The organism is Pseudomonas sp. FSL R10-0399 (assembly GCF_009600165.1).
Taxonomy (GTDB): Bacteria; Pseudomonadota; Gammaproteobacteria; order Pseudomonadales; family Pseudomonadaceae; genus Aquipseudomonas; species Aquipseudomonas helleri.
This window is the reverse complement of record NZ_WIWK01000037.1, coordinates 1-47,557: the sequence shown is the minus strand read 5'-3', so window position 1 is coordinate 47,557 and position 47,557 is coordinate 1. Positions and strand designations below refer to the sequence as shown.

The following is a 47,557-nucleotide window of genomic DNA, read 5'->3' as shown; positions in this document are numbered from 1 at the left end:
TGTGAGAGCCTGGATTCTACCGGTGGCTGGCTCTCTGCCTCTCGTTTCAAGCGTTGCGCTTATTCTATGAATTCAGGGAGTAAAGAAACTTTATCATTTCATTTGTCGTTGCAACTTTTAGAAGGCAAATCGACTACTCTAGCGTAGCTGTCTTTGTGTTAATTTTAAAATTAGCTTCAATCAGTACTATTGAATATGGAGGCGAGTTTCAGTATTGTCATTCTAAACTGTTTAATCTCCAGTCAGTAAGGTGCGGACTTTTTCCACTCAGCGACCAACGGGTTGTCAGTGAGCCCAGGCTGCTCTATGTGTATTTGGGGAGAGGCTTGCGCTACCCGGTGCAATATGAGTATAGGCCTTCAGATTATGAGTTTCTCAAGGCTAACGAACGGCTTATCAGCAGCAATTGGCTTCAATAGAAAATATTGTTAGATACTCTGCGACGATTGATCCTATGGATTTTTTCAGGAGTACGAGGAGTCTTGTTAGGCCAAGTGACGACTTCATGCTGTGGTGTCGTGCGAATCACCGCCTCGTACGTACCGACCCTACCACCGTTCTTCCGATACACTGTCAATGCTTCTTTTGTCAGCAGAGCTTGCAGGGACCACCAGTGATCGGACGCCTTAATGTAATTAGTAATTTCGGGATCTATCCAGCCTGCTAGCCAAGTTATTTGGTTTGCGAGCAAACGGAGGCTGTTTACCGTTTGGCGTGGCCGGCGAGGTATAAAGCCCAGATTGCCATATGAGTCAAACTCCGGCGTTCTCCAGATCTGATCGTGATGGCCAATCCTATTTCGAACATCTCGTACTTGGCTAAGTAGATTAGCCAGTCGATCGACAAACGCCGCATCATCGTATGGCGTCGTAGCAAGGTCAGGGGCGTTTGGAAATGCTGTTGATAAAACGCTAGCCTGCATGCCAGCAGGGTGCGATTTATGCTTCAAGCCTTTGATAATCGTTTCCCAGAATCCGAAGGGAACCTTCGCGACAATGTCGTCAACAGTTGCATTCCCTTTTCCTTTCTTCTTTGCGATCTTCCCAACCGCGCCGAGTACATCCTCGTGGGTGTATCGTGTGAGCTTGTGCCAGTAGGTTGGCTCGGCAGGACTGGACGGGTTAGGTCTCGTTTTGAGCATCCACTCAAAGCTGTCCGCTCCGCTGTAGTACTGGGACAGGCCTCTATGCAGGGCATTGCGAAGGCTGACCTCGAGGTCGCCGAGGATCGGTAGGAGAGCGGCGCCGACTGCTTGCGTCCATGCGTAGCATCCAAAGAGATCGCTTTCACTCGTGGTAACGAAAAATGCGTCGAGGGTCTTGAGGCGCGGGGCGGTCAGGTGGAAATGCATAGAGTCCCTTGTCAACGTATCGGTTTTCTACTATCTTCACTCTCGAAACGTGGGTTTTCCGGAGTTCCGGTCGTGCCCGCGTACCCTGAGTAAGAACCCCGCCATGCTGCGGGGTTTTTGCTTTTTACGGGGCGAGAAAACCCAATCCCACCAATGAGTCATTCGCGTGAGCAGTATCATCGGCTGCTCGGAACCAGCCGCCACCGCTGGACACTGCGATCACTCCCTTCAATACTCCCGCTGATTCAAGCTTTAGGCCTTTGACGAAAATCCTACGTCTTCTGACTGGTCCAAGCAGTCAAATGGTCCCCATCTCACCTGCCGGAGCTACATTAGTGTATTGTGTAGCGCTACGCAATACAATATTTTGGAGCGAGCTCGACTCCGCAGCTCATACACCGAGGATTCACGATGCCGACCATCGATGTTCTACACCCTGGGATACGCATTAAGACAGAGGTCATCCCGTCCGGGATGTCAGTCACGAAGGCTGCCCAGCTTGTAGGCGTTGGGCGGCCTGCCTTATCGAACCTGCTCAATGGTAAGGCTGCTTTATCTGCGGAAATGGCTGCTCGACTAGAGAAGGCGTTTAAATTTCCGCTCAGGGACTTGATGGAGATGCAGGCTCAATACGATGCGTCGCGAGCCCAGCGAAAGGCAGCGCCTGATGATGCGGTGACCTATGTACCCCCATTCCTAGCGATTCAGGCTAATGCCATTGAAGGGTGGGTTTCCAACAGCATTCGAGCGCGGTCCCGCTTGGCCGTTTTCTTGCGCACGCTTGTGCACTCAACCGGCCGCGGGCTCACAAAAGTCGACTTTCCTGGCAATGACGATGCCGAGCGACCGGGGTGGGATGGTTTCGTTATAGCAGGCGAGGGGACACCTTGGATTCCAGTCGGTCGCTCCGGCTGGGAATTTGGAACCAATGAAGATCCCCGCTCTAAAGCAAGTGGCGACTTTGAGAAAAGCGTAGCTGCGCTCGAACAGAGAGAGCGTGCCGAAACGACGTTTGTGTTTGTTACCCCCCGCCGTTGGGCTGGGAAGGCTACCTGGGTCATTTCTAAGAAAGAGCTAAATCTGTGGAGGGATGTGCGTGCTTATGACGCGAGCGATCTTGAGCAATGGCTTGAGCAGTCTCTGCCTGCCCAAGCATGGTTCGCCAATGAGACATGTATCCCAGCACAGGCCGTTCGGTCGCTCGACAAATGCTGGGCAGACTGGGCCGAGGTCGCAGCGCCTCCTCTCACAGGTGCTCTGTTTAATTCTGCGATTGAGTCTGCAAAGCGCACAGTGATAAGTCGCTTATCCAATACGCCAGAGCGTCCAATTACTATCGCTGCAGATTCAACAGAAGAGGCTCTTGCATTTCTTGCCCAGTTACTTAGTGAATACGGCGCTGAAGAATTAGCTTCTTATCGAGATCGGGTTTTGGTATTTGATAAGCCTGATGTACTGCCTCGGCTCGCTTCAGGTAAACAAACGTTCATACCGGTCGTATACACTCGTGAGGTCGAGCGAGATCTTGCTCCCTTCGCAAAGTCTATGCACTCGTTTGTAATTTACCCTCGTAATGCCGCAGTAAAGATTCCTGATGTGATCTTGGAGCCGGCTAGCTATCAAGCGTTCAATACGGCCCTGGAAGGCATGGGCAAAAGTAGGGATGAAGTCACACAGCTTGCTAAAATCTCGGGCCGCTCTCTTACCGTTTTGCGAAGACGTCTCTCGTCCGTACAAGCAGTGCAGTTGCCAGAGTGGGCTGCGAACGTCCATATAGCAACCAAGCTTGTTCCATTTCTGCTCGTCGGGGCTTGGGATAGCCGGAACGACGCCGATAAGATAGGGCTCTCACTTCTCGCTGGTGAGCGCCCCTACGATGAGCTTGAAAAAGACTGTCAAAGCTTGGCAAAGCTTAACGACGCGCCGATCTGGTCGATAGGCACCGCCAGAGGAGTGGTTTCAAAGCTTGATCTGCTCTACGCAGCCGCTGACGGGATCATGGAAGTTGACCTAACTCGCTATTTCGAAATGGCACGCATGGTCCTAGGAGAGGACGACCCCGCTCTCGACTTTGATGAAGACCAGCGTTGGACTGCACCATATCATGGTAAGGTGCGCGAATTCTCGAGCATCTTCCGAGAAGGTATATCGGAAACTTTGGTTTTGCTCGCGGTTCACGGCGAAGAAGTGTTCAGGGGGCGCTTCGGCATTGATATTGAAACGGAGGTAATTCGGGTAGTTCGTGATTTGCTTCGGACTCCTTTAACGACACGAGCTTTAGAAGCTAATGATCGCGACCTTCCGACTTATGCAGAAGCAGCTCCAGATGAATTTCTATCTATATTGGAGCGGGACCTTCGATCGGAGAGTCCTGCGGTATTTGAACTTCTGAGGCCAGTCAGTCCTGGCTTGCTAGGCGGTAGCCCAAGTCGAACGGGATTGTTGTGGGCGCTTGAGGGTCTGTCATGGAATCCCGCTACCTTACACCGTGCTGCCTTTATTCTCGCACGGCTCGCGCAGATAGAGATTAAGGACAACTGGCTCAACAAGCCCGCAAATTCGCTGCGCTCGATTTTTCGAGCATGGATGCCTCAGACCGCGGCAAGTCTACCCCAACGTGTGGATTTGATTAAGAAACTAGCTTTGAAGTTTCCTGATGTCGCATGGAAGATTTGTATCGCTCAGTTTGAGAATCACAGCCAAGTTGGCGACTACAGTCACAAGCCGCGATGGCGCGCTGATGGTTATGGGTACGGCGAGCCCCTTCCTACGTGGGGTCCGATTCGAGAGTTTGTACGCGAGGTAGTTGAACTCTCTTTGAGCTGGGCGGATTACACCTTGGAAATGCTCAGTGATTTAGTCGATCGCCTGCAAGCGCTGAGTAACGAGGACCAGGCTAGAGTATGGAAGTTAATTGAGAGTTGGGCAAAGGCTGAGGCAAGTGACGCTGACAAGGCAGTGATGCGCGAGAAAATTCGAGTTTCAACACTGTCGCGTCGTGCGGTTCTACGTGCGAAGAGGACTGGTGTTGACGACAGTTTAAACGCAGCAGGAAAAGCCGCCTATAACGCGCTTGAGCCGAGCGATCTAGTTAATAAGTATTTGTGGCTGTTCCGAAATGCTTGGGTCGAGGAATCTGCTGACGAATTACAAAATATTGAAGAGTCTAACTACCGTGAGCGTGAAAAGCGCATCAACGATCAGAGAACAGAAGCGTTACGCGAAGTATTCATGCAATGTGGTTTTTCCGGAATTTTAAAATTGTCCGAACAAGGAGGAGCTCCTTGGGTGATTGGTTCGCTTGCCGCTGGCTCCGTGCTGTCGGAATCGGAGTTGGTCGAATTGCTTCGACTTGCACTTGATCCGATCCTCATCGGTGAGAGTGAGGTCCATTCTCAGAAGAACCTCATCGGTGGTGCAATTCGAGCTATCACGGATGACGTTCAGCGCGAAACTATCTTGCTTAAAGTCATCTCTGGTGTGTCTGAGGAGGGTATGGTTGATCTATTCTTGCTTGCCCCGTTTGGTAAAGGAACTTGGAAGCTAGTTGATACCCTTGGAGAGCGTGCTCAGTTACGTTACTGGGGTGAGGTGGCGCCGGAATGGCTGCATGGCACAGAATCGGAGAGGAGCGAAGCTGTCGAACGCTTGTTAAATGCCGAAAGACCTCGCGCAGCGTTTTCGTGCATTCGATATGAGATAGCTAAAATTGACGGAATGGTAATTTACAAACTGTTGTCAGAGATGGCAAAAGGTGGTAGAGATCTGCCTGATCAGTACATGCTAGAGCATTACCACGTAGAAGAAGCGTTCAATCAGTTAGATCGGTCTTCATCTATATCTCTTGAGCAAATGGCTAGCTTGGAGTTCGCATATATAGATGTATTAGGACAACCCTGGGGCAGGTCCGAAGCTTCCAAGGTTCCCAATCTTGAAAAATACATTGAGCAGCATCCTGAATTATACGTTCAGGCAATTTGCTGGATGTACAAACGAGCGGATGGCGCGACCGACCCTGCTGAGTTTCAAATCACGCCAGATCGCATAGGCGAAATGGCCAAGCGCGGTTACAGGTTGCTAGAGGCCATACACCGCCTGCCTGGACAGGATGATTTCGGCGAGGTTGATGAAGTGCGTCTTGCGAAATGGATAGAGGCGGTCCGCCAGTCGTGTAACGAACTGAGCCGTGGAGACATTTCGGATGTTTGCATTGGGAAGCTCCTTTCGCATGCACCAGTGGGAAAAGATGGCATCTGGCCGTGCACGCCTGTTCGTAACGTGATTGAAGATATTCAGTCTGAGCCAATGATGGAGGGGGCGCATACAGGAGTATACAACTCTCGGGGCGCACATTTTCGTGGTGAGGGGGGCGAGCAAGAACGCGAACTCGCTACTAGGTATCGAACTTGGAGCGAGGCTCTACAGTTTTCGCATCCATTTGTTGCTTCGAAGTTACTTATGAACTTGGCTAGAACTTACGATCATGAAGCGATTCGAGAGGACAATCAAGCAGGTATTCGTCGCCGCTTACACTGATGAATATGGAGCAGTTCATCATGACCGAGATCTTGACTAGCGAGTCGATGATGAACTGTTTAACTGGTTGGGTTGGAATGGATGTCCCGCCGGTCGACGAGCATGATGTGTTTGAGTGTCGTTGGATTTAACGCGAGGCTGCGGCGGTTACCATGGATATGGGGCTGTTGCCCCTTGCTCGCCCATTATTGGCCAAGCTCTGACTGCATGGTCTCCTGAAGCGCTTAACATCCAGCCTATAGGTGACTTCCATCCCCGCTCTGAGCGATGATCCGGAATGGTCGTACACGAGAGGACGAACATGGACGAAAGGATCTTGCAGCTAATCGGTGATGCTCAGTTCGAGCGTTGCCTCTATGAAGCTGCGATGTTTAATCTCGAAGACCGCAGGAACAGGCTGCGCTTTCATAACTTCGCCTTTGCTATGCGCGAGCTGGTGGGTCACACGCTGAAGCGCCTTGCTCCAGACGCCGAGGTGAAAAAGTGCATATGGTGGCAGCGGAAGGCAGAAGGCGTTGTCCCGGAGGTAACCCGAGTCGAGCGGTGTGTGTATGCAACGCAGGGCGGGCTTTCCAACCACTACATGCGAACAAAGCTCCGGTTGGACTTCGCTCAGGAGTTTGAGGAGCTTCGAGATGCCGTAGTCCGTTTGAACGGATACGTCCACATCACACCAGAAGTTTTCCTGTTGGAAGAAGACGACATCGAGCGCCTCACACTAGAAACAATCGAAGCCGTGGCCGGACTGATGGCCTGCATCCAGGAGTGTAGAACAGCCGTCGGGGATCGTTTATCGCATGCGATCAATGATGCGACGGTACAGCAGATAGTTGGGGAAAGTTTGGACGCTGTAGATGAGCTAGCCACACACTATTCCCTTGAAGAAATCTATGTGAACTCGCATGAGGTTACCAGTATCACCTCAGAGACCGTGCATATCAGGGTAAGCGGTAGCATAGGGGTAACACTGCAGTGGGGATCTAACTCCGATCTCAGAAGGGGCGATGGAGCCGAACTGGATGAGTCGTTCGATTACACCTGCGAATTGACTTGCGAAGCGGCAAATCCGAATCCTGAGGCGCTAGAGTTCGTCGAAGACTCTTTGATGGTAGACACGGGCGGCTGGCTCGATCAAGAGGAGGATTGGATCGACTCTGCGGCGAGCACATCCGAAGACTATGAATCTCTCGATGCGTCGGGCATTCGATCGGACTTCTAGACTCAGTAATTTAAACAACGCCCTGTCCATAGGTATCCACCATCAAGGGCGGTTATGGGGCCGAACGCAGGACGTTCAAGCATGCTGATCCGCCCTGCATCAAATGGCTTGGCTACGTGTTGTGAAACCATCTCAATTGGCGCTATCGTCTTTTCCAGTCAACTGATCCAACACATTAGCACCACTCTTAAACGCCGACGCAAAGATTGCTCTATTTTTCGCCATAAAAATGCTTGCATCCTCAGCATGTTTTTCGTCAAGGCCTGGTACATTTTTAATGAGAACGGCAGTTAAAATCTCTGCCAATTCAAGCATTTGATCATGTGCATCAGCTAATTTTCGATCCAAAAAAACTTTCTCCAAATCGCGAGTGCTTCGGTACAAGACTTCTACTGCCATAATCGGCCTCTCAAAATTTATGGTCTACCCAACAACTTGTGGCAGTGCTCTGAAAAAATAATCAATACCTAAGGGAGTAGTAAATGTACACCCTTGATCGCTAACATCTGTACATGTACTTCGGAAAACCTATCTAAAGGACCACAGGTGTACTTACATAACTGACTGATTTAAATGTCCTTTAAACGTAGACTGCACAGTCTGGTGTGGCATCGTTACACTCGCACTGTCCGATAAATCATGAACAAACGCTCCAGATCTCGGCTGCTGCGGTATACCACTTCGACGGCCATTTACCACCTCATATGCCTTCACGATAAGTTGTCTTACGAATACTGTGTTTTTATACAGCCAAAAGCATAAGCCAATCATCGCCCTTTGAATAGCGACTTTTTGACTCTAGCTGCAAATGGCAGGGGACGTGTCTAATCGCGGCTGGCCATCATCTCACTGGCGGTGACTGGCCTTTTTTCTGCATGCAGAAAGCGTCACGTTCATCGCGGATGATCCGTTTTAATCGACTCAAGGAGCTGCATCGTGAGAGTAAACAAAGCTGAGAAGCTACGTCGCCGGGTCCATGAGCTGGCCGAATCGATGGGCAATTTGTTCGTTGAAACCTTCCACTACCTGGCCTTGTTCGCCATTGGTGCAGTCACTGCCTGGGCGGCGGTGATGGAATTTCTGCAGATGGTGGAGAAGGGCAACATCAGCATCGACGACATTCTGCTGCTGTTTATCTACCTGGAACTGGGGGCGATGGTCGGGATTTATTTCAAGACCAACCACCCTATATCTAACATTTTTCTCCAACGGATGATCTTCATAAAAACCTATAAAAATCATTGGCTTATGGCGTAGGATTTTCCCTTTTTTGTTCTAAATTGCTGTGTTAATTTTTTTCTGCCGATTTCGGCGTGTGTTGGGAGAGAAGGTATGAAATGGGCGGATCGGATGCGCGTTAGGGTTCATGCTGGGGCAAACAGCCTTGGGAACCTCGGGGTTGAGTTGTTCCACTACCTTGCGCTTTTTGCGATTGGGGCGATCACAGTCTACGCAGGCATCACCACCTTCATTGACATGCTTCATCAAGACAAAATCAGCGTCGATGACATTTTGTTGCTGTTCATCTATCTCGAGCTTCTGGCTATGAGCGGAATTTATTTCCGCACAAATCACATGCCATTGCGGTTCCTGCTCTACATCGGGGTAACGGCTCTGATCCGACTGCTGATTAGCGATGTGTCGCATCACAAATCCCCGGATGAAGGGATTCTTTACCTCACAGGTGGCGTGGTGCTGCTTTCCATTTCGATTCTGGTCGTGCGATATGCCTCGGCACGTTTCCCTTCCGTGAAAGAAAATGCCCAAACAGAATGACCAGCGACTGATCTGGTGGCAAAAAGCCTTAAGGAAGGCGAAACACTCTATGGCCGAGGCTGAAGACGTGTAAGACTCTCATTTTTGGACCGTCTTCAACCTTGAATTGTTCATAGGTTTGATTTGGCTGGTTTGTATTTGAATTTACGTGATCCCCATTCGCAAATTAATTGATCACCTACAGCACAACTCACCGTATGGTTTCAGATGACAGAAAAATCCTGAGAGCAGATTCAGGAGGCCGGAGCCTCCTGTGTGATATCAGACGCTTCCACCTACACCTTTAAACTTATCAATAAAAGCGGATACCTTCTGGAAAACGGTTTTTTTCTTAGATTTGTATTGTGGGTTCAGCGGACTGAGCTTTGGTAACGTTTCATTCAGTGCCGTGCCGTTTTCCGAGGCGTATTCTCGCTTGAGAGAGCTTCTGATGTAGCGCCGTGCTGCATCCTCATTCAGGCTCTCCTCTTTGATTAGGGCGTCGGCCTCGCGCTGCTGAGCCTGCTGTGCAAAGGTATAGAAAGCTTCAATGACGCCCTCTTTGGACGGTATGTTATCGAGATTGGTCTGCTCGATAAAATCTACCATCAGTTCCTCTTTCGCACGGTTCCCCAAACTGGCGCGAATTAAGCGCTTAACTTCATCTTTCAGCGTCTCTTTATCCGCACTATTTCGGTGATGGTCGTAAATCAGCCCCAGAATGTAATCGAGGTTAATCTCCTGAGACTTAAGCAAATCCACCTCAAAGACAACATCATCCCAGTCAACAGTGTTTTTATCCTTGGTGTTAGCGTCACGTTCGCGACGTTGCCACTCGCGGATATCGTTGTAGCTGGATCGATAATCCTGAATTTTACGCTCAGCAGGTAAGCGCACAGTCTGGAGCGCGGCGAAAGCCTCATCATCCAAATAATGTCCGTTTTTAAACGTCTCCACGGCTACCGGGTCGCTGAGGTCAATAGTTTGCAGAGCTTTCAGCGTGGTAAATTCATCGTAGTTTTGCAGGACGTTCTCTGCCCGAAGATATTCACCAAACAGCTTAACGAAGGCTTTCTTCTCATTTTCGGATTCAATGTCTGCGGGTTTCGGAAAGCAGTTTTCCAACTCGCTCACGATATCCATGAAGCCACGTCGCGCCTCTCCGGTAAGCGTGTCTGTGAAGCCTTCCATATACTCGTTATAACTTTTTTCCATTACCACGCTTCGGGTGTTACTTTTACCAAATAGGGTGATGGCATCCACAGTGGCCTGTTCTAAATCACGGAAGGTCACAATGTTCCCGAAGGTTTTGGTGGAGTTGTAAATACGGTTAGTGCGAGAGAACGCTTGCATCAGTCCGTGGTAACGCAGGTTCTTGTCAACAAATAAGGTATTTAGTGTCGGTGCATCAAATCCTGTCAGGAACATTCCGACCACAATCAGCAGATCTACTTCCTGTTTTTTGACACGCTCAGACAAGTCACGATAGTAGTTCTGGAAGTTATTACCATCTGTGCTGTAGTTGGTCTTGAACGTGGCGTTATAGTCCGCCATAGCCGATTCCAGAAACTCCCGCGCACTGCTGTTCATCGCCGTGACATCAAACCCTTCATCATTGATATCACCGACAGCATCCTGCTCCTCATTCGCCGCAAATGAAAAGATAGTCGCTACCTTCAACGGCTTGTAGCTTTTATCCTGTTCAATAGCCGCCTGCTGGATGACTCTAAACGCTTCATAGTAGGCTTTGGCTGCATCCACACTGCTGACGGCAAACATGGCATTAAAGCCTGTTGCACCAGAGAAAGCCCGGTGTGTTTTTTGACGGAAATTCTTAAGGATGTAATGCGTGACCTCGCTGATACGCATAGGATGCAGTAAAGCGTGTTTATTCTCGGCGGCGCTGAGTTTCTTTTCGTCTGTTTCTGTTTCCAGCTCTTTGAACTTCGGGCGGACGTCGTTGTAGTCAACTTTAAACTTCAGTACTTTTTCATCACGAATGGCATCAGTGATAATGTAGGAGTGCAATTCCGCACCGAAAACGCTGGCGGTGCCTTCATCCCCTAACGCATTTTTACCGACAAATATTGGCGTGCCGGTAAAACCAAACTGATAGAAACGTTTGAATTTCTTTTTTAGGTTCTTCTGGGCTTCACCGAATTGACTGCGGTGACACTCATCGAAAATAAACACCACCTGTTTGTGATAGACCGGTAAATCGGCTTCACTTTTCATTAGATTGTTCAGCTTCTGGATAGTTGTGACAATGATTTTATTGTCATCTTTATCCAGATTACGCTTCAGTCCAGCGGTGCTGTCAGAGCCATTTACGCTGTCAGGCGAAAAACGTTGATATTCCTTCATTGTCTGATAATCGAGGTCTTTACGGTCAACCACAAAGAAGACTTTATCAATAAAGTCCAGCTCTGTTGCCAGTCGAGCGGCTTTAAAGCTGGTCAGCGTTTTACCAGAGCCGGTGGTGTGCCAGATAAAACCGCCACCATCTTTACCACTCCAGCTTTTTGCCTGATAAGCCCCGTTGATTTTCCACAAAATCCGCTCCGTCGCCGCTATCTGATAAGGGCGCATGATCAGCAGGTTATTGCTGATATCAAACACGGTGTAATTAAACAGAATGTTCAGTAGGGTATTTTTCTGAAAGAAAGTGGCAGTGAAGTCTTTAAGGTCTTTAATCAGGGTGTTATCAGACCGTGCCCAGTTCATGGTGAAATCGAAGCTGTTTTTGTCCCGCTTGGTCGTATTGGCAAAGTAACGGGTGTCTGTTCCGTTTGAAATCACGAAGACCTGCAAATACTTGAACAGGGAGTTCTCTGTATTAAAGCTTTCTTTGCTGTAGCGGTGTATTTGGTTAAACGCTTCCCGAATCGCCACGCCACGTTTTTTCAGCTCGATTTGCACCAGTGGCAAACCGTTAACCAGCACAGTGACATCATAGCGGTTAGCATGTGTCCCTGTTTGCTCAAACTGCTGGATGATCTGCACCTTATTACGGACAAGGTTTTTCTTGTCAATCAGGTAGATATTTTCCAGTCGTCCGTCATCAAAGGTAAAGTCACAGATGTAATCAGTGTGAATTTTACGGGTCTTATCGACTATCGTATCGCTCGGATTATCCAGATACTGCTCGGTAAAGCGTCGCCATTCCCCTTCGTTAAATACCACCTGATTCAGCGCCTGAAGCTGCACCCTGACATTCGCCAGCATTGCCAACTGGGAGGTCAACTCAGGCACAAACTCATAGCCCTGATTGCGTAAATCCTGAATCAGCTCACGCTCTAACTCGGACTCGCTCTGGTAACGATCACCGGCTTCCCATTCTGTGACGTATTTATCCAGCACGATGAAATTATTGGATTCGGCAATGGTTTTGGTCTGCTGCGTCATACTGCTCCCTGCTGTCGTTATGCTGCGAAGGATGAAGCGGTGATGCCCCTACACTGAACATCGGGCTATAGCAATGCAAACAGCCCTACCAGTCAAATGTTCTCACTGGCAGGGGCGCTTCTGTCATTTTGTTACGGATTCTGGTTTTGGGAAGCTGAACAGCAAGTCACGGTAGTATTCGTATTGTTTTTGGCGAAGCTCGATTTCACGCGGTAAGCCTTCGGAGATGGAGTTGGTTAGTGTTTCGAATTTATCCAGAATCCTGATGATTTCTGACTGGATGGCGAGGGACTTTTCAGGATTGTTGGGGCAAGGGATGGCGATTAGACACTCCTTTACCTTAGCATCAGATATTGCTGGATAAGCTGAGCCACTTTGATTTTCTTCAACATAAGTTTTAAAGCTACTTGTTGAAATCCAGTGATAAATCCATCTTGGTAGAACTTTTTTTTGGTTTGCGCGTAAAACACAGTAACCAGTGCTCGCTACTTCGCCTGAATACTGTTCATCTATTAAGCAAAAACGTTGTTGGGTCGGCCTCGTTGTTGCAAAAATTACATCGTTTTTTTCAATATTTTTTTGTGCTCGGCTTGGAGCATTTTTTGAACTGACTTCTTTTGCATCAGTGATTGTTTTTGTTTTGATATCAACTGAGGTCAGGTCGATATAACGATAGGTCCGTGTTACATTCCGCCAATTTATATTATTAGTTCGCGAAACAACCTCACCAATAGGTATCCACTCAATCTCAGCCCCATCCAGCAACTTTTCCAGATATGGCGCCCGCTCATCCTCAAAACTCAGCAACTGGTCACGATAGTAGTTGTACTGTTTTTTGCGAGCGGTAAGCTCAGCGGTAAGCTCAGCGGTAAGCTCAGCGGTAAGAGCGGTAAATGTATCCAGAATCCTGACGATTTCTGACTGGATAGCGAGGGACTTTTCAGGATTGCTGGGGCAAGGGATGGGGACTGGAATGTCAATTAGCTGCCCCTTGGTTAACTTAGCTCTCCCTCCGCCGGTAAGAAACGGAATGAAATTAACAATGCACAGATAGTGAAACAAGTATCTGGAATCAACAGCCCAGTTACCACGAATTACATGCACATGGTTGTTTGCCCAGAATTTACCAGCCACATATTGAATAGAGTAATTTTCCAAGCTTGCAGAACCATCTTCTGCAATCAATACATATTCACCATCATGAGTATGCCCGTCGACATAATCCTGAATATTATTAGCTCCATAATATGGCGTTTTACCTACAACTCGCAGAGAAGCCTTTACTGGTTTTCTTCCACTATTTGCTATTTCAAAAAATGAAGCATCACCAAGCAGTTTCCACTCAACCCCAGCTCCATCCAGCAGCTTTTCCAGATAATTCAGCTCGCTCATACCTGCACCTCGCTACCTTCAATCTCCGCCACAATCGTATCAATGTCGGTGCGTAACTGGTCTATTTTGGCGACGGTCTTTTTCAGCTCAGCGTTCAGCTCGGTGATGTTGACGATTTCGCGGGTGTCTTTGGCTTCCACGTAGCTGCTGACTGATAGATTGTAGTCATTAGCGGCAATAGCTTCAGCGGTCACAGATTTTGCCAGATAGTCCGTATCGGCTTTACTATCGAATACCGCCATGATTTCTGCAATTTGCACATCAGTCAGGACGTTGTTGTTAGTTTCTTTCTTAAACAGACCGCTGGCGTCGATAAATTGCACTTTGGTGTCGGTCTTATGCTTTGACAGCACAAGGATATACACCGCAATCGTGGTGCCGAAGAACAGATTAGGTGCCAATGAAATCACAGTTTCCACGTAGTTATTGTCTACCAGATACTGACGAATTTTCTGCTCTGCACCACCGCGATAGAAAATACCGGGGAAGCAGACGATAGCGGCGCGGCCTTTGGATGACAGATAGTTAAGCGCATGGAGAACAAAAGCAAAGTCAGCCTTGGATTTAGGTGCCAAAACGCCAGCAGGTGCAAATCGGTCATCGTTAATCAGCGTAGGATCATCGCTTCCAATCCACTTCACCGAGTAAGGTGGGTTAGAAACGATAGCATCAAACGGCTTATCATCTTTGAACTCAGGTGCCAGCAAAGTGTTGCCCAGCTTGATATTGAATTTGTCGTAGTTAATGTTGTGCAGGAACATGTTCATACGCGCAAGGTTGAATGTCGTATGATTAATCTCCTGTCCAAAAAAACCATCTTCGATGATGTGGTTATCAAAGTGCTTCTTCGCCTGAAGCAGTAACGAGCCAGAGCCTGCTGCTGGGTCGTAGATTTTATTGACGTGCTTCTGCCCGTGCATCGCAAGCTGAGCAATCAACTTAGAAACATGCTGAGGCGTAAAGAACTCACCACCTGACTTACCTGCATTAGCTGCATAGTTGGAAATCAGGAACTCGTATGCATCCCCGAACAGGTCAATCTGATGTTCGACGAAGTTGCCGAGTTTTAATCCTTCCACGCCTTTCAATACTGCTGACAGTCGGCTGTTCTTATCTTTAACCGTATTACCAAGCCGGTTGCTGGTTGTATCGAAGTCAGCAAACAGACCTTTAATGTCGGGCTCAGACGGATAACCGTAAGCCGAACTCTCAATCGCCACAAAGATACTATTCAGGTCGGCGTTCAGCCTGTCATTGGTGTTGGCTTTCGCCGCCACATTACTGAACAACTGACTGGGGTAGATAAAGTAACCTTTGGTTCTGACAGCATCATCTTTAATATCATAAGTAATGACACTATCATCCAGCTCAGCGTATTTTACGCTGTTATCACCCGCTTCAATATAACTGGAAAAGTTTTCACTGATAAAGCGATAGAACAGCGCTCCCAACACGTATTGCTTAAAATCCCATCCATCCACGGAGCCGCGAACATCATTGGCAATAGCCCATATTTGGCGATGTAGTTCAGCGCGTTGCTGCAGACTGGTCATTGGTTTTCCTTCAAAATTTAATGAGCTGCTTATCGACAGGGAAGCGGGTTGATAGATAGCAGGGGTTCGACTGTTATTATAGCGCAGCCACCTGTATGCCTGCATGTGTTTTTTTGTTGCTTGGAGATACGCAGTGCAAATAAAAAAGGCCGGCACTCAGCAGAGTTATTCCTACGGTCGTGGCGACATTAGGAGGAAAAATAAAAAAAACGCTGTAAAATCAAAAAAAGCTTTCGGCGATATAGCAAAAAATATTTTATGAAGTCTGGGGCAGGCAATATTATTTGTTATCATTGAACTCTGTAGCCAGTAAATCTGATACTCTGTGAGTTGATTAGGGAAGCTCTGAAAAAGCCCACTTCTTGACGAGATCCTGCTCTGGAAGCTCCGTATTTACTGGGCTTGGTTTTCCGATAAGGGGCTTTTTCAGACCATCCTTAGCCGTCTGAAATCTTGTCAGTTTTTTCGTGCAACTGCATTGGCTATTAATTTAAAACTTTTGAGGATGAGGCGCTAATTTTCAATTTAACGAATATCAAGCACTTGCGGTTGGTGGGGGAAATACAAGCAGGCATTGCACGTTCACTTGATATCTCGCCTGCCGTTGAGATTTACGTCATATGAGGGCGGATAGCTTTATTAATAAATCTTATCTTTTCAATAATCGAGGTTAGTCATCTGGTGTGGCTTGGTGTGCGTTCGCTGATATATATATGTAATCTAAATAAGCCGAGGCTGCACCACTTTGCACTGTAATGGTTCGTGATGGTGGTGGAGTCAGGTTACGGTTTGAGACAAGACCAACCACATGCCCGTGCGCTTCCTGATTTACGTGGCGATCACGGCGCTGACCCGTTTGCTGATTTCCAACGTCTCGCACCACAACCCGCCAGACATGGGCGTGGTGTACCTGACCGGGGCGATTCTGCTGCTGGCGTTTGCGATTCTGGTGGTGCGCTATGCGTCCTCGCAGTTCCCGTCAGTGAAGATCGAAAACCCGCATCGCAAGACCGGCGCCGGTTCTGGCGAGCACCCGGAGGTGGAGAAGGGCGAATTGTAATCTGGCGTTTTTGCACCACAAAAAAGGGCGGGCTTACCGAAGTAAGCCCGCCCTTTTTTAGTGCGCCCTTGGCGCTGAATCAGCTGTTGAGTGCGGCCTGTTCTTTTTCCAGGAATTCTTCTTCGAGCAAAGCGTCAGCACTGGTTTTGTGCTCTTTCTCTCCGAACCCCTCAACGGGCAGTTTTGCAGTGGGTTTACTCTTTAGCTTGCCGAACAAATGCTCCAGAGCGTGCTGCAGTTTGGTCGCAGCGCCTTCAACGGCGAGTGTCAGTTCATTAGCGTCGTGGGATACCAGAATCGGTTGGTGACCTTTTGGACGAGCCTCCATTTTGCAGCGTTTGTCTTTTGGACCGGACTTGCCGCCATTCTCATCGGTGACATGCACGATGACTCGAGTCAGGTCTAACAAGTAACGCTCGAGCGTAACTTCAACTGTAGCTGTCACCCAATTCTGGGTGCGTGCGTCAACAGCGATGTTTTTATCGGAAAAGACTTCAGTTTGCATAATGCTTCCCTTATCTAGCGTGCTCGTGTGAGTTGTGACGGCCTCGCGACTCAAAGGTTCATCGTCAGCGCTCACCTACAGTGTTTGAGCCGATGAGCAAATATTTCAAGCACTATTTTCAGGAACAATCATTGGCCCTGATCCGCGTCAGTCTTTGACAGGGGCAAAGGCCCGCATGGGCGGGCCATGGCCGATTTATATCAAAATGCAACAGAGGTCTGGACGTACACGGTGCGAGGTTCGCCCACGTATTTGCCCTTGTTGTTGTCGTCAAATGAGCGTGTGTAGTACTCGTGGTTGAAGATGTTTTTAACTCCGACGGCAACGTTCAGGTCAGACAGTTGATGGCCGAAATCGTAGCCAACGCGGGTGTTGAACAGCATGTAGCCGGGGATCAGGCCGGTGCTGCCGTCAGCGCTTTCAGTGCGGGTGTTGGCGTTGTCAGCGAACTGGTTGCTCTGGAAGGTGCTGTCCAGATTGGCCTTCCACGGGCCTTGGGTGTAAGCAACGCCAAGGCTGCCTTTGTTTTTCGAGGAGAACGGCACGCGATTGCCTTTGTTCGGCCCATCTTCGCGGATGGTCGCGTCAACATAGGCGTAGGTGGCATACACGTCGAAACCGGCCAATTCAGGGCTCAAGCCTTCGAGCGCATAGTTGACGCTGGCTTCGATGCCTTGATGGCGGGTTTTACCCCGGGCGATCACGGTGTCGGTGGTCTGGTTGCTGTCGTATTGATTGTTGAAGTTGATCAGAAATGCGCCGATCTCCGCGCGCAGGTTGCCATTGTCGTAGCGTGTGCCCAGTTCCCAGGTGCGGGCTTTTTCAGGTTTTACTTCGCCGCCAGTGACCCGGTTCGGCATCTGGCTGTACTGCACACTGCCGAATGAACCTTCGGTGTTGGCGTAAATATTCCAGCTGTCGGTGACGTGGTACATCACGTTGAGTGCAGGCAGCGGCGTGTTGTAATCGCCTTTATATTTCACGTGGGTCAGCAGATTGGTTTGCTGCTGTTCGATCATTTCGTAGCGAATGCCGGGCGTGAATGTCCACTTGCCGATATCGATTTTGTCGTCGATGAAAAAGGCGTGCGCTTCGGTGGCGCCGCGGGTGTCGCGGTCGTTGCGGCTGCTGGTGGTCGGTAGTTGGTTGTCAGCGATAGGCGTGCGGTAGCGCAACTCGTGCCCGGCTTCGTTGATGTAGCGATAGCCCACGCCCACTTCGTGCACGCTGCTGCCCAGGTCAAAGCCTTGGGCCAGGCGCGTTTCAACCCCGCGCACCCAGTACTCGCGGGGTGACAGCGAGAGGAAGGTGCCTTGATCCAGATACCCGCTGCGCAGGGTTTTGGTGAAGAAGCTGTTCACCGTGAATTCGCGGCGGTCTTCCTGGTAGCGATAACCAAAATTAACCAGCGTGCGACGGCCCCAGAACTTGTCGTTCGGGCGGGTCGATTGATACGGGTCAGCCTTGTAAGCCGCGGTGCTCAGGCCGCCCGGCATTTGCGCCTCGCCGTCGTAGTACTGAGCCATGGCGTTGAAGCTGTTGGCTTCGTCGAGTTGGTAGTTGCCCTTGAGAATCAGGTCATCGATGCGCGTGTCGCTGTGTTCGCGCCAGTCGCTGCCACGGGTTCCGGAGTAGAGCACGGCGCCGCCCAGGCCATTGTCGGCCGTGCCGCCTGCCAGCAGGTTGGCGGTTTTCTTGAAGCCGTCCTGGGTGGACGACGGGCTGGTTTCGGTCTGAACGCCCACTTTGACCGTCGGCTCCACGGGAATCGCGCGGGTCACAAAGTTGACGATGCCGCCCACGTTTTGTGGGCCATAACGCACGGCACCGCCGCCGCGCACCACATCCACCGCGTCCATGTTGCCCATGCTTACCGGGGCAAAAGACAACTGAGGCTGACCGTACGGCGCAAACGGCACCGGAATGCCGTCCATCAACACCGTCGAGCGCGTAGCCAGACGCGGGTTGAGGCCGCGTATGCCGAAGTTGAGGGCCATGTCATGGCTGCCGGTACCGTTGTTTTCCGGGGCGTTGACGCCGGGGATGCGGTTGAGCACCTCGCGGGCAGATGTGGCGCCCTGGCGTTCGAACTCTTCGCGGCGGATCACGTCACGGGCGCCCGGATGCTCGAACACATTGATTTGCTCGGCATCGCCCAGCCAGTCACCGACCACGCTGGAGGCGCCCAGTTCGATACTCTGCGGGGCGTTAGCAGCGGGTGCCGGTTGCAGGCTAAAGGCCCCTTCGCCTTCAGAACGGGCTTGCAGGCCAGTGCCTTCGAGTAACGTTTGCAAGCCTTGCTCCGGGTTGAAGTTACCTTCAAGACCGTGGCTTTGCAGGCCACTGGCGGCGGCCGAACTGAACGAAATCAGCACCCCGGCTTCACGTCCAAACTGATTCAGCGCGTTTTCCAGGGAGGAGGGCGCGATGTGATAGTGCTTGGCGTCAGCCTCGGCAACGGCGTTGAAGCTGAGGCTGGCACCCAGTAACACACTGGCCAGGGACGTAAGACGGAACGGCTGAGCGGGCATGAAAAAGTCCTGAGAAGAAGGGATAAATCGAAGTGGCTTACCTTCTCTGTCACGCCAGATTTGAAAACAGCTCACGTTTTTTGAAATAAGCACACATCGTGTAGGAGCGAGCTTGCCTCGCGATCTTTTGATCTTTAAAAAGATCGCGAGGCAAGCTCGCTCCTACAGGGGGCTACGCACGTGCCTCGACTGTCACCCAGTATCGGGTAAAGCGTCTGACCCGCACCGGCAGGCTGATTTCCAGCAGGCTTAGGATCCGCTCGCTCTCGTCTATCGGGTAAGTGCCGGAGATCAGCAGCTCAGCGACTTTAGGGTCGCAATTGAGTTGGCCGCGGCGGTAGCGGCCCAGTTCGGCCAGAAAGTCTTGCAGGCGCATATGTGCGGCCACCAACATGCCGTCAGTCCAGGCGCCGCTGCCAGCGTCCAGCGCCTGCGGAGTGCTCCAGGCCAAGCGGTTAAAGCTCACCTGCTGATGGGCGTTTACCCACAACGGGCTGCCGGTGTGATCGGCCGGTGACAGCGCGACCCGGCCATCAAACACGGCCAGTTCGGTGCGGTTATTGAATTGGCGCAGGTTCAGGCGCGCGGCCTGCGGCTGCAACAGGCCATTGGCGGTGAGCACCTGCATAGGCCGAGGATCTTTAGCGGCAATCAGTTGTATCTCGCCCTCCAGCAGGCGAATCACCCGCTGCTGGGCGTTGAAGTTCACATCTACCGAACTGGCGGTGTTGAGCTGGATCAGGCTGCCGTCTTGTAACTGCACTTTGCGACGCTGGCCGACCGGGCTGCTGTAATCCGCCAGCAGCGGGGTGATCGGCAATTGGTCGCGCAGGCTGTAGGTCAGTGCCGAGCCCGCGCCCAACAACAGCAACAGCTTGAGGGCGTGGCGACGGCTGCTGTTTTTCGGCGCGTTCAACGCGGCGTGGGCCAGGGGCGAGGACAACCCGCGCAAGCGTTGGTTGACCCGCTGAATATGCTCCCAGGCGCGTTGGTGTTCGCTGTGGGCCTTGAGCCAATGCTCCCAGGCTTGCTGGCGCCGGGGGCTGAGCGCGCCGCCCTGCATTTCCACCAGCCAGCTCACCGCTTGCTCGGCGACCCCCGGGGTAATGTCTGGCGGGTTGTTGAAGGCGCCGTTCACAGGGCGAAGTAGCAGCGCAGGGCGGCTTTGTTCAGGTGGCGTTTAACCGTGGCAATTGAAATACCCAGTTGCGCGCCGATCTCGGCATAGCTCAGGCCATCGACCTGTGCCAGCAAAAAGGCACGCTTGACCGGCGAGGGCAGGCCGTCGAGCAATTGATCCAGCTCGGCGAGGGTTTGCAGAATGATGGCTTTGTCTTCTTCAGACGGCACCAGCGTCTCGGGTAGCTCCGCCAGCGCCTGCAAATAGGCGCGCTCCAGCTCCTGGCGACGATAGTGGTTAAACAGCACGCGCTTGGCGACCACGGTCAAAAATGCCCGGGGTTCGGCAATGGTCGGTGTTTCACGGGCGGTCAGCAGCCGCATAAAGGTGTCTTGCGCCAGATCGGCAGCGCCTTGCGGGCAACCCAGCTTGCGCCGCAGCCAGGCGGTGAGCCAGCTGTGGTGGTCCTGATAGAGAACCTCGACGGTGTTTGACGGGGGCAACGACCACTCCAGCTGCGCAGAAGACGCTTTAGAGAACAAGAATTGTTCGCATTGTAGTGGCGAGGGATTGGATTGAGCAATCACCCTTGATCAAAGGATTCAGCACAGCCCGTCATCTGCTTTTGCATATGAGAATATTTATCATTAATATCCGCCTTCTTTTTGACTTCCCGCCTCGACGCCCATGAACCCTCCCGAACTCAAGGATGGACCTGGCAGTGAATCGCGCCATGGACGTGCGCATTTTCTGCAGGTGTTTTTATCCCAGCGCCCACAAATGGAAGCGCTGGTCAGCCGCCGCGTGGGCTGCCGGGCCACGGCCGCCGATCTGGTTCAGGATTTGTTTTTGCGGTTCTGGCGTCGGCCCTTGGTTCAGGTCGAGGAACTGGGCACTTATTTGCTGCGTTGCGCGGGCAACATCGCTATCGACCATCTGCGCAGCGAAGGCAGCCGCGACCGGCTCAACCAGCATTGGCAGGCCGAGCCTGACGCCCAAGGCTGTGAGCCGCAGGCGGCGCTGGAGGCGGGCAATGATTTGCGCCAGGTCGAGGCGGCCTTGCGCAGTCTGCCAGAGCGCACCCGGCACATCTTTTTGCTCAATCGCATTCATGGCCGCACTTATGCCGAGATCGCCAAGGTCACGGGCGTGTCCCAAAGTGCCGTCGAAAAACATATGATGCGCGCCCTAGAGGCCTGCAAGGCCAGCTTGCGAGAGCCGCCAGGGACAGCATCGTGACTCAACATTCGAAGATCCAGGTGACACCCGAGCAGGAGCGCACCGCGCTGCAATGGCTGAGCGTGCTGCATGATCAGCCCGACAGCGGCGACCAGGCCACCTTCAGCCGCTGGCTGCAAGCAGACCCGGCCCATGCTGAGGCCTACGCGCAGGCGCAAGTGGTGTGGGAACTGAGCGAAGTGGCGGGTAACACCTTGGCCAATGAAGAAGCGCTGGTGTTGCAGCGCTACCTGTCGCAGATGAACGTCAGCCGTCGTCATCGCCTGGCACGCTGGTCCAGCGGCCTGGCCGTGGCTGCCTGCCTGTTGCTGATGGTGGGAGTGTTCGCCGGTTGGCAGCCCATGCGCTGGCTAAATGATCTGGGGGCCGATTACGTCAGTGCGCCGGGGCAAGTTCGAACCCTGACCCTGGCCGATCAATCCGAAGTGACGCTGGGCGCCGACAGCGCCATTGCCGTGAGCTTCAGTGGCAACGAGCGACATGTCGAATTGCGCCGGGGCGTGGCGTTTTTTCACGTCACCCACACCGGCCAGCCATTTGTGGTGGATGCCGACGGCGGCGAAGCACGGGTGTTGGGCACCGAGTTTGAGGTTCGTTTACAGCCTGGCGGCGCGCAGGTCACGGTGTTGTCCGGGCGGGTCGGGGTCAAGGCGGACCAACAGGCGCCGCAGCAGATTCTGACTGCCGATCAACAAGTGGCCTACGCCGCAGGCACGGCAGACACCGTGCACCGCGTCGACAGCCTTGCACAACTGGGCTGGCGCACGGGCTGGCTGACGTACTACAAAACCCCGCTGGCCGATGTCGTGGCCGACCTCAAGCGTTATTACCCCGGGCAGATTGTGCTGCTGAATGCGCAGTTGGGTGAACGGCGTATCAGCGGCAGCTTCCCCAGCCAGGACCCGCAAACAGTGATTAATTCTCTGCAAGGCGTGCTCGGGTTTGAACAGCACAACCTGTTCGGGAAGGTGATTGTTCTGCGCTGATTACCGGACTTTTCTCTCAAACCAAAGCGGCGTGGTTTGCTTGTGAAAGCCGATTCACAAGCCTAGCCTGAGTGCATCTGGTTCACCCCCTTCATCGGCCCGGCAACGACAGTGAATCAGGTACGGATTAGACTCATGAACATTCACCCGGAGGGCTCCCCCATGAGCGCTAAACATACGCACTGTGTTGCAGAGTCCGACGCTAAAAAGGTCGAAACCCAAGAGCAGGCGGCCAGTTATGACCGTTGGTTTCACGCCAAGGTACAAGCCGCGCTGGATGATCCGGGCCCCGGTGTCCCGCACGATCAAGTAATGGCCGATATGCGGGCGCTTATTGAATCGAAGCGCAACACGAACAGTGCGGATTGAATGGCGGCCCGAGGCTCGGGCTGACCTCATGAAAATTATTGACTACATCGCCGACCATAACTTTGCCGCAGCGGTTGAACTGACCCTGGCCATTGAAGCTGCGACTTCTGCTCTGCCAGCAAACCCTCACCTGTATCGGTTTGGCCGGATGCCCGGCACTCGTGAAATCGTCGTGCGGCCTAATTATCTGGTGATCTACCGAGTAACGGACCAGATCGATATTTTGGCTGTGCTACATGCTCGTCAGAAATACCCTTGAGGGTATGCAGAGGAGATTTAAAATTATTTTTCAACAACAGGTGAGGTAAACCCTGAGCCCATCCGTGTAGTGCTTGAAAATGCGAAAAATTCGTATTCCGTAACAAGTCATACACAGGTCATGAGCATGAAGTCCAGGGCAAGGTCGGCGGCAGGCGGTTCGGTAAAGCAGTGGATGGGCGCGTCTGCGCTGGTGATGGCAGGTCTGGCACTCAGCCCGTTGAGCGTGGCGTTGGCACAAGACGTTGCGCAGCAGCAACCCGTGGCGCTGTTTGATTTCAATCTGCCGGCCAAGGCATTGCCCCAAGCATTAAACGATTTCAGCCGCTTGACCGGCCTCAGTGTGGTCTACACCGACGAGGCGCCCTTTGGTCTGCAAGCACCGGCCATTAAAGGTCGCCTGAGTGCAGATCAGGCCTTGCAACAGCTGCTGGCGCATTCGGGCTTCAACGTCCGCCGCATTGACGCCACCACCTACGCCCTTGAGCCGCAGCCGACCGGGGATGCGCTGAATCTGGGGGCGACCAGCATTACCTCGCAGATGCAAAACGACACCACCTATCAGCCTCCCGCCACGTCATCGGTGATGCGCGGCACGGGTTCGTCCATGGAAACCCCGCAAACCATCAACGTGGTGCCCGCGCAGGTGATTCGCGATCAGGCGCCGCGCAACCTCGATGACGCGTTGAACAACATCAGCGGCATCACCCAGGGCAATACTCTGGGCAGCACCCAGGACTCGGTGATGAAGCGCGGTTTTGGTGACAACCGCGACGGCTCGATCATGCGCGACGGCATGCCCATCGTGCAGGGGCGGGCGCTGAATGCCACCGCTGAGCGGGTCGAGGTGCTCAAAGGCCCGGCTTCGTTGCTCTACGGCATTCAAGACCCGGGTGGCGTGGTCAACGTGGTCAGCAAAAAACCGTTGCTGGAGCAGTACAACGCCGTGACCGTGCGCGGTTCGAGCTATGGCTCGGGTAAAAACGGCAGCGGTGGCAGCCTGGACAGTACTGGCCCTTTGGGTGATTCGGGGCTGGCTTACCGGATGATCGTCGACCACGAAGACGAAGATTACTGGCGCAACTTTGGCGTGCACCGCGAAACCCTCGTGGCGCCGTCGCTGGCTTGGTACGGCGACAACACTCAAGTGTTAATGGCCTACGAACACCGCGAATTCCTCTCGCCGTTTGACCGTGGCACGGCGATCAACCCTGCGACCAACCATCCGCTGGACATCCCGGCCACTCGCCGTCTGGATGAGCCTTTCAACAACATGGAAGGACGTTCGGACCTGTACCGCTTTGAAGTCGATCATGACCTCAACGACGACTGGAAAGCCCACTTCGGCTACAGCTGGAACCGCGAAACCTACGACGCCAGCCAAGTGCGTGTGACCAAGGTCAACTCGGACGGTACCCTGACTCGCAGCATGGACGGCACCAAGGGCGCCCTCACCACCGACCGTTTTTCCACGGTCAGCCTGCAAGGCAAGGTTCAGGCGGCGGGTATGCAGCATGACCTGGTGTTTGGCCTGGATGACGAATACCGCAAAATCTACCGGGCTGAATTGATCCGCCAAAACAGCAAGTCCACCTTCAGCTACCTCAATCCGGTGTACGGCAATGAAGTGGCGGGCACCACGGTCAGCGCCAAGGACAGCAACCAGACCGACCTGTTGCGCAGCGATTCGTTATTTGCCCAAGACTCCATTCACCTCACCGATCAATGGATTCTGGTGGCGGGTGCGCGTTTCCAGAAGTACGACCAATTGGCGGGTAAAGCCATCCCGTTCAAAGCCAGTACGGATACCAACGGGGTTAAATGGATTCCGCGTGCCGGGCTGGTGTACCGCTACACCGATGAGTTGTCGTTCTACGGCAGCTACACCGAATCGTTCAAGCCCAACTCCAGCATCGCCCCGCTGGATGGCGGCGTGGTACTCGACTCGGCCATTGCTCCTGAGCAGTCCAAGTCGTGGGAGTTGGGCGCCAAGCTGGACATTCCGGGACGCATTACCGGCACGGTGGCGTTGTACGACATTAAAAAACGCAACGTACTGGTGTCGACAACCGTGGGCGCAGACACTGTTTACTCGACGGCGGGCCAGGTTCGCTCACGCGGCCTGGAACTGGACGTCACCGGCCAGTTAAGTGACAACTGGAGCCTGATTGGCAGCTACGCCTACACCGATGCTGAAGTGACCAAAGACAACACCTACCAAGGCATGCGCTTGCAGAACGTGGCCAAAAACAGCGGCTCGGTGTCGGCAGTGTATGACTTCGGCAGCATCATTGGCGGTGACAAGTTGCGGGTCGGCGCGGGTGCCCGTTATGTGGGCGAACGGGCGGGCGATGCCCTGAACGACTTCGACCTGCCGTCGTACACCGTGGCCGATGCCTTTGCCACCTACGACACCCGCATTGAAGGGCAAAAGGTCAAATTCCAGTTCAACGTCAAAAACCTGTTTGACCGCACCTACTACACCTCGGCGGCCAGCCGTACCTTCGTCTCGATCGGAGATTCGCGCCAGTTCACCCTGTCCAGCACCCTGGAGTTTTAAACCCGCAGGCTATGGCCTTGGGTGGGAGCGGGCTTGCTCGCGATTCAGACGACGCGGATATCCGGGCAGAGACCCAATCGCGAGCAAGCCCGCTCCCACAGGTTATGGGATGAAAGCCGCCCGGTACTCCCCCGGCGTGGCGCCCATGTTTTGCTTGAACCGATTGGTGAAATGGCTGGCGCTGGCAAAGCCGCAGGCCAGGGCGATATCGCCCAGCGCCAGCGAGCTGTTGCGCAGTAACTCACGCGCGCGGGCCATGCGTCGGGCCAGCACGTATTGATGCGGCGGCACACCGAAGCTTTCACGGAACATGCGCGCAAAGTGGTAGGGCGACAGCGCGCATTGCGCCGCCAGTTGCCCGATGCTGAGCGGCTCGGCCAATGAATGCTCAATGCTCTCAACCAAGTGGCGACGCTGATGGGCGGCCAGCCCGCCTTTGAGTTGCAGCCCGTCGCGCATCCCCACCTGATTGAGCAACGCATGGTCGAGCAGGGTGCTGGCCAGGCTGCTGGTCAGCAGGCGTTCGCCCGGCTCGCTCCAGTTCAGGTTGATCAACTGATGAAAGCGCAGGCTTTGTTGCTCGTCTTCTTGAAAGGTGATTTCGCGCAGTTGCAGGCTGCGCGGTTCGCGGTCGAGCAGGGTGATGCAACCCAGGGCGAATTGCTCCTGGCTGACATACACGTGCGCCAGGCGAATTTCGCCATTGATGATCCACGATGATTGATGTTCGGCGGGCAGCACGCAGAGCTTGCCCGGCGAGCCTTTGCTGCCCGGTTTTTCCCGACGAAAGGTGCCCGTGCCGCCCGAGATGTAGCACGACAAGGTGTGATGCGTCGGCGCCTCGTAGCTGCGCGCGTCGTGATGGTTGCTCCACAGCGCCGCCGCCATGCCGTCACCCAGTTCGGCGCTGTGCTCCAGCCGGGCATTGGGCGAGCTGCCCATGGCTTGAAAAACGTGCAGGGTGTGCAGTGTGTGCATGGTCAATTCTCCAACGCCTTGCATCCTACTCCGTCACAGGCCGCCTGCCAGCCCCGGGCAAATAAAAGCGCAAGAATCTGCAAGTGCCGCACAACGCAGCGCCACACACTGCAAGCCATTGACGGGAGTGCGCCATGAATCTGTTTTTGTATGTGTTAACGGTTTTGATCTGGGGCACCACGTGGATCGCCCTCAAACTGCAATTGGGCGTTGTCGCCATTCCGGTATCGATTGTTTATCGCTTTGGGTTGGCGGCGCTGGTGTTGTTTGCCGTGTTGTTGCTCAGTCGCAAGCTGCAAGTGATGAACAAGCGGGGGCACTTGATCTGCCTGGCTCAGGGCTTATGCCTGTTTTGCGTGAACTTCATGTGTTTTTTGACCGCCAGCCAGTGGGTGCCGACGGGGTTGATTGCGGTGGTGTTCTCCACAGCTACATTGTGGAACGCCTTAAATGCGCGGGTATTTTTCAAGCAAAAAATCGCCCGTAACGTGATTGCCGGCGGAGCATTGGGTTTGCTCGGTCTGGCGCTGCTGTTCTGGCCTGAATTAAGCGGGCACACCGCGACCCCACAAACCTTGCTGGGGTTGGGCCTGGCCCTGATCGGCACGATGTGTTTTTCGGCGGGCAATATGCTCTCCAGCCTGCAACAAAAAGCCGGGCTCAAGCCGCTGACCACCAATGCGTGGGGCATGTTGTATGGCGCGAGCATGCTGGCGGTGTACTGCGCGTTTAACGGCATCCCGTTCGACATGGAATGGAACACGCGCTACATCGGCTCGCTGTTGTACCTGGTGATTCCAGGCTCGGTGATTGGCTTTACCGCGTACCTGACCCTGGTCGGGCGCATGGGCCCGGAGCGCGCGGCGTATTGCACGGTGCTGTTCCCATTGGTGGCGCTGAACGTGTCGGCGTTTGTCGAAGGCTACCAGTGGACAGCCCCCGCGCTGGCCGGGCTGGTTCTGGTGATGCTGGGCAATGTGCTGGTGTTTCGCAAACCCAAACCCGTGCCGATGACAGCCAAACTGGCCTGAAAAAACACTGTAGCCGCTGCCGAAGGCTGCGATGGGTTGCGTAGCGACCCTGCTGTTGAAGGTCCTTCGCCCTTATCGCAGCCTGCGGCAGCGGCTACCGATTTTGGTTGTGTTTAGCCTTTGAATACCTGCGGATTGACCAGATCTTGCGGGCGTTCGCCGAGCAAGGCGCTGCGCAGGTTGGCCAGCGCACGGTTGGCCATGGCTTCGCGGGTTTCTTCAGTGGCCGAGCCGATGTGCGGCAAGGTCACGGCGTTTTTCAGGGCAAACAACGGTGACTCGGCCAAAGGCTCTTTCTCGTACACGTCCAAACCTGCACCGCGGATGGTGTTGTTTTGCAGTGCGTGAACCAGCGCCGCTTCGTCCACCACCGGGCCACGCGAGATGTTCACCAGAATCGCGCTTTTCTTCATCAGGTTCAGTTCGCGCTCGCTGATCAAGTGCTTGGTTTTCTCGCTCAGTGGCACCACCAGGCAGACGAAGTCAGCCTCGGCCAGCAACTGATCCAGCGTGCGGAATTGTGCGCCCAATTCTTGCTCAAGTTCCGTCTTGCGGCTGTTGCCACTGTACAGAATCGGCATGCCGAAACCCAGGCGGCCACGACGGGCAACGGCAGCACCGATATTGCCCATGCCGACGATACCCAGGGTTTTGCCGTGCACATCGGTGCCGAACAAGGCTGGCCCTACGCTGGCTTTCCATTCACCGGCCTTGGTCCAGGCGTCCAGCTCTGCCACGCGGCGCGCGGCGCTCATGATCAAGGTAAAACCCAGGTCGGCGGTGCTTTCGGTCAGCACGTCCGGGGTGTTGGTGAGCATCAACCCGCGTTCGTTGAAGTAATCGACGTCGTAATTGTCGTAACCCACCGACACGCTGGACACCACCTCAAGGTTCTTGGCGTTTTCCAGTTGCTTGCGACCCAGCTTGCGGCCAACGCCGATCAAGCCATGGGCGTGGGGCAGGGCTTCCTCAAACTGAGCATTGATATCGCCCAGCTTGGGATCAGGCACGATGACGTTGAAATCCTCTCGCAGGCGCTCGACCATTGCTGGCGTGACGCGGCTGAAGGCAAGTACGGTTTTCTTGGTATTAGAAAGACTCATCGGTACAAGGCTCGTCGGCTGTCGGGAATGTAAGCACGCTAACATTCCCGCTGAAATTGTGCAGCCCTGATTAGCTTTTGTGGGAGCGGGCTTGCTCGCGATAGGGGCGCTGAGCGTATCCAGAAAGACCGCATTGCTTGCATCGCGAGCAAGCCCGCTCCCACCGTTCGCCTTAGCTGTACGTAGCCAGTTCTACCTGATGCGCGGTCAGTATTTCGGGCAGCGAGCCGCGCAGAAACTCAACCCAGGTTTTGATCTTCGCATCCAGGTATTGGCGCGACGGGTAGATGGCGTACAGGTTGAGCTCTTGCGAACGGTACTGCGGCAATATCCGCACCAGGGTGCCGTTGCGCAGGCCTTCGATGGCGGAGTACAGCGGCAAAACGCCCACGCCCATGCCGCTGATGATCGCGTTGCGCATGGCATCGGCCGAGTTGACCAAAAACGGCGACGAATTGATCAACACCATTTCCTGGCCTTCGGGGCCTTCAAACACCCACTTGTCCAGGGCAATCACCGGGCTGACCAGGCGCAGGCAGGCGTGGTTGAGCAAGTCGCTGGGTTTGAGCGCTTTGCCGTTGGCTTTCACGTAGTCGGGAGAGGCGCAGACGATGCTGTAGGTGATGCCCAAACGCTGGGACACAAACCCCGAGTCCGGCAGTTCGGTGGCCAGCACGATCGAAATGTCGTAGCCCTCGTTGAGCAAATCCGGCACACGGTTGGCCAAGGTCAGGTCGAAGGTCACGTCCGGGTGAGTCTTGCGGTAGCGGGCAATGGCGTCGATCACGAAGTGATGGCCAATGCCGGTCATGGTGTGCACTTTCAGTTGCCCGGCCGGGCGCGAGTGCGCATCGCTGGCCTCGGCTTCAGCTTCTTCAACATACGCCAGGATTTGCTCGCAACGCAGCAAATAGCGCTTGCCGGCTTCGGTCAGGGCAATGCGCCGGGTGGTGCGGTTGAGCAAGCGGGTTTGCAGGTGAGCCTCAAGGTTGGAGACCGCGCGCGAGACGTTAGCGGTGGTGGTGTCCAGCATGGCGGCCGCGGCGGTAAAGCTACCGGCTTCGGCCACACAACTGAAGGCGCGCATGTTTTGCAAAGTGTCCATGAAGTGCTCTCAGGGCGGTATAGGGGACAGCAACAAAGGAGACAGCGACAAATTGTGACATGAAGTTTCAGGATTTACTGAGCGGATCTCATGCGACTTACGGATTATTCTGTGAACGGTAATAAAGAATCACAGTTATGCCAGCTTATCGTTGCCCCTGCCAAGCCATAGACTTATCTATCTCGAAATACCTCCCCTCATGTCAGGAATTTGCAGCAGTGCAGCGTCGCATCAGCAGAGAGCTTAAAGCCCTCAGTGTTCTGGCTTTATCGTTGGCATTAAATGGCTGTATCGGTTTCGGCGGCATTGCCCCCAAGGGCGAAATGCTCAATGCCAATACCCTGGCCACTGACGAGGCGATTAAAAGCGCCGCGCAAGACGCAAACTGGCCCACAGCCCAATGGTGGCGCGCTTATGGCGACCCGCAATTGGACAGTTGGATCAGCCTGGCTGTACAGGGTAGCCCGACCATGGCAATCGCCGCCGCCCGTGTGCGGCAGGCCAAAGCCATGGCCGGTGTGGCCGAGTCTGCCGAGTCCCTGCAAGTCAATGGCACTGCGGCGCTCAAACGACATGGCTGGCCGTCGGACCAGTTCTATGGTCCCGGTGGTCTGGACAGTGCCAATACGTGGGACAACAACGCCCAGTTAGGCTTCAGTTATGCGCTGGATTTGTGGGGCCGCGAGAGCAATACCACCGAGCAAGCGGTGGACATGGCCCACATGAGCGTGGCCGAGGCGCGCCAGGCGCAACTGGAGTTGCAGAACAATGTGATCCGCACCTACATCCAGTTGTCGCTGCACTATGCACAACTCGACATTGTTGAATCGACCTTGCACCAGCAAGAACAGATCCGCGACCTGGCGCAGCGCCGCCTGGACGGCGGCATCGGCACCCATTTTGAAGTCAGTCAAGCTGAAGCGCCGCTGCCCGAAACCCATCGCCAGATCGACGCACTGGAAGAAGAAATCGCCCTGACGCGTAACCAACTGGCCGCGTTGGCCGGTAAAGGCCCGGGCGAGGGCGCACGCCTCAAACGCCCGACCCTGGCGTTGAACACAGTGCTCAAACTGCCCTCGACGTTACCTGCGCAATTGCTGGGCCAGCGCCCTGACGTGGTTGCCAGCCGTTGGGAAGTGGCCGCGCAAGCCCGTGGCATCGATGTTGCCCACGCCAATTTCTACCCGAACGTGGACTTGGTCGGCAGCCTTGGTTTTATGGCCACAGGCGGCACCGCACTGGGTTTTTTGACGGCACAAAAAATGAGCTACAACGTCGGCCCGGCGATCTCCTTGCCGATCTTTGATGGTGGCCGCTTGCGCTCGGAGTTGGGCGCGGCATCGGGCGGTTATGACCTGGCGGTGGCCCGGTACAACCAGACCCTGGTCAACGCGCTCAAAGGCATCTCTGACCAGTTGATCAAACGCGAGTCCATGGACAAGCAGCAAGTGTTCGCGGCCGAGTCGGTGGCAGCGGCGCAGAAAACCTATGACATCGCCATGATCGCCTACCAGCGCGGCCTCACCGACTACCTCAATGTGCTCAACGCGCAGACCCTGCTGTTCCATCAGCAAGAAGTCCAGCAGCAAGTCGAGGCGGCGCGCTTGAGTGCTCACGCAGAATTGGTGACGGCATTGGGCGGGGGCCTGGAAGCAGGCAGCGACGTCCCCAAAGACGACCGTTATGCGCCGAACAAACCTGGGGCGGTTATGGCCTTGTTCAATAAATGACGCAGCGCCCCCACCCTGTAGGAGCGAGCTTGCCTCGCGATCTTTTAAAGATCGCAGCCTTCGGCAGCTCCTGCGACGAGTTCCGGTTTCACACTTTTGAGAGCCTGTAGATGAACCACTTGCCCGCCCCGGTACGCTGGCTGTATTCGCTGGAATGGCGCCGAGGCTTTTTTGACTGGGCACGCAGCGATGGCGTGACCTGGGTGCATATTTTCAAAGTGTTGATTGCCGCATTTCTGACCCTGTGGTTGGCCATGCGTCTGGAATTGCCACAACCGCGCACCGCGATGATCACCGTGTTTATCGTGATGCAGCCGCAAAGCGGCCAAGTGTTCGCCAAAAGCTTTTACCGGTTTCTAGGCACCCTGACCGGTTCGGCAGTGATGGTGGCGTTGATCGCCTTGTTTGCGCAAAACACCGTGCTGTTTCTCGGTTCGCTGGCGATTTGGGTGGGTATCTGCTCGGCCGGTGCGGCACGTTGCCGTAACTTCCGCGCCTATGGCTTTGTCTTGGCCGGTTACACCGCCGCCATGGTGGGGCTGCCCGCCCTGGCGCACCCGGACGGTGCGTTTATGGCCGCCGTATGGCGAGTGCTGGAAATCTCGCTGGGCATTTTGTGCTCAACCGTGGTCAGTGCCGCGATCCTGCCGAAAACCGCCGGGGCAGCGATGCATGACGCGCTGTACAAGCGCTTTGGCGTGTTTGCCGGGTTTGTCGCCGAAGGCCTGCGCGGCCAGTCGACCCAAGAAGCCTATGAAGCCAGCAACGTGCGCTTTATCGGCGAGAGCGTGGGCCTGGAAGGCATGCGCAGCGTGACGGTTTTCGAAGACCCGCACATGCGTCGGCGCAGCGGCCGTTTGAGCCGCCTCAACAGTGAATTCATGGCCGTGACCACGCGCTTCAACGCCTTGCATCAACTGCTGGCGCGGTTGCGCTCTCGGGGCGTGGGCTCGGTGATTTCGGTGGTCGAGCCCGAGATGGAATTGCTCGCGCAGTTGCTGGAGGCCTATTCGGGCCGCTCCCTGACCGACAAAGACGCCGTGGTGCTGGCTGAACAATTGGCCGAGTTCAAGACCCGCCTGCCGGCCCAGGTCCGCGCACTGCGGGTGAGCTTTCTCGAAAACCAGCCCAGCGACACCGAGTTTCTCGACTTCAACACCGCCTTCGAACTGTTGTTCCGCTTTGTCGATGATTTGCACAACTACGCGTTGACCCATGCGTCGCTGGCCGATCACACCCACGAACGCGAGCGTTGGGACCAACCCTTTATCTCGCAAACCAACTGGTGGTCGGCGGCCGCTTCAGGGATCCGCGCGGCCTTTATCCTGGTGGTGCTGGGCACTTACTGGGTGCTGACGGCCTGGCCGAGCGGGGCGATGATGACCCTGATTGCCGCCGCCACGGTCGGCTTGTCAGCGGCCACGCCCAACCCCAAACGCATGGCCTTTCAAATGGCCTGCGGGACTTTTATCGGCGCGATAGTGGGCTTTGTCGAGATGTTCTTTGTGCTGCCGCACATCGACGGTTTCCCGCTGCTGTGCCTGGTCTTGACCCCGGTGATTGTGTTCGGCTCGTTCCTCACCTCGCGGGCCAACTACGTGGGCGTCGGGCTTGGCTTACTGATCTTTTTCAGCACCGGTTCGGTCCCTGACAACCTGACGATCTACAACCCGTACCAGTTCATCAACGACTACATCGCCATGGTCATGGGCATGCTGGTGTGCGCAGCGGCCGGGGCAATCATTCTGCCGCCCAACAGCCACTGGTTGTGGAGCCGTCTGGAACAAGACCTGCGTGAACAAGTGGTGTATGCCATCAGCGCCAAGTTGCGCGGCTTGAGCTCCAGCCTCGAAAGCCGTACCCGCGACCTGATGCACCAGGCGTATGGCCTGGCTGCCGGCCAGCCCAAAGTGCAACGCGAACTGCTGCGCTGGATGTTTGTGGTGCTGGAAGTGGGCCACGCGATCATTGAGCTGCGTAAAGAACAGGCGATTTTGCCGATTCACCCGGCGTATGCCGAGTCGCAGCCCTGGCGCCAAGCCATCCGCGTGATGGGTCGTTCGCTGGTGCGTTTGTTTATCGCCCCCAGCGAAAACAACCTTGAGCGCGCGCTGATTGCGGTCGATCACGCCATCAGCCGCGTGCAGGCCGCCGACGAACCCTTCGCGCGCAATTTCGACACCTCGGCGTTGGTCCGGGTGCAAAGCTACCTGCACTTTATTCGTACCTCACTGCTCGACCCGCAATCGCCGCTGGCTCATTTTGCCCAGCCGCAAGGACTTGAACATGCCTCGTGAAATCGCCTTCCACGGCGTCTACATGCCCACCATGACCCTGATGTTTTTTATCGCGGCGGGGTTGGCATGGGGCTTTGACCGACTGTTTTCCGGCTACGACCTGTACCGCTTCTTCTGGCACCCGGCGCTGCTGCGCCTGAGCCTGTTCATTTGTCTTTTTGGCGCCATGGCGCTCACTGTTTACCGTTGAGACTGATCCGATGAAAAAGTTCTTCAGCCTGCTTGCCACCTTGCTGGTTCTGGCCCTTGCGATATGGATCGGCCGCACCCTCTGGGAGCATTACATGAACACCCCGTGGACCCGCGACGGGCGGGTCCGCGCCGACATCATCAACGTGGCCGCAGACGTCAACGGCTACGTGGTCAACGTGCCGGTCAAAGACAACCAGTTGGTGAAAAAGGGCGATGTACTGCTGGAAATCGACCCGGAGCACTACGAAATTGCCGTCAAACAGGCCGAGTCGCTGGTGGCTTCACGCAAGGCCACCTGGGAGATGCGCAAACAGAATGCCCGTCGCCGGGCCGACATGGACAACCTGGTGATCTCCCGCGAAAACCGTGACGACGCCGGTAACATTGCCGATTCAGCACTGGCTGATTACCAGCACGCACAGGCGCAACTGGACGCGGCCAAGCTCAACCTTAAACGCACCAAAGTCGTGGCCACCGTTGATGGCTACGTGACCAACCTCAACGTGCACCCGGGTGACTACGCACGGGTGGGCGATCCGAAAATGGCCGTAATCGACAAAGATTCGTTCTGGGTCTACGGCTTCTTCGAAGAAACCAAACTGCCGCACATTCGCGTTGGCGACACCGCAGAGCTGCAAATGATGAGCGGCGAAGTGTTGAAAGGCCACGTAGAAAGCATCTCGCGCGGTATCTACGACCGCGACAACCCCGAGAGCCGCGAACTGGTGGCGGACGTCAACCCGACCTTCAACTGGGTGCGTCTGGCCCAGCGTGTGCCAGTGCGCATCCACATCGACGAAATACCGGATGGCTTCCTGCTGGCGGCGGGCACCACCTGCACCGTGATTGTTGATCAAACGGATAAATAAGCTGCACAACTGTGGGAGCGGGCTTGCCTCGCGATCTTTTGATTTTTATCCAAAAGGCTTTAAACGCCGCAATGGATATCTGCGAGCAATAGATCAAAAGATCGCGAGACAAGCTCGCTCCGACAATTTTTTGGCAATAGGGTAAATACCCGCTTAACCCGCGCTAAACGTCTCATGCAAATGACGCCACAGTACCTTGCCACTGGCGTCGCGCTCAAACACCACGGTGGCCCGGCGGTCGGTGCGGGTGCCGTTGTGTTCTTCTTGCAGCTCCCGGTAGCTGACCACCGCGCCTTCTGCGTGCAAGGCGATGCCCTGGAATTCGCTGAGGGTGATTTTTAACCCCGGGCGGGCCCCGCGCAGTTGCTCAAACAGCGTTTCGACACCGTTGGCATCCAGCACTTTGCCGGTCGGGGTGATCATCGAAAACTGTGGTGAGAAGCGGGCAAGCAGCACCGGCAACACGCCCGGTTCCAGACCGGAAAACCAGCCTTCAATCTCAACGTGGGTTTCGGTTAGAAGGTCGAAGTAGCTCGAATAATCAGTCATCACAGTTTCCAGATCAGGGCGCCAGCAAGGCCAGCACGTGTGGTGTATTGAGGCGTAACACGGGGATAAGCGGCGCCAGGGTTAATACGCAACCGATGGCAAAGCATAGGGCAAAGGCGTGGGGCGTCGAGGTGATTGTACTCAAGGCGGCGAACAGCGCCATCATCAGCGCCGGACCGAGCAGAAAACTCAACTGGCGGTTGATATTCCACAGCGCGCTGGCGTGCCCCATGCGTTCGGGCCTTATATCGATAAACGCGGTGTTTTGCGCGGTACTGCTACACAGGCTGCCGCCAAATCCCATCAGTGAGTACAGAGGGATCGCCAGCCACAGCTGTGAACTGTCCACTTGAATCAGTAAACCAATGCCCAAGGCTTGCGCACCCATGCCCAGCAGCATCAAGGGTTTGGGCCCCAGTTGGTTGAATTGATAACGGCTCACCATAATGCCCAGCGCCGACGCCAGCGCCCACGGCAGCATCAAGGCGCCGGTCTGCGCAGGGCTCAAGCCCAACTGGTGCAAATACAAAATACTCACCAGTTGGGTGCCGATAAAAATCCCCGCCACACACAGGTACATCAGCATGGCGACGCGCAGCAGCGGGCTTTTCAGCAAGCCGCCCATGCTGCGGGCGCCGGTTACCAAGTTGTTGAGGTTGAGTGCCGGGCGCTCGGTGGGGCGTGGTTCGGCTTTGATCCACACACACGCCAGCACCAGAGCCAGCAATGCCAGCGGCAGGTTGGCGTAGAACACCCCGCGCCATGACCCGTACTCCACGACCCAACCGCCCAATGCCGGTGACAGCGCCGGTACCAGCAGCGCGACCATTAGAATCACCGATGTCAGGCGTGCCCGCTCACGCACCGGAAAGTGCCGGTAAACCATGGCCTGGCCGACCGGGATCAACAACCCGCCGCCCAGGCCCTGGAGCAAGCGCCAGCCGATCAGCGCCTCGATTGAACCGGCTTGTGCGACACACCACGACGCGACACTGAACACCAGCAGCGAGGCGAGAATCAGGCGCTTCTCGCCAAACACCGAGGCCAGCCACACGCTGGGCAAAATGATCAGCGTGAGGCCGAGCATGTAGGCGTTGCCGATCCAGGCCAGTTGATTGACCGAGGCGTGCAGCGTCTGGCCGATCTGCGGGTAGGCAATCGATGCGGCGAACATGTTGACCAGGTCCAGTGCAAAGCCGAGCACATAGATCAGCGCGAGTTTGTTGCGGTAAGCCATGTGGGGCTCCTTGAAAGAGCCTGCACAGTAAGTCGCTTTTTCCTTTAGAGAAACGGTCTGCGCCCTGCTAGATTGTCAAAAATATTTTGACAGTCAGCGGGTTTAAACATGGTCAGCCTCGATCGATTCGACACCTTCAAAGCCGTGGTCGAAGCCGGCTCATTGACCGCAGCCGCTGATTTGCTGGGCCAGACCCGGGCCGTGGTCAGCTTCAACATCAAACGTCTGGAGGCTGAGCTCGGGGTGACGTTGCTCATCCGCAACACCCGGCGGCTGGCGTTGACCGAGGCGGGCGAACGATTCTATGTGCGCTGCCTGAGCATGCTCGAAGAAGCGCGGCTGGCGATTGACGAGGCGCGCAGTGAACACACCGAACTCAAGGGCACGCTGCGCATCACCACCACGGTGGAGTACGCGCTGGCCAAAGTGGTGCCTGCGCTGGAGCTGTTTCGCGCCCGGCACCCGGAACTGAACGTGCATCTATCGACCTCTTCGACCCATGCAGACCTGATCTCAGAGCGTTTTGACGTGGCCCTGCGGCTAGGCCGCGTGCTCGACTCCAGCCATCGCGCCGTGCAGTTGCGCACCTTTGAGATTCTGCCGGTGGCCTCGCCGGGCTTTGTTGCCAGCCTGGCGCCGATCAACAGCGTGCAAGCCCTTGAACAAGCGCCGTGGCTGGAACATGGGCGGGTCGGTGAGTTGAGCATTACCGAGTTGAGCAGTGGCAGCGTCCGGCCCTATCAACCCAACCCGGCCAATGCGCGGATCAAGGCCGACAATTCATCGGTGCTGCAGGCGTTTGCCTTGACCGGGCAGGGCGTGGCGATTTTGCCGGACTGGCTGATCGAGGACGATTTGCAGGCCGGCAGGCTGGTGCATCTGCTGCCCGGCTGGCAACTCACGCGCCAAGGCATCTATGCGCTGTACCCCGACACCCGTCATCTGCCCCTGAAAGTTCGCGTGTTTATTGATTTTATGAAGACTCACGGATAACGCGGCATATTCATACTAAAGTTATAACTCCATTGTTTTTATATTTTTTATAAAAAAATAAAGAAGTATGAATAACGCATTGAGTGTGTGTTCCGTTATCACGCGCTGTGCGTTTTATTATCATGCTGTGTGCGTTGGTGTGACATAGATTGTCAGTGGCGGGTGATTGAATGCGCGTTGAATGTGCGTGCACTCATCGGGTGCAAAAGAGGGAATTAGCCTGTTTTGAAATTGTCGGCTGTATGGCTAGTATTGTCCCTGCATTGCCAGAGCTGTATCGGCATAGAACTTGGAAGTCGTCCACCTGACGGTTTTAATTATTACGCGTTGTCTGGGTGTGTTCACCATGGTTAACGAATGGATTCGTAGAGCGTATGTCCAGCTGCTGTCAATCGAGAACCTGCCTTCTCGTGGCCAGCCCGGCCCGGCACAAAGCCCGGTCGCCAGCGTTTGCCCTGTAGTTTCCCTTCGTATTTCACAGACCTTTTCAGCCTTGGACTCAGCGCTTCATCGCCCGCTGGCGGTGTTTGGCAGTGGCAGAGCAAGGCGTCTGAACGGACGTGACGAAACAGGCGTGGGCTGAAGCCTTACGCCAAACAGTCGTTCAATAGCACGACCCCATTATCGAATAACGGTTGTTAATTGCGCCGCCGGGGATACTTGCGCCCTGCATTTAGTGCAGTGGCGAGTCCCTTTATTTATCGAATGAATAAAGTAGGTGTGAGATGAAGAATATTGTGATTGTTGACAAGGCATCAGGGGCTAAGTCGGAACAGGCGTTGGGTTCGCTCAGCCTTAAAGGCACGAGCATTGTAAAACTGCCCTTCGGCCAGGAGAGTGTTCAGTCTTATCAACAGTCCGGCAATAATCTGGTTATTACGCTCAAGTCCGGTGAGACCGTTACGATCCAGAACTTCTTTGTGACGGGCAGCGACGGAGCCACTAACCAACTGGTGCTGGAGGGCAGCAATGGAACGCTGCTCCTGGGTCAGTATTCTTCACCTTACTCCGGCTTTACCTTCACCCAGATTTCCAGCCTTGACGACCTGACACTGGCCGCGGCTGGCGGCAGTGCCGACATTCCTAACTGGGTCCTGTGGGGGCTTGGCCTGCTGGCGGTGGGTGGCGCGGCTGCCGCGCTGAGCGGTGGCGGTGGTGGTGGCGGCCATCATGGCGGTGATGGCGATACAGCAGCGCCCGGTGCTCCAACCGGTATTTCGGTGAGCAACGATGGCCTGAGCGTTATCGGCAAGGGCGAGGCCGGTTCCAAAGTGACGATCAAGGATGCGGCCGGTAACGTGGTCGGCACCGGCACGGTCGGGGCTGATGGTAATTTCAAGGTGCCCCTGGACTCGTCCAAGACTAACGGCGAAAAACTCGACGTAACCTTGACCGATCCGTCGGGTAACCAGTCCCCGGTCGGTAGCGTGGTGGCGCCTGACACCACCGCTCCAGAGGCCCCGACCGGCCTGACGGTCAGCCCGGATGGCCAAACCATCAGCGGCAAGGGCGAGCCTGGCTCGACGGTGACGGTTAAAGATTCTGCGGGCAATGTGATCGGTTCGGGCACGGTAGGTGCTGACGGTAACTTCGACATTAACCTGGGCACCCCGCAAAACAACGGTCAAACCCTTGATGTCACCTTGACCGACCCGGCGGGCAACCAGTCGCCGGTCGGCAGCGTGGTGGCGCCTGACACCACCGCTCCTGATGTACCCACCAGCCTGTTTTTGGCCACAGACGGTGTGACATTCAGCGGTAAAGGTGAGCCGGGTTCCCACGTTACGGTCAAGGACTCCGCCAACAATGTGGTGGGCAGCGGCACTGTCGGTGCCGACGGCAATTTCTTGATCACACTGACCTCACCGCAAAGCGTGGGTCAGCAGTTGAACACCACACTGACTGACGCGGCTCAGAACGAATCGTTGCCAGGCAAATTTATTGTGACTGACACCGATTTGGGCTCAGGAGGCCAACCGCTCGCGGCCACTGACTTGGTCGTCAGCCAGAACGGCCTCTCGATCAGCGGCAAGGGGCAGGCCAATAACAAGATTACGGTCAAGGATGCGGCAGGCAATATTATCGGCAGCGGGACGGTGGATGCCGATGGCAATTTCAACCTGTCTTTCGACACGGCCCTGATCAGCGGCGCCAGCGTGGATGTCACATTGACTGACAGCAAAGGCCAGGTATCGCCAGTCAGCAGCGTTGTGTACACCGACACCACCGCGCCTGATGCGCCAACCAATCTGGCTGTGAGCCCCGATGGCCTGACCCTTACCGGTAAAGGTGAAGCGGGCAGCACAGTTATCGTTAAAAACGCGTCCGGGGAGCAGGTCGGTACGGCGGTTGTGGGGGCTGATGGCACTTTCCAAGTCACCCTGGATGCGGCCCAAGGCAATGGCACCACCCTTGAAGTGACCCTGACTGACAAGGCCGGAAATATTTCGACAGCCACGCCAGTAGTTGTGGGTGAAGCTGTAGCGCCTGAGGCGCCAACCGGTCTGGTTGTCAGCGCTGACGGCCTGTCGGTAACCGGCAAAGGCGAGCCGGGCTCCACCGTGACGATCAAAGACTCTGCGGGCAATGTGATCGGCACCGGCACCGTCGGTGATGACGGCAACTTTGACGTCACCCTGGGCACCGCACAAACCAACGGCGAAACACTGGGCGTTACCCTGACCAGCCCTGGTGGCCTGACTTCGCCATCGATCAGCGTGATCGCAGGCGATACCACCGCACCTGAAGCGCCAACGAATCTGGCTGTGAGCGACGATGGTCTGGCGCTCACGGGCAAAGGCGAGCCGGGTTCCACCGTCACGATCAAAGATCCAGCTGGCAATGTGATTGGCACTGGGACAGTCGGTGCAGATGGCACCTTCTCGATCACTCTCGAAAAAGCACAAACCAACGGCGAAACCTTGGGCGTCACCCTGACCGACAAGGCTGGCAACATCTCGCAAGTCGGTAGTGTGGTAGCAGGCGACACCACCGCTCCCGATGCGCCAACCAATATCGCTGTGAGTGCGGACGGCCTGACTCTCACCGGTAAAGGTGAAGCGGGCAGCACGGTTATCGTTAAAAACGCCGACGGTGAGCAAGTCGGCACGGCGGTCGTGGGTGCTGATGGCAGCTTCGAAGTCACTCTGGACGCAGCTCAAGGCAATGGCACCACCCTTGAAGTGACGCTGACTGACAAGGCCGGAAATATTTCGACAGCCACCCCGGTGGTTGTGGGTGAAGCGGTTGCCCCTGAGGCGCCGACCGGTCTGGTTGTTAGCGCCGATGGCCTGACAGTGACCGGTAAAGGCGAGGTTGGCAGCACCGTAATCGTCAAAGATGCGGCTGGCTTGCCAATCGGCACCGGGGTTGTCGGTGCTGATGGCAGCTTCGAAGTAACGCTCGACAAAGCACAAACCAACGGCGAAACACTGAGCGTCACATTGACCAATGCCGGTGGCCTGACCTCGCCATCGATCAGCGTGATTGCGGGCGATACCACCGCACCTGAAGCACCGACCAACCTGGCTGTGAGCGACGATGGTCTGGCGCTCACGGGTAAAGGCGAGCCGGGTTCCACTGTCACTATCAAAGATCCAGCTGGCAATGTGATCGGTACTGGCACTGTCGGAACTGACGGCAATTTTGAAGTCACTCTCAACGCTGCTCAAACCAACGGCGAAATTCTCAATGTCACCCTGACCGACAAGGCGGGCAACATCTCGCAAGTTGGCAGCGTGATAGCAGGCGACACCACCGCGCCCGAAGCCCCGACCGGCTTGGGTGTTAGCGCAGATGGCTTGACCCTGAGCGGTAAAGGCGAAGTTGGCAGCACCGTCACCGTGAAAGATGCGGCAGGCAATGTGATCGGCTCCGGCCCTGTGGGCGCTGACGGCAGCTTCGAAATCACTCTTGCCCCAGCACAAACCAATGGCGAAACACTGGCTGTCACTCAAACCGATGCGGCTGGCAATGTCTCGGTGGGCGGTAGTGTGGTGGCGGGCGATACCTCCGCACCTGAAGCACCAACCGGTTTGGCGGTAAGTCCTGATGGCCTGACCCTCACCGGTAAGGGCGAAGTCGGCAGTACCGTTATCGTCAAAGACGCGGCAGGTTTGGAGATCGGCAACGGCGTTGTGGATGCGGATGGCAATTTCTCCATCATTCTCGACAAAGCACAAATCAATGGCGAAACCTTGGGCGTCACCCTGACTGACAAGGCGGGCAACGTTTCTCAAGCTGGCAGCGTGGTAGCTGGCGACACCACCGCTCCCGATGCGCCAACCAATATCGCTGTGAGTGCGGACGGCCTGACTCTCACCGGTAAAGGTGAAGCGGGCAGCACGGTTATCGTTAAAAACGCCGACGGTGAGCAAGTCGGTACGGCGGTTGTGGGGGCTGATGGTAGTTTCGAAGTCACCCTGGATGCTGCTCAAGGCAATGGCACCACCCTTGAAGTGACCTTGACTGACAAGGCCGGAAATATTTCGACAGCCACGCCAGTAGTTGTGGGTGAAGCTGTAGCGCCTGAGGCGCCCACCGGTCTGGTTGTTAGCGCCGATGGCCTGACAGTGACCGGTAAAGGCGAGGTTGGCAGCACCGTAATCGTCAAAGATGCGGCTGGCTTGCCAATCGGCACCGGGGTTGTCGGTGCTGATGGCAGCTTCGAAGTAACGCTCGACAAAGCACAAACCAACGGCGAAACACTGGGCGTCACTTTGACCAATGCCGGAGGTCTGACTTCGCCATCGATCAGCGTGATTGCAGGCGATACCACCGCACCTGAAGCGCCAACGAATCTGGCTGTGAGCGACGACGGTCTTGCATTGACGGGTAAAGGCGAGGCGGGCAGCACGGTTATCGTCAAAGACGCGGCGGGCTTACAAATCGGCGCAGGCGTTGTGGACGCTGAGGGTAATTTCTCGATCATCCTCGACAGCGCGCAAACCAACGGCGAAACCCTCAATGTCACCCTGATCGACAAAGCGGGCAATATCTCGCAAGTTGGCAACGTGGTAGCGGGCGACACCACTGCACCTGAAGCCCCGACCGGCTTGGGTGTTAGCGCAGATGGCCTGACCTTGAGCGGTAAAGGCGAAGTTGGCAGCACCGTCACCGTGAAGGATGCGGCAGGCAATGTGATCGGCTCCGGCCCTGTGGGCGCTGACGGCAGCTTTGAAATCACTCTTGCGCCAGCACAAACCAACGGCGAAACACTGGCTGTCACTCAAACCGATGCGGCTGGCAATGTCTCGGTGGGCGGCAGTGTGGTGGCGGGTGATACCACCGCACCTGAAGCACCAACCGGTTTGGCGGTAAGCGCAGATGGCCTGACCCTCACCGGTAAAGGCGAAGTCGGCAGCACCGTCATCGTCAAAGATGCGGAAGGCTTGCAAATCGGTGCTGGGGTTGTCGGGGCTGATGGCAGCTTCGAAATCATCCTGGATGCTGCTCAAACCAACGGCGAAACCCTCAACGTCACCCTGACCGACAAAGCGGGCAACATCTCGCAAGTTGGCAGCGTGGTTGCCGGCGACACCACTGCACCTGAAGCACCAACCGGCGTGGTCCTCAGCGCCGATGGCTTGACCCTGACGGGTAAAGGCGAAGTGGGCAGCACCGTTACCGTCAAAAACGCCGAGGGCGCGGTGATTGGTTCCGAGCCTGTCGGGGCTGATGGCAGTTTCGAAATCACCCTGGATGCGGCGCAGACCAATGGCCAAACCCTGGATGTCACCCTGACCGATAAGGCGGGCAATGTCTCGGCAGCCACGCCTGTGATTGCGGGCGATACAACGGCACCTGCCGCGCCAACTGATTTGGCGGTCAGCGCTGATGGCCTGACCCTCACCGGTAAAGGTGAAATCAACAGCACGGTCATCGTCAAAAACGCAGCCGGTGGGCAAATCGGCGTCGGGGTTGTGGACGCTGATGGCAATTTCTCGATCACCCTCGACAGCGCGCAAACCAACGGTGAAACCCTCAACGTTACCCTCACCGACGCGGCGGGCAACGTTTCGCTAGTCGGCAGCGTGGTCGCGGGCGACATCACGGCTCCTGATGCGCCGACCAATATCGCGGTGAGCGCGGACGGCCTGACCCTCACCGGTAAAGGCGAGGCGGGCAGCACGGTCATCGTCAAAAACGCTGCCGGTGAATCCGTGGGTACAGCGGTGGTGGGGGCTGACGGCAGTTTTGAAGTCACCCTCGACGCCGCGCAAGGTAATGGTACCGTCCTGGAAGTCACCTTGACTGACAAGGCTGGTAACGTCTCTGACCCGACGCCTGTGCTGGTCGGTGATGCTGTAGCACCTGAGGCGCCAACCGGTCTGGTGGTGAGCGCAGACGGTCTGACAGTGACCGGTAAAGGCGAGATTGGCAGCACCGTGACGGTGAAAGGCCCGGCGGGCAACGTGATTGGTACCGGGGTTGTCGATGTTGACGGTAATTTCTCGGTCACTCTGGGCACCGCACAAACCAACGGCGAAACCCTGGGCGTCACCTTGACCAATGCCGGTGGCCTGACTTCGCCATCGATCAACGTGGTGGCGGGCGACACGACTGCACCAGATGCCCCGACTGACCTGGTGGTGAGCGCGGATGGTCTGGCGCTCACCGGTAAAGGCGAGGCGGGCAGCACGGTTACGGTGAAAGACTCGGCGGGCGCGGTGATCGGCACCGGGCCGGTAGCGGCTGACGGCAGCTTCACCATCGTCCTCGATAAGGCTCAAACCAATGGCGAAACCCTTAACGTCACGCTGACTGACAAGGCCGGCAACATCTCGGCGGTCACGCCAGTGATTGCGGGCGACACCACGGCACCTGATGCCCCGACAGAGCTTGCAGTAAGCACGGATGGCCTGACGCTGAGCGGTAAAGGCGAAATCGGCAGTACGGTGACGGTTAAAGACGCAGCGGGCGCGGTGATTGGCTCCGGGCCTGTGGGCGCTGATGGCAGCTTCGAAATCACCCTCGACACGGCACAAACCAACGGCGAAACCCTCAACGTCACGCTGACTGACAAGGTAGGCAACGTCTCAGCGATCACGCCAGTGGTTGCTGGCGACACCACAGCACCTGCGGCGCCAACTGATTTGGCGGTCAGCATTGATGGCCTGACCCTGACCGGTAAAGGCGAAGCGGGCAGCACCGTTACGGTCAAAGATGCAGCGGGCGCAGTGATTGGTTCCGGACCTGTTGGGGCTGATGGCAGTTTCGAAATCGTCCTCGACAGCGCGCAAAAAAATGGCGAAACCCTCAACGTCACCCTGACCGACAAGGCGGGCAACATCTCGGCGGTCACGCCAGTGATTGCGGGCGATACCACCGCACCTGACGCGCCAACAGAGCTTGCAGTGAGCGTTGATGGCCTGACGCTGAGCGGTAAAGGCGAAATCGGCAGCACGGTGACGGTTAAAGATGCAGCGGGCGCAGTGATTGGCTCTGGGCCTGTGGGCGCTGATGGCAGTTTCGAAATCACCCTGGACACGGCTCAAACCAACGGCGAGACCCTCAACGTTACGCTGACCGACAAGGCGGGCAACGTTTCGCAAATCACGCCTGTGATTGCAGGCGATACCACCGCACCTGATGCTCCGACAGAGCTTAAAGTGAGCGCAGATGGTCTGTCCCTGACCGGTAAAGGCGAAGCGGGCAGCACCGTCACGGTCAAAGATGCGGTGGGCGCGGTGCTCGGCACCGGGCCGGTAGCGGCTGACGGCAGCTTCACTATCACCCTCGACAGTGCGCAAAAAAATGGCGAGACCCTTAACGTCACCCTGACCGACAAAGCCGGCAATGTGTCGGTTGCCGCTCCGGTTGTCGCTGGCGATACCACGGCACCTGATGCCCCCACCAACATTGCCGTGAGCGCGGATGGTCTGACGCTCACCGGTAAAGGTGAGGTCGGCAGCACAGTCACTGTCAAAGACTCGGCCGGTCTGTCGGTAGGCACGGGTGTGGTGGGGGCTGATGGCAGTTTTGAAGTCATCCTTAAAGACGCGCAGGGCAATGGCGCCATCCTTGATGTCACTTTGACCGACAAGGCAGGCAACATCTCGCCGATTACCCCAGTGGTGGTCGGTATCGCCGTAGCGCCTGATGCGCCAACCGATCTGGCAGTGAGTGTCGATGGACTGACAGTGACCGGTAAAGGCGAGATTGGCAGCACCGTGACGGTGAAAGGCCCGGCGGGCAACGTGATTGGCACCGGGGTGGTTGATGCTGACGGTAATTTCTCGGTCATCCTAGATACCGCGCAAACCAACGGCGAAACCTTGGGTGTGACCTTGACCAATGCCGGTGGCTTGACCTCGCCATCGATCAGCGTGGTGGCGGGCGATACCACGGCGCCTGATGCTCCGGCTGACCTGGTGGTGAGCGCCGATGGTCTGGCGCTGACCGGTAAAGGCGAGGCGGGCAGCACGGTGACTGTGAAAGACGCAACGGGCGCGGTGATCGGCACCGGGCCGGTAGCGGCTGATGGCAGCTTCACCATCACACTCGACACGGCGCAAAAAAATGGCGAAACCCTTAACGTCACCCTGACCGACAAGTCGGGCAACGTGTCGGCAGTCACGCCAGTGATTGCGGACGACACCACGGCACCTGATGCCCCGACAGAGCTTGCGGTGAGCGTTGATGGTCTGTCCCTGAGCGGTAAAGGTGAAGTTGGCAGCACGGTCACTGTTAAAGACGCAACGGGTGCAGTAATTGGTTCCGGGCCGGTAGAGGCTGACGGCACCTTCACTATCGCGCTCGACACTGCACAAACCAATGGCGAAACCCTGAACGTCACCCTGACCGATAAGGCGGGCAACGTGTCGCAAGTCACGCCAGTGATTGCGGGCGATACCACGGCACCTGATGCCCCGACAGAGCTTGCAGTGAGCGTTGATGGCCTGACGCTGAGCGGTAAAGGCGAAGTTGGCAGCACAGTGACGGTCAAAGACGCCGCGGGCGTGGTCATTGGCAGCGGGCCTGTGGGCGCTGATGGCAGTTTCGAAATCACCCTCGATGCTGCGCAAACCAATGGTGAAACCCTGAATGTCACCCTGACCGACAAGGCGGGCAACGTGTCGGCGGTCACGCCAGTGATTGCGGGCGATACCACGGCGCCTGATGCACCGACAGAGCTTGCGGTGAGCGTTGATGGTCTGTCCCTGAGCGGTAAAGGTGAAGTTGGCAGCACGGTCACTGTTAAAGACGCAACGGGCGCAGTAATTGGTTCCGGGCCGGTAGAGGCTGACGGCACCTTCACCATCGCGCTCGACACTGCACAAACCAATGGCGAAACCCTCAACGTCACCCTGACCGACAAGGCGGGCAACGTCTCGGCAGTCACGCCTGTGAATGCGGGCGACACCACCGCACCTGATGCCCCAACAGAGCTTGCAGTGAGCGTTGATGGCCTGACGCTGACCGGTAAAGGCGAAGTTGGCAGCACAGTGACGGTCAAAGACGCCGCGGGCGTGGTTATTGGCAGCGGGCCTGTGGGCGCTGATGGCAGTTTCGAAATAGCCCTCGATGCCGCGCAAATTAATGGCGAAACTCTCAATGTCACCCTGACCGACAAGGCGGGCAACGTCTCGGCAGTCACGCCTGTGAATGCGGGCGACACCACCGCACCTGATGC

General features: G+C 55.7%; 29 protein-coding genes and 2 pseudogenes. 17 read left to right on the top strand and 14 right to left on the bottom strand.

What is annotated here, in order from left to right; genetic code table 11:
- Window positions 1-412 precede the first annotated feature (412 nt).
- A complete protein-coding gene (locus GHO41_RS13150; RefSeq protein ID WP_153433787.1) occupies window positions 413-1,351 on the bottom strand; it encodes an Abi family protein in 939 nt (312 codons plus the stop codon).
- Between the two features lie 411 nt (window positions 1,352-1,762).
- Between GHO41_RS13150 and GHO41_RS13145 the strand changes: the two genes are divergently transcribed.
- Both GHO41_RS13145 and GHO41_RS13140 read left to right on the top strand, forming a co-directional pair.
- Window positions 1,763-5,887, top strand: a complete 4,125-nt coding sequence (locus tag GHO41_RS13145; RefSeq protein WP_153433786.1) for a HigA family addiction module antitoxin — start codon at window positions 1,763-1,765, stop codon at window positions 5,885-5,887.
- A gap of 301 nt (window positions 5,888-6,188) precedes the next feature.
- Complete coding sequence (locus tag GHO41_RS13140; protein ID WP_153433785.1) at window positions 6,189-7,106, top strand: hypothetical protein; 918 nt, start codon at window positions 6,189-6,191, stop codon at window positions 7,104-7,106.
- Window positions 7,107-7,238: 132 nt separating this feature from the next.
- On the opposite strand, the gene GHO41_RS13135 is transcribed toward GHO41_RS13140, so the two are convergent.
- Window positions 7,239-7,505: a YebG family protein gene (locus tag GHO41_RS13135; protein WP_153433784.1), complete on the bottom strand. Its 267-nt coding sequence runs from the start codon at window positions 7,503-7,505 to the stop codon at window positions 7,239-7,241.
- Window positions 7,506-8,042: 537 nt separating this feature from the next.
- Here GHO41_RS13135 and GHO41_RS13130 point away from each other — a divergent pair.
- Together GHO41_RS13130 and GHO41_RS13125 are read left to right on the top strand one after the other, a co-directional pair.
- A pseudogene (locus GHO41_RS13130) lies at window positions 8,043-8,291 on the top strand (phosphate-starvation-inducible PsiE family protein); the annotation flags it as partial.
- 147 nt (window positions 8,292-8,438) lie between these two features.
- A complete protein-coding gene (locus GHO41_RS13125) occupies window positions 8,439-8,882 on the top strand; it encodes a phosphate-starvation-inducible protein PsiE (protein ID WP_153376153.1) in 444 nt (147 codons plus the stop codon).
- 261 nt (window positions 8,883-9,143) lie between these two features.
- Here GHO41_RS13125 and GHO41_RS13120 read toward each other — a convergent pair whose 3' ends face one another.
- From GHO41_RS13120 to GHO41_RS13110, 3 genes are all read right to left on the bottom strand, one after another.
- Window positions 9,144-12,266 carry an HsdR family type I site-specific deoxyribonuclease gene (locus GHO41_RS13120; protein WP_153376151.1) on the bottom strand — a complete coding sequence of 1,041 codons (3,123 nt, stop codon included), beginning with the start codon at window positions 12,264-12,266 and terminating at the stop codon, window positions 9,144-9,146.
- 123 nt (window positions 12,267-12,389) lie between these two features.
- Window positions 12,390-13,658, bottom strand: coding sequence for a restriction endonuclease subunit S (locus GHO41_RS13115; protein WP_153376149.1), 1,269 nt, complete (start codon window positions 13,656-13,658; stop codon window positions 12,390-12,392).
- Window positions 13,655-15,211, bottom strand: a complete 1,557-nt coding sequence (locus GHO41_RS13110; RefSeq protein ID WP_153376147.1) for a type I restriction-modification system subunit M — start codon at window positions 15,209-15,211, stop codon at window positions 13,655-13,657. The genes GHO41_RS13115 and GHO41_RS13110 overlap by 4 nt, the downstream gene beginning before the upstream one ends.
- Before the next feature lie 796 nt (window positions 15,212-16,007).
- On the opposite strand from GHO41_RS13110, the pseudogene GHO41_RS13105 reads away from it, so the two are divergent.
- Window positions 16,008-16,271: pseudogene (locus GHO41_RS13105) on the top strand (phosphate-starvation-inducible protein PsiE); the annotation flags it as partial.
- A 79-nt stretch (window positions 16,272-16,350) separates the two neighbouring features.
- Here GHO41_RS13105 and GHO41_RS13100 read toward each other — a convergent pair.
- The 4 genes from GHO41_RS13100 to GHO41_RS13085 all read right to left on the bottom strand — a co-directional run bounded on the left by GHO41_RS13100 (window position 16,351) and on the right by GHO41_RS13085 (window position 20,930).
- Window positions 16,351-16,776 carry an HPF/RaiA family ribosome-associated protein gene (locus GHO41_RS13100; protein WP_048368279.1) on the bottom strand — a complete coding sequence of 142 codons (426 nt, stop codon included), beginning with the start codon at window positions 16,774-16,776 and terminating at the stop codon, window positions 16,351-16,353.
- Window positions 16,777-16,976: 200 nt separating this feature from the next.
- A complete protein-coding gene (gene fecA, locus GHO41_RS13095; protein WP_153433783.1) occupies window positions 16,977-19,307 on the bottom strand; it encodes a TonB-dependent Fe(3+) dicitrate receptor FecA in 2,331 nt (776 codons plus the stop codon).
- 172 nt (window positions 19,308-19,479) lie between these two features.
- Window positions 19,480-20,445 carry a FecR domain-containing protein gene (locus GHO41_RS13090; protein WP_371928911.1) on the bottom strand — a complete coding sequence of 322 codons (966 nt, stop codon included), beginning with the start codon at window positions 20,443-20,445 and terminating at the stop codon, window positions 19,480-19,482.
- Window positions 20,442-20,930: a sigma-70 family RNA polymerase sigma factor gene (locus GHO41_RS13085; RefSeq protein ID WP_048368275.1), complete on the bottom strand. Its 489-nt coding sequence runs from the start codon at window positions 20,928-20,930 to the stop codon at window positions 20,442-20,444. The genes GHO41_RS13090 and GHO41_RS13085 overlap by 4 nt, the downstream gene beginning before the upstream one ends.
- 184 nt (window positions 20,931-21,114) lie before the next feature.
- Between GHO41_RS13085 and GHO41_RS13080 the strand changes: the two genes are divergently transcribed.
- The 5 genes from GHO41_RS13080 (at window position 21,115) to GHO41_RS13060 (ending at window position 25,839) form a co-directional block, all read left to right on the top strand.
- Complete coding sequence (locus tag GHO41_RS13080; protein WP_123749644.1) at window positions 21,115-21,666, top strand: RNA polymerase sigma factor; 552 nt, start codon at window positions 21,115-21,117, stop codon at window positions 21,664-21,666.
- Window positions 21,663-22,652 carry a FecR domain-containing protein gene (locus tag GHO41_RS13075; RefSeq protein ID WP_371928910.1) on the top strand — a complete coding sequence of 330 codons (990 nt, stop codon included), beginning with the start codon at window positions 21,663-21,665 and terminating at the stop codon, window positions 22,650-22,652. The genes GHO41_RS13080 and GHO41_RS13075 overlap by 4 nt, the downstream gene beginning before the upstream one ends.
- Before the next feature lie 162 nt (window positions 22,653-22,814).
- Complete coding sequence (locus GHO41_RS13070; protein WP_153433788.1) at window positions 22,815-23,021, top strand: antitoxin; 207 nt, start codon at window positions 22,815-22,817, stop codon at window positions 23,019-23,021.
- Entirely contained in the window at window positions 23,011-23,280 is a 270-nt protein-coding gene (locus GHO41_RS13065; RefSeq protein WP_371928909.1) for a type II toxin-antitoxin system RelE/ParE family toxin, read from the top strand. Before GHO41_RS13070 ends, GHO41_RS13065 begins: the two co-directional genes overlap by 11 nt.
- A gap of 126 nt (window positions 23,281-23,406) precedes the next feature.
- Entirely contained in the window at window positions 23,407-25,839 is a 2,433-nt protein-coding gene (locus GHO41_RS13060) for a TonB-dependent receptor (protein ID WP_153433779.1), read from the top strand.
- 102 nt (window positions 25,840-25,941) lie between these two features.
- On the opposite strand, the gene GHO41_RS13055 is transcribed toward GHO41_RS13060, so the two are convergent.
- Window positions 25,942-26,817: a helix-turn-helix domain-containing protein gene (locus GHO41_RS13055; protein WP_153330434.1), complete on the bottom strand. Its 876-nt coding sequence runs from the start codon at window positions 26,815-26,817 to the stop codon at window positions 25,942-25,944.
- A gap of 134 nt (window positions 26,818-26,951) precedes the next feature.
- Between GHO41_RS13055 and GHO41_RS13050 the strand changes: the two genes are divergently transcribed.
- A complete protein-coding gene (locus GHO41_RS13050) occupies window positions 26,952-27,848 on the top strand; it encodes a DMT family transporter (protein ID WP_123749649.1) in 897 nt (298 codons plus the stop codon).
- 113 nt (window positions 27,849-27,961) lie between these two features.
- Here GHO41_RS13050 and GHO41_RS13045 read toward each other — a convergent pair whose 3' ends face one another.
- Window positions 27,962-28,951, bottom strand: a complete 990-nt coding sequence (locus tag GHO41_RS13045) for a D-glycerate dehydrogenase (RefSeq protein WP_048391030.1) — start codon at window positions 28,949-28,951, stop codon at window positions 27,962-27,964.
- Between the two features lie 172 nt (window positions 28,952-29,123).
- The gene (locus GHO41_RS13040) at window positions 29,124-30,056 is read right to left on the bottom strand and encodes a LysR family transcriptional regulator (protein WP_153433778.1); all 933 of its coding nucleotides are present in this window, start codon (window positions 30,054-30,056) and stop codon (window positions 29,124-29,126) included.
- Between the two features lie 218 nt (window positions 30,057-30,274).
- On the opposite strand from GHO41_RS13040, the gene GHO41_RS13035 reads away from it, so the two are divergent.
- The 4 genes from GHO41_RS13035 to GHO41_RS13020 all read left to right on the top strand — a co-directional run bounded on the left by GHO41_RS13035 (window position 30,275) and on the right by GHO41_RS13020 (window position 35,144).
- Window positions 30,275-31,786: an efflux transporter outer membrane subunit gene (locus GHO41_RS13035; protein ID WP_048368261.1), complete on the top strand. Its 1,512-nt coding sequence runs from the start codon at window positions 30,275-30,277 to the stop codon at window positions 31,784-31,786.
- Between the two features lie 110 nt (window positions 31,787-31,896).
- Window positions 31,897-34,083, top strand: a complete 2,187-nt coding sequence (locus GHO41_RS13030; RefSeq protein WP_048368259.1) for an FUSC family protein — start codon at window positions 31,897-31,899, stop codon at window positions 34,081-34,083.
- On the top strand, window positions 34,073-34,273 hold the full coding sequence (locus GHO41_RS13025; RefSeq protein ID WP_048368258.1) for a DUF1656 domain-containing protein: 201 nt from the start codon (window positions 34,073-34,075) through the stop codon (window positions 34,271-34,273). The genes GHO41_RS13030 and GHO41_RS13025 overlap by 11 nt, the downstream gene beginning before the upstream one ends.
- A 10-nt stretch (window positions 34,274-34,283) precedes the next feature.
- Complete coding sequence (locus tag GHO41_RS13020; protein ID WP_048368256.1) at window positions 34,284-35,144, top strand: HlyD family secretion protein; 861 nt, start codon at window positions 34,284-34,286, stop codon at window positions 35,142-35,144.
- 153 nt (window positions 35,145-35,297) lie between these two features.
- On the opposite strand, the gene GHO41_RS13015 is transcribed toward GHO41_RS13020, so the two are convergent.
- Both GHO41_RS13015 and GHO41_RS13010 read right to left on the bottom strand, forming a co-directional pair.
- Complete coding sequence (locus GHO41_RS13015; RefSeq protein WP_153433777.1) at window positions 35,298-35,693, bottom strand: DUF4440 domain-containing protein; 396 nt, start codon at window positions 35,691-35,693, stop codon at window positions 35,298-35,300.
- 13 nt (window positions 35,694-35,706) lie between these two features.
- Window positions 35,707-36,930: an MFS transporter gene (locus GHO41_RS13010; protein WP_153433776.1), complete on the bottom strand. Its 1,224-nt coding sequence runs from the start codon at window positions 36,928-36,930 to the stop codon at window positions 35,707-35,709.
- Between the two features lie 108 nt (window positions 36,931-37,038).
- On the opposite strand from GHO41_RS13010, the gene GHO41_RS13005 reads away from it, so the two are divergent.
- Window positions 37,039-37,923, top strand: a complete 885-nt coding sequence (locus GHO41_RS13005) for a LysR family transcriptional regulator (RefSeq protein WP_048368252.1) — start codon at window positions 37,039-37,041, stop codon at window positions 37,921-37,923.
- Window positions 37,924-38,648: 725 nt separating this feature from the next.
- Window positions 38,649-47,557 (top strand): Ig-like domain-containing protein (locus GHO41_RS13000; protein WP_153433775.1); only part of this gene is annotated, 8,909 nt, incomplete at its 3' end.

What these genes read in the sequence shown, in the direction of transcription:
- GHO41_RS13025 (WP_048368258.1), top strand. Translation starts at nt 34,073, where the DNA reads ATGCCTCGTGAAATCGCCTTCCACGGCGTCTACATGCCCACCATGACC.
- GHO41_RS13060 (WP_153433779.1), top strand. Translation starts at nt 23,407, where the DNA reads ATGAAGTCCAGGGCAAGGTCGGCGGCAGGCGGTTCGGTAAAGCAGTGG.
- GHO41_RS13055 (WP_153330434.1), bottom strand. Translation starts at nt 26,817, where the DNA reads ATGCACACACTGCACACCCTGCACGTTTTTCAAGCCATGGGCAGCTCG.
- GHO41_RS13050 (WP_123749649.1), top strand. Translation starts at nt 26,952, where the DNA reads ATGAATCTGTTTTTGTATGTGTTAACGGTTTTGATCTGGGGCACCACG.
- fecA (WP_153433783.1), bottom strand. Translation starts at nt 19,307, where the DNA reads ATGCCCGCTCAGCCGTTCCGTCTTACGTCCCTGGCCAGTGTGTTACTG.
- GHO41_RS13125 (WP_153376153.1), top strand. Translation starts at nt 8,439, where the DNA reads ATGAAATGGGCGGATCGGATGCGCGTTAGGGTTCATGCTGGGGCAAAC.
- GHO41_RS13045 (WP_048391030.1), bottom strand. Translation starts at nt 28,951, where the DNA reads ATGAGTCTTTCTAATACCAAGAAAACCGTACTTGCCTTCAGCCGCGTC.
- GHO41_RS13005 (WP_048368252.1), top strand. Translation starts at nt 37,039, where the DNA reads ATGGTCAGCCTCGATCGATTCGACACCTTCAAAGCCGTGGTCGAAGCC.
- GHO41_RS13020 (WP_048368256.1), top strand. Translation starts at nt 34,284, where the DNA reads ATGAAAAAGTTCTTCAGCCTGCTTGCCACCTTGCTGGTTCTGGCCCTT.
- GHO41_RS13150 (WP_153433787.1), bottom strand. Translation starts at nt 1,351, where the DNA reads ATGCATTTCCACCTGACCGCCCCGCGCCTCAAGACCCTCGACGCATTT.
- GHO41_RS13040 (WP_153433778.1), bottom strand. Translation starts at nt 30,056, where the DNA reads ATGGACACTTTGCAAAACATGCGCGCCTTCAGTTGTGTGGCCGAAGCC.
- GHO41_RS13110 (WP_153376147.1), bottom strand. Translation starts at nt 15,211, where the DNA reads ATGACCAGTCTGCAGCAACGCGCTGAACTACATCGCCAAATATGGGCT.
- GHO41_RS13015 (WP_153433777.1), bottom strand. Translation starts at nt 35,693, where the DNA reads ATGACTGATTATTCGAGCTACTTCGACCTTCTAACCGAAACCCACGTT.
- GHO41_RS13070 (WP_153433788.1), top strand. Translation starts at nt 22,815, where the DNA reads ATGAGCGCTAAACATACGCACTGTGTTGCAGAGTCCGACGCTAAAAAG.
- GHO41_RS13145 (WP_153433786.1), top strand. Translation starts at nt 1,763, where the DNA reads ATGCCGACCATCGATGTTCTACACCCTGGGATACGCATTAAGACAGAG.
- GHO41_RS13100 (WP_048368279.1), bottom strand. Translation starts at nt 16,776, where the DNA reads ATGCAAACTGAAGTCTTTTCCGATAAAAACATCGCTGTTGACGCACGC.
- GHO41_RS13030 (WP_048368259.1), top strand. Translation starts at nt 31,897, where the DNA reads ATGAACCACTTGCCCGCCCCGGTACGCTGGCTGTATTCGCTGGAATGG.
- GHO41_RS13115 (WP_153376149.1), bottom strand. Translation starts at nt 13,658, where the DNA reads ATGAGCGAGCTGAATTATCTGGAAAAGCTGCTGGATGGAGCTGGGGTT.
- GHO41_RS13140 (WP_153433785.1), top strand. Translation starts at nt 6,189, where the DNA reads ATGGACGAAAGGATCTTGCAGCTAATCGGTGATGCTCAGTTCGAGCGT.
- GHO41_RS13135 (WP_153433784.1), bottom strand. Translation starts at nt 7,505, where the DNA reads ATGGCAGTAGAAGTCTTGTACCGAAGCACTCGCGATTTGGAGAAAGTT.
- GHO41_RS13120 (WP_153376151.1), bottom strand. Translation starts at nt 12,266, where the DNA reads ATGACGCAGCAGACCAAAACCATTGCCGAATCCAATAATTTCATCGTG.
- GHO41_RS13080 (WP_123749644.1), top strand. Translation starts at nt 21,115, where the DNA reads ATGAACCCTCCCGAACTCAAGGATGGACCTGGCAGTGAATCGCGCCAT.
- GHO41_RS13010 (WP_153433776.1), bottom strand. Translation starts at nt 36,930, where the DNA reads ATGGCTTACCGCAACAAACTCGCGCTGATCTATGTGCTCGGCTTTGCA.